The organism is Merdimonas faecis, assembly GCF_001754075.1.
Taxonomy (GTDB): Bacteria; Bacillota; Clostridia; order Lachnospirales; family Lachnospiraceae; genus Merdimonas; species Merdimonas faecis.
The window spans coordinates 1-57,671 of record NZ_MIEH01000007.1 but is presented as its reverse complement, the minus strand read 5'-3'; the positions used below and the strand labels follow the sequence as shown (position 1 = coordinate 57,671).

The window sequence follows — 57,671 nt, the reverse complement described above, 5'->3', positions numbered from 1 at the left end:
TACTAATTGTAGGTGGATTTGACATGGGAGCAGGTGCGTTGGTGCAGCTTACATGTAATATTGCTGCGGGTTTGATTATTTCGGGAGTAAACCCGGCATTAACCTGGGGTGCCGGGCTGGGAATTGGATTAGTGATGGGGCTGATTAATGCAATCCTGGTCGTATTTGTTAAGATTCCAACCTTTGTTACGACATTGGGAACGATGTATCTAATGACCGGAATGACAGCATTGTATAACGGTGGCAGTGCATTAACGTTTGAATTGATTGTTAACTTTAATATGATGGGACAAGGAGAAATACTTGGATTTCCAATCATATTTTTAATCGTATTACTATTTTGTATAGCGCTTAATTTTTTCTTTAAGCATACGCGAACTGGCCTTCGGATGTATGCCTGCGGCGAAAATAAAAATGCAGCAGATATACATGGAATTGACAAAAGAAAGCTCATGATCCTGGGTTACGTGATTTCTGGAGCTTTACTGGGATTTACGGGAGTTTTACAGTGTTCTTATAACTATGGAGCATCAGCAGTAGACTATGGCATGGATTTCCTGATCAGAGCATTAGCATCGGCATATTTGGGAAGTACATTTTCTAAAACGGCAGAGCTCAGCATGTTTGGAACTATGATTTCTGGAGTATTCATTGCGGCATTATCCAATGCAATGGTAATTAACGGTTTTTCTAATCAGATTGTATCTGGAGTGCTCGGCAGTGTATTGATTCTGTCCATCTTACTGACCGTTATCAAGAAACGTGAAATCGGTCAAGTAACGATTTTTTAAAGGAGGGTAAACTATGGAAAAGAGACTAGAAGAAAAACGTATGTTATGCCCGGACAGAATTCTTGATTTTGTCAGAAACTATGGGGCCGTAGTGGGGATCCTTTTATTGCTGATCATTTTTCAATGTATTGATCATCGTGTGCTTCGGCTGGCAAATATATGGGGAGTGCTGCGAAATAATACTTTTTTGATTATGATGGCAATGGGGATGACACTTGTAATGTCTGTACGGGGTATAGACCTTTCGGTGGCACAGGTTGCAGATGCGGCAGGAGTTTTAACCGCATTTTTAATCTTAAATGGAACAAGTGCTGTGGCTGCTGTAGGAGCAGGACTTGGGCTTGGACTGATTGTGGGAGTAGTCAATGCGGTTTTAATGGCATATTTGGGCGTTCCCGCATTAATTGGAACACTTGGAATGATGTACGTGGTGAGAAGTTTTGAATTGGTTCTGACAAATGGCGCTCAGCCGCAGATGCTATTTACTCTGAATCACTCTATTACAGGTTTCTTCCTGAATATTGGTCAGGGTGATGTGGCTGGGATTCCGAATGTATTAATTATCTGTGTTATTGCAATTATAATTATTTATCTAATTAAAGAAAGATCCCTCATCGGACGTCATATGGATGCCCTTTGTGGAAATGTACGAGCCTCCTTTTTAAGCGGAATTAATGTCCGGAAAACCTTTGCTATTACGTTTGTGCTCAGTTCATTTCTTGCAGCGATGGCGGGTCTTATGATTACTGCGAGAGCAGGGGGAGCGACGCCAAGAGCTGTGGAGTCATATTTGAATGACTGTTTTGTGGCTGTATATGTGGGGACTCTGCTCTCGAAAGATCGGAAATTCAATGTGATAGGAACAGTTGTTGGATGTTTGTTTGTAGGATTTATGAGCAACTTCTTTACTTTGCAGGGAATAGGAAATGGCACAAAGCAACTGTTTAACGGATTCTTTATCATTGCGGCAGTTGCACTTGGAACCCTGAGAGCAAAGAAAAAATAGAATTCAATGTGAAAAGAGATAAGGAGGATAAGTATGCTGAAAATTGATGCACATTCTCATGCGGGAGAGGGAGCAGCAAAATGGAGCGGACAGCAGGTTGTAGATCGTATGGATACGATTGGAGTTGACAAGACAGTGATATTTCCATTTACAGAAGGATTTTTTCACAATGAAGATATTCCTAAATACGTGGCGGAAAATCCGGATCGTCTAATTCCTTTCTGCTCAGTAAATCCGTGGAACTTTCATACGGCAGCAGACGAACTGGAAAAGTGTTACAAAGAGGGATTCAAAGGACTAAAATTGCACCCTACTCTCTGTGGATTTCGGTTAAGTGACCATAAGTTGGTAGACCCATTGTTTGAAATTACACAGACATATGGGGGAGTTGTTATAGTACATGGATCAGCCGATCTTTATAATTGTCCGCTTGAATTTGACAGGATGGCAAGGAGGTTCCCTAAAGTGCCGCTTTTGATGGCTCATTGTGGTTTTTTTTGGGAATGGGAATTGGCGATTGAACTAGCCATGGAAAACGATAATTTGTATCTGGAGACATCCAGAGTGCCGGGATTTGAAACGAGCAAGATCATTGAAAAACTGGGAGCTGAGAAAGTAATCTGGGGAACCGATGGACCGTTTTGTGACTATGAGTGGGAATATAAGAAAATTGAACGCTACGCAAAAACGGAGCATGATTTTGATATGATTATGGGCGGAAACATTGCAAATCTGCTGAAATTATAGGTTGAAATTTGAAATCCCCGGCCGATCGCCGGGGATTTTTGCGACCGGAGACTTTCCTTTGCAGAGAAAATCCTGTAAAATAAAACTGGAAAAAAATAACAAAAAATACATATAAATATGAGGGTAAGAGGGCAGCTTTTCATGAATCGTGTGGATATCAAAGAACTCAATCGTCAAAGGGTATACCAACTGGTGTATCAGGAAAATCAAATTTCAAAGCCGACAATTTCTGCAAAGTTGAAAATCAGTCTTCCGACAGTGTCGCAATGCGTAAACGAACTGATTGAGAGGGGGCTGGTGTCTGAGAAAGGATATTTTGAATCAACAGGCGGGAGAAAAGCGGCAATTATCACTTTAAACAGAGATATTAAAGTGAGTGTGGGAGTGGAGATTTTAAAGGAGCTGATACATCTTACAGTTGTCGATCTGTATGGGGCTGTTATCCGGGAAAAATTTATCCAATTCCCGTTTAAAGACAGTGAGGAATATTGCTCCCATGTAGGAAGATATATTATTGAGTTTGTAGATGAATCTCAGATTGATTATAATATGATCCTGGGCGTAGGGATTGCAATCCAGGGACTGGTAGACAAAAAGACGGGAAAAGTCACATTTGGAAGAATTTTAAATGCAAATGGTTTTGATGCAGAGCGAATTGGTAAATATATTCCTTTTCCGTGTGAACTGCGTCATGATACAGAACGGGCAGCTGCTTATACTCTTTGGCATAATCCGAAGATTAATGATGCATTATACGTGGTGTTAAACAGGAATCTCGGAGGAGCGGTAATTATTAATGGAGAAGTGCACCATGGACAGATACTTCCAAGTGGTTTGATCGCGCATATGACACTGATCCCGAATGGAAGGACATGTTATTGTGGCAAAAAGGGCTGCGTAGAGGCCTACTGTTCAGTAGATTCCATAACAAGAACTTTTAATCAAGATCTGAAAAGTTTTTTCTTTGATCTGCGGCGAGGACAGCCGGAGCATGTCCGGTTTTGGGAAAAATATTTGGCTTATTTAGCCGGGGCGATTTATAATTATCAAATTCTTATGAGTACAGAAGTGGTGATTGGAGGATTGGCAGCAGAGTATTTGACGGAAGAGGATATACATAAAATTATGGATATGGAGCTGCAGGGCTCTAATATAGCAGAAACACTGCCCAAAATATGGATATCAGAATATAATAATACATCTGCAGGTGCTGCGCTGATCTATATCAAAGAGTTCCTGGCAGAATTTGGAATTACCGGAAGGTATGAGAGTGTAGAAGAATAGTCTGAACGAACCGTTGGCCAGTGCATACCTGGATATGTCATTGAAAGGGCATGGACGCAAGCGAGATATTAATTGACACATATGGAGATATTGACTATAATATACTTAACAAGGGAGCCGTTGGCCAGTGCACACCTGGCCGCCGGTAAAATATTTAACTATGGAATAGCGCCTTACTTTACCAGAGCAGGGGCGCTATTTTTGTGCTTTATTATTGTGACCATCCCAGCTACAGCATCTGCTGTGCCAGGCAGAACTCAAGAAAGTCCCAGGGCACATCAGAAGTCTCTAGTGTACCGGGATAAATGCAGTAGAAGTCCTCAGATTCATTATATTCTTTGACATGGATAAGAGCCAGGTCATTGTTTTCCAGAGATTCTTCGACGGCACAGCGGTACAGAAAAGAGATCGACTGACTGTTCTTTAAATACTGGATGCAGGAGTACATGCTTCCGGTTTCAAAAGAAATATTGAAGGTATCCAGATCATATCCCAGACGAGTAAAAGCGTTTTTCAGAATTTCATAGGCATGAGAATCCTTTTCCCTGTAAACGATATTTTCTGACTGCAGCCGGGATAGAGAAACTTCCTGTCCGGCCAGCGGATGGGCCGGATTGCAGACACAGCAGACCGGTTCGCGGCGGAAGGGGCGGTGCTTCATTTCAGGGCAAAGATCGAAATAGTCGGTGATGCAGAAATCAATTCCCCCCTGCAGAAGCTGTTGCTCCAGCTGTTCCGAGGAAACAATGAAAGAGGAGATCCTGCGGTCAGGGTGCCTCCGTGTATAGGAAGAAATCAGCTTCGGAAGGATAAATTCACCGATTGTAGGATCTGCACCGATACGGATCACAGGAATATCCGGCAGGCGGAATGTTCACAGAATCATCAGAATTATTTCATAGATCTATCACAGGAAGATCACAACATTTCTGTAGAATCATCACATCAGTTTTTTATGCCTGAAGGGAAAACATGATGGAGGTGACGGATGTTGGGAAGCCGGATAGAAGAACAGGAAAGAATGATAGAGCTGGTGCGGCAGGGAGCCTGTAAAAGAGCATTGCAGGAGATGGATGAAAAAGCAGTGCAGAAAATGCGGCCGGAGCAGGTAAGCAGACTACTCTCTGCTCTGATCCCGTTTCGTTCCAGACCGGCCCGGGAGATTGAAGAGCTGGTATTCCAGAACGGAAGATGGAGCTGGACCGAAAAAGATGAAGAAGGATTTTGGCTGCATGAACAGATAATACGGGGCGGGCGTGTGGACATGGCGGCGAAGGCAGCCGAGAGAATACGGAAAAGAGAGGCGGGAGATTCCGGCCTCTCTTTTGTATGGGCGGAATTAGTGGTTTACCTGCTGGACAAGTGCCAGCGCCTGCCGGCGAGAAATATGCTAGAATAAGGGATCCTTCGATGTATGGACGAAGAAGAATCCTGCAGGGTTCTGGAAAGTATTCTGGCTTATCAGGATTTAGAACTCTTAGGGATTGCACTGAAATATACCAGGAATATCCCGACAGAGCTTTTGCAGGTACCGGAAGACGAGCGGGAAAACAGGTTTATGCGGGAACTCCTGAATCTGTATGTTAAATATATTGATATACAGGATGATACCAAAAGACTGTGGAGGATTTCTCTTTGCTGCGGCGCCGAAGTCATGGCAGAGCGGCTCCTGAAGAAGACAGAGGATTATCAGTATCTCCCGCAGATTGCGGAAGGCCGGGAGGAGGTGTTTGATCTCCTGCTTGGCGTGCCGGCGCGGAAGGTTCTGGACGAGGTAAAAAAGGAAGTGCTGTACAGTGCGCTGGTCAGTGAACACTGGAAAGAACGTCTGGAGACGCTGGAGCAGAAGGGATGGACAAAAAGCAGCCGGCAAAGAAAAGGAAAGATCCAGTTTGCGGACGAATCCATAAGGAGGCTGGAAAAGAAAAAATATGCATCTGATAGAAGGGGGAAACTGGAGCAGGTGGCGGATAAGGAAAGAATCAGATTTGTAAAGGCATATGGGCAGGAGTAGAGCGTGGGGGCGTGACGCCTTGCATCAGATGTCCGGATATAGTAGAATGAATCCATCTTTGAGATATATTAGGAAAGGATTGAAGGTCATGACGATCAATCAGCTGAGTTATCTTATCACTATTGCCGAGACAGGATCTTTGAATAAAGCGGCCGAGCTTCTGTATATTTCCCAGCCCTCTTTATCCGGTGCGGTACAGGAACTGGAAAAGGAGCTGGGAATCATTATATTCCGGCGCACCGGCAGAGGGGTCACGCTGACCACAGACGGGGCAGAGTTTTTGCTCTATGCAAAGCAGCTGTATGGCCAGTACGAGGAAATTTTAGAAAAGTACGGGAAAAACGGAAGGCGGAAAAAGAAGTTCGGCGTTTCGACCCAGCATTATTCCTTTGCCGTAAAGGCCTTTGTGGAGATGGCAAAGGCTTTTGATATGTCAAAATATGAGTTTGCGATCCGGGAGACGAAGACAGAAGAAGTGATCCGGGATGTCAGTAATCTGAAAAGTGAGGTCGGCGTGCTTTACCTTTGTGATTTTAACCGTAAGTGGATAGAGAAGCTGCTTCGGTCATCGGGGCTCATATTTCATCACCTGATTGACTGCCGGGCTTATGTCTATTTATGGAAACGCCACCCGCTGGCCGGTGAAGCGGCGATCAGTTTTGACCAGCTTCGGGATTACCCCTGTCTGTCCTTTGAACAGGGAGAGAACAGTTCCTTTTATTTTGCGGAGGAAATCCTGGCGGACAATGAATACTCCCGGATAATCCGTGCAAATGACAGAGCCACGATGCTGAACCTGATGATCGGCCTGAACGGATACACGTTGTGTTCCGGTATTATCTGCGAGGAATTAAACGGAAATGATTTCCTGGCAGTCCCGTTCCGGGATGACGAGGAAAACCGGAACAGTATCATGCAGATCGGATATATTGTAAAGAAAAATACGATACTTACCGAAATGGGAGAGCTGTATGTAGAGGAGCTGAAACGGTGTCTTAAGATGTGAATTTTCTGTGTAGATATTGTGAAAAGTCTGCCGGCGCCGTCTTCTTGTGCTATAGTTATCAAGCAAATGGAAAAAAGTCAGGGAAGAAGGTGGAACATGAGAATCATCAGACGGCTGCCAGGTGTTCTGTCCACAGCGGTAATGGTTTCCTGCCTGGTCGTGACCTCTGTAACGGCGGCGCCTTCACAGGATAGCCTGGAAGAGCAGAAATCCGCGGCGGAAAGTGAAGCGGAAGATCTGCAGGCACAGCTGACCGAGCTTTTGGACAAAGTCGGAAAGATGGAGGAAAAGCTGATCGAGACAGGAGAGAAGATCACGCAGACACAGTCGGATCTGGAAGAAGCACAGGCAAAAGCAGAACAGCAGTATGCAGACATGAAAGTCCGGATCAAGTATATGTATGAAAATGGGGAATCGGATCTTTGGGAAGTCTTTTTAGAGGCGAAGGATTTCTCGGATTTTCTGAATAAGGCAGAATATGTAAGCAATGTGCACTCTTATGACAGGCAGCAGCTGGAGGAATTAAAGAAGACGCAGAATGAGATCCAGGAATTAAAGGACACGCTGGAAACAGAACAGGCAAGCCTGGAAAGCCAGCAGGCAGACTATGAGGAGCAGGAAACCCAGTTAAATGCGCAGCTGGAGGAGACAAAGGCCCAGATTGCAGACTATGATGAACAGATCCAGGCAGCTGCAGAAGCGGCGGCACAGGAGGCGATAGCCAGAGAGGCTGATAATACAGACACTGCTTCGGAAGAAAGTTCCGGAGGTACTACGGATGGCGGCAGCAGTTCCGGAGGCTCCGGCAGTACATCAAACAGCGGATCTACAGGAAGTTCCAGCGGAAATACGTCTGTGGCACAGACCATTGTAAATGCGGCATACAGCCAGCTGGGCGTACCCTATGTTTATGGAGGGACAACGGCGGGTGTAGGCTTTGACTGTTCAGGGCTGGTACAATACTGCCATGCAGTAGCGGGAATCTCTTTGCCAAGGACATCCCAGGCGCAGGGAGGCTGCGGCATAGCGGTCAGTGACCCGCAGCCTGGCGATCTGGTATGCTACGGAAGCCATATTGGAATTTATATTGGAAACGGGCAGATGATTCACGCGCCTCATACTGGAGATGTGGTGAAGATCGCAAGTGTATACGGATCTCCATGGTATCGGCGATGCTGGTAAAATTGAATATAAGTATATGGGAAACGGCGGCACGGAAGAAACCCGTGCCGCCGTTTTGCAGTAATATCAGTTTCGCCAGAAGAACATTTATGCTAGAATGGTAAAAAACGTAAGAGGGGGATAATGATGAGAATCGGGATCTGTGATGATGAGCCGGTTTTTCTGGAAATCATGCAAAAAGAGCTGGAGGCGTATTACCGCAGCCTGGATCTGGAGGTGCGGGCGTTTTCTGACGGAAAGGAGCTTGAGGAGGCGGTAAAAAAAGAGCCGTTTTCTTACACCTGCATTTTTCTGGATGTAGAAATGCCGGGGATGAACGGATTTGAGACGGCAAAAGCATTGCGGGACGCAGGATGTCAGGCGCCGGTGATCCTTCTGACCAGTCATCGTGAATATGCGCCGGAAGGATATGAGGTTGGAGCCTTTCGTTTTCTCACGAAACCTCTGGAAAAAGATAAGCTGCATCGTGCGCTGGAGGCAGTGGAAAATGAGAAAAGGGACAGGGGGCGTCTGCTGGTTAGCCAGAGCGGAAGAGAATTCTATCTTCCGCTAAATGAAATTTTATATTTTAAAAGTGAAAATGTATATCTGGATATACAGACGGAAAAAGGTCGTTTTCTGGTTCGGAAAAAATTAAAGGAACAGCTTGCAGAGTTACCAGAAACAGCTTTTTTTCAAGTGCACAGAAGTTACATTGTAAATCTGGAAAAGATACAGTCTTTTGACGGGAAAGAGGTCGCTTTGGCAGACGGAAGCAAGATCCCTGTGGGGAGAGGGAAAAGAGCGGCGTTTCAGGGGGCGGTGATCCGATATCTGAAAGAGGGAGATCAATGATGGGAGCAAAATGGGGGATGGTCATCTATAACTGTATATCTGCAGCGGAGATCCTGCTGGCGCTTGTGTGTATCAGCAGAGTAGTTTACCTGGAGCCGGGAATGTCGGGAAGAAGGAACAAGATCCTGTTTGCAGTAGCGTTTCTTGTGCCAACGCTGTTTGTGCAGATATGTCCGGGAATGAGCAAGGATATCTTTTCGGCTTTCCCTGTTTGCTTTTTTGCTGTTTACATGGTGATCGTAAGAAGGGAAAAAAGAATCCGGGGAATATTCCTGACGGTTCCTGTGCTTGGGTTCCTGATGGGGATCGTATCCGTATTTTATGCGGTCCCATATACGCTGACGGGGAAATATCCGTCAGAAGGCGGCTGGCTGTATGCAGTGGACGCGCTGTTCTGGATCGCTGTTTTGATCATTTACTGGAAACGAGACGAGACCGTGCACCTGCTCCGGCTGGATGAGCCTTATCGGAGGCTGGGGAAGTGGGAGAGAAACTTTCTGCATGCGGCGGGGGTGTTTTTGTTTGTGATAGGAGCGATGCTGATGGCGGTCACACAGACGGGCATATCCGGCACTGCGGCCAGAGTGATTACTGGATTTGGAAGCCTCGCGTCGGTGTTTTTGGAAATGTCTGTGGTCATTTTGGTATGGCAGGGGAATCAGAAAGACTATTACCAGTATATGACTACGATAGGAGAGCATTATCTGCAGGCTGAGCTCCGGCATTTCCGGGCATACCAGGAAAGGGAGACCAGGGTGCGTAAAATGCGCCATGACATGAAGAATCATCTGCTCTGCCTGAAGGAACTGGCGGAAAACGGAAAAACGGAGCGGATTAAAGAGTATCTGGGGGAGCTTTCGGGGGCCTTGCGTGAAACAGAGCAGACAATATACAGCGGAAATGAGATTGCGGATGCAATTATTAATGAAAAGGAAGTGCTTGCAAGGGCGGGCGGCGTCAGGATCAGCCTGGAAGGAAGACTTCCCGAGGAGATTACGATAAAAGCGACAGATCTGTGTACGATTTTTGCCAATGCGCTGGATAATGCATTAGAAGCAGTGAAAGATCTGGAGGAAAAATGGATTGATATCCGGATCAGGCAGCAGGGGCGGATGCTGTTTATCACATTCCGGAATCCCACGGAGGAGAAAGAAGTTGTGTCTCCTGGCAGTACCAGAAAAGAAGATCCGGAAAATCACGGATTTGGGATCCTGAATATGACCTATGCGGCAAAAAAGTATCAGGGAAGTGTGCAGTGCGGGATTGAAACTGCAAAAGGCACAAGAGTGTACAGTACAGAGATTTTACTGCTTTTGCCGGAGAAGGAGCGGGAAGCCTGAGCTCTCCGTGTGCCGTTTACAACATACAGAGCACCGTTTGCAACGAAAAACGGGTGCTCTGTTCTTTTTTGCCTTATAGTAGAAAGCGAAAAGAAAAGGATTTGAAAAGTTAAGGCAAAAGGAGAGACGGAATGAAGAAAGAAATAAAAAAGCTGGTGAATCAGATATCAAGAGATGTTCTGGTTTATTATGTGCTGTTGGCAGGGGTAACATTTACATTTGCAATCGTAAGGAGTGTGATGATGTTATCCAGGGCAGGAGGCGGTGAGACCGGGACAGTGGTTGCGGAATTGGGCAAGAGTGTAAGAGCGCATGCGGGAATCCTGAGTATTGCGGGAACTGCGGCAGGGCTTTTGTTCCTGTTTTTTCGGTATCGCAAAAGAGGAAGTCTTAAAAGGATGTGGCAGGAGAGAAAAGAGATGAAGCTGCCTGCATTTCTGCGTATTTTCTGTGTGTTTATGTCCTGTCAGGTAATCTTTATGGCGGCAGCAGCACTGGCGGAAGCAGCATTAAATCCCCTGGGATACACGTTGGCGGAAGCAGCACAGAACGCTACGGCCATCAGCGGGACGCTGCCGTTATTTCTTTATACCGCACTGGTAGGGCCTGTGGCAGAAGAAGTGGTCTTCCGGGGATTTATCATGGACAGGCTGCTCCCCTATGGCAAAGGATTTGCGATTGTTTTGTCGGCAGTACTGTTTGGCGTGATGCACGGAAATTTCCTGCAGGGGCTGTTTGCGTTCGGGGCAGGGCTGGTATTTGGCTATGTTGCGGTGGAATATTCTCTGAAATGGTCTGCCCTGATCCATGTAATCAATAACATGGTATTCAGCGATCTTCTGGGGAGAGTAACAAAGCAGCTGCCGGAGACAGCCAGGTCGGCTGTAGAGTACGGGATTGCGCTGGCGTTTTTTGCAGCGGCATGTGTAATCCTGTTCCGGAAAAGAAATGAAATCCGCGGCTGGTGGCAGGAAAACCGGCCGGAAAAGAGATACTGGGCCTATGCGTTTACCGCTGTATGGATGATTTTATTTATCATCATGGAGATTTGCGTGGCCATGGACGGCGTAGGCCGCATCTAATATTCATTTATGAAGACGGGCAGGCAATCTCCATCATCTGTTCGATAACGTGGTGCAAAAGCTGTGCCTGAGGAGTTTTGGCGGCTTTATAATATACTTCTTTCCCTTCCCGGCGGCTGGTAATAAGGCCGCTGGTTTTTAATTGTCTGAGATGGTGAGAGACGGCGGGACTGCTCATGTCTACCATGGAGGAAATATTGATCACACATTCTTCGCAGTGGCATAAAAGCCAGAAGATACGTACACGGCTCCCATCGCCCATCTGTTTGAAAATATCTGCTACTGTCTGAAAATCATCAATACTGGGCAGCTGTGCCAGATTCTGTTCGATATTCTGTCCGTGGTCGTGGGGCAGTCTGTAGTCTGTCATGGTAGAATCTCCTTCCGCTGATGTAATGCCAGACTGCAGGCTTTGCCTCTGGCATCTTATAAGTTATTCTATTATAGGTTCCGGGACGGCGCAATAAAAAAGTAAAAAAGATTAGGCTAAGGGATTGACATATCCTGATACTGTGCATATAATAAAACCAACGATTAAACAAATGATTAATTGTTTGAGATGAGAATGAAGGGAAAGGAAGCGGGAAAATGAAGAAGACGTATAAAATCGACGTTGACTGTGCAAACTGTGCAAACAAAATGGAAGAAGCGGCAAATAATACCGCAGGGGTGAAACATGCAACTGTTAATTTCATGATGCTGAAGATGATCGTGGAGTTTGAGGAAGGCTATGAGCCAAAAACGGTCATGAAGGATGTGCTGAAAAACTGCAGGAAGGTAGAAGACGACTGCGAGATTTTCTTATAATCCGCTTAAAGCAAGGAGTAGTGCTATGAATAAGAAGCAGAAAAAGATGCTGATCCGGATCCTGATCTCGGCGGCCCTGCTGATTGCGCTGAGTTTTGCGCCGGTCACGGGGATTGCAAGATTTGTCCTGTATCTGGTGCCGTATCTGATCATCGGGTATGACATTTTGCTGAAGGCTTTCAAAGGGATAAAAAACCGCCAGATGTTTGATGAGAATTTTTTGATGGCGGTTGCCACGGTCGGAGCCATTGCTATCGCACTTTATGAACAGAGCGGAGACTATACAGAAGCGATTGCCGTTATGCTGTTTTATCAGATCGGGGAGCTGTTTCAGAGTTACGCGGTGGGTAAGAGCCGACGAAATATCAGTGAACTGATGGATATACGGCCGGACTATGCCAATGTGGAGCAGGACGGAAAGCTTGAGAAGGTGGATCCGGACGAGGTGGAAATTGGAAGCGTGATCGTGGTGCAGCCGGGAGAGAAGGTTCCGATCGACGGCGTGATCCTGGAGGGATCCTCCACATTGAACACCAGTGCGCTGACAGGAGAAAGCATCCCGAGAGAGGCTGCTGCAGGGGATGAGATTATCAGCGGATGTATTAATATGACAGGGCTTTTGAAGGTAAAGACTACGAAAGAGTTTGGGGAATCGACGGTTTCCAGAATCCTGGATCTGGTAGAAAATGCCAGTTCAAGAAAGTCCAGATCTGAAGAATTTATATCCAGATTTGCAAGGATCTATACACCGGCGGTTTGTTATGCGGCACTGGCCCTTGCATTTCTTCCTCCTCTGGTCAGAATGATTGGGATGGGGCTTGCGGCGGACTGGGATATCTGGATCTACCGGGCGCTTACCTTCCTGGTTATCAGCTGTCCATGTGCGCTTGTTATCAGTATTCCGCTCAGCTTTTTCGCGGGGATCGGAGGAGCCAGCAACGCAGGAGTCCTGGTAAAAGGGTCTAACTATCTGGAAACATTGTCTCAGACAAAAATTGTTGTATTTGACAAGACGGGAACATTGACCCGGGGAGTGTTTGAAGTCAATGGAATTCACCATAATGAGATGGAAGACGAGAAGCTGATCGAGTATGCGGCGCTGGCGGAAAGTGCTTCCTCACATCCGATCAGCAGAAGTATTCAGAAAGCCTATGGAAAAGAGATTGACCGCTCCCGCGTAACAGATATCAGGGAGATCAGCGGAAACGGTGTGCTGGCAAAGGTGGACGGCCATGAGGTGGCCGCGGGAAATGATAAATTGATGGAGCGTCTGGGGATTGAATATATCGGATGCCATCTGGTAGGCACTATTATACACGTTGCGGTTGACGGGACGTATGCCGGCCATATTGTGATCTCAGATGTTTTAAAACCTCATTCAAAGGAGGCGGTCCGGGAATTAAAGACAGCGGGCGTACAAAAGACAGTTATGCTGACGGGAGATATCCGCAGAGTCGCAGAACAGGTAGCAGGAGAGCTTGGGCTGGACGCAGTGTACAGCGAGCTTCTTCCGGCAGATAAGGTAGAGAAGGTAGAGGCTTTGCTTGCATCGAAACCAGAGAAAGAAAAGCTGGCGTTTGTGGGCGATGGCATCAATGACGCACCGGTGTTAGGGAGAGCCGATATCGGGATTGCTATGGGGGCCATGGGATCAGATGCAGCTATCGAGGCTGCGGACGTGGTATTGATGGATGATGATCCCATGAAGATTTCCAAAGCGATTAAAATATCCAGGAAATGTCTGCGGATCGTATATCAGAATATTGTGTTTGCCATCGGTGTGAAGCTGATCTGCCTGCTGCTTGGCGCACTGGGGATCGCCAACATGTGGCTGGCTATCTTTGCCGATGTGGGTGTTATGATCATTGCGGTGCTCAATGCGATCCGGGCGCTGTTTGTAAAAAATTTATAAGATAATGAAAAATCTCAATTGGAGAAATGGCCGGTTATAGCTTCAGCCTATAGCCGGCTATTTCTTTTACGTATTAGCGGGAACGAGACCGTCGTGGTAGGATATCGGAAAAGGAGGACGATATCATGACAACGAGCAGAAGTGACATTAAAAATTCGGCAAACTGGGGATTTGAGACGAAGCAGGTACATATCGGGCAGGAAAATCCGGATCTGGCAACCGGAGCCAGGGCTGTCCCGATCTATGCATCCACGTCGTTTGTATTTGAAGACTGCCGGCATGCGGCAGACCGATTTGCCCTGAGGGACGAGGGAAATATATATGGAAGATTGACCAATCCTACCGGGGAGGTGCTTGAAAGGAGAATGGCAGCGCTGGAGGGCGGAGCGGCAGCGCTGGCAGTAAGTTCAGGAGCGGCGGCCGTTTCTTATGCGATCCAGGCGCTTGCGAAAGCCGGAGAGCACATCGTGGCATCCAGGAATATTTATGGAGGAACCTATCATCTGCTGGCCCACACGCTTCCGCTGACAGCGGGTATCACAGCCACCTTTGTGGATCCGGAGGAGGAAGGGGCGTTTGAGGGCGCCATACAGGAAAATACAAAGGCGGTTTTTACCGAGACTCTGGGAAATCCGCATTCCAATGTGGCGGATCTGGAGACACTTTCAAAGATCGCACACAGTCATCAGATCCCTCTGGTGGTGGATTCCACATTTGCGACGCCTTACCTGGTGCGGCCCATCGAGTACGGAGCGGATATTGTGGTACACTCGGCGACGAAATTTATCGGCGGGCATGGGACGGCCCTTGGAGGAGTGCTGGTCGATGGCGGACGGTTTGACTGGAAAGCGTCTGGGAAATATCCCTGGATTTCCGAAGCAAATCCCAGCTATCATGGGATCACTTTTACAGAGGCGGCGCCGGAAGCGCCATTTGCGGCTTATGTCCGGGCGGTACTCCTTAGGGATACGGGAGCCACACTCTCGCCCTTCCATGCCTTTTTGTTACTCCAGGGGCTGGAAACACTGTCTCTCCGGGTAGAGCGGCATGTGGAAAATGCACAGAAGATCGTAGAGTACCTGTCCGGGCATCCAAAAGTAGAAGCTGTGCATCATCCGTCCCTTAAAGGCGAACCAACGCATACACTCTACAAAAAGTATTTTCCCAAGGGCGGAGGCTCCATCTTTACCTTTGAGATCAAGGGAGGAGAAAGAGAGGCGAGGGCCTTTATCGACAATCTGCCGATCTTCTCCCTGCTGGCCAATGTGGCAGACGTAAAATCCCTGGTGATCCATCCGGCTACCACTACCCACAGCCAGTGTACGGAGGAAGAGCTGGCGGAGCAGGGAATCAGACCCAACACGATCCGGCTGTCTATCGGCATTGAGAAGGCGGAGGATCTGATTGCGGCACTGGAAGAGGGATTCCGGCAATAAAAAGTAAAAGTATGCATTTAAGTTATACTTTAGTGTTTGATTGGCATTGTAGTTTTTCAGATTCGCACATTAGAATATAGATAGGGAGGACGAAAGGATTCCCGGGAAAACAGACGGAAGATTCAGGAGGTATGTGCGATGGAAATGGTAACTTTAAATGATGGAAATAAAATACCAGCAGTGGGATTTGGCGTATTCCTTATCCCAAATGATGGAGCAACATATGAAGCGGTAACCCGGGCGTTAAAGGCAGGATACCGTCATATTGATACAGCGGCCGCATACTTTAACGAAGCTGAGGTGGGAAAAGCGGTAAAGGACAGCGGGATTCCCAGAGAAGAGATTTTTATCACAAGCAAACTCTGGCTCCAGGATTATGGATATGAAGCAGCAAAGAAAGGTCTTGAAACATCTCTGGAAAAACTGGGGCTTGACTATGTAGACCTGTATCTGCTGCACCAGCCCTACGGGGATGTGGCCGGAGCATGGAAAGCCCTGGAGGAAGCAAAGGCGGAAGGAAAGATAAGATCCATTGGCGTCAGCAACATGACACCGAAGATCTGGAAGGAATTTGTGCCGCAATTTGCGACGATGCCTGCTGTAAACCAGGTGGAGTGCAATCCCTTCTTCCAGCAGAAAGAGCTGCGTGCGCTTCTTGCTGAGAATGATGTAAAGATTGAGGCCTATCAGCCGTTGGGACATGGGGATGAGACACTTCTTAGCCATCCGGATATTGTAAAACTGGCGGACAAATACGGAAAGAATCCGGGGCAGATTATTCTCAGGTTTGAGGTACAGGACGGATTGATCGTTCTGCCGAAATCCACGAATCCACAAAGGATTGCAGGAAATATTGATATCTTTGATTTCGAGCTGTCAGACGGCGAAATGGACAGTCTGCGGACGCTGGATACAGGAAAGGGGCACCACGATCCGGAGGCGCCGGGAGTGGCAGAGATGCTGCTGAATAATTATAAAATCCATGACTAATTGTAATTGGGGACGGGGGATTTCTTAAAATCCCCCGTCCCCAATTAGTATGTCTAACCCTTACAGGAAAGAATGGTCTGGTAATTGGCCTGGTCGGTATCGCCCTCGGTGCTGATGCAAAGCACCCGTGAATGTGCATCTAATCCAAGGGAGTGCCGGATATCAGAAAGAGCTTTATCTTCCATAAGAGCAGCGAGGATACCTGCGCCGACGGCTCCGGATTCGCCGGATACGATTGGAGGATCGCCCGGTTCCGGGCGCCCAAGCAGACGCATCCCTCTGGCAGAGTAATCATCGCTGCAGGAGAAAAAGGCGGCGGCTCCTCTGCGGATGATTTCCCAGCTTATGGTACAGGGCTCACCGCAGCAAAGGCCGGCCATCATACTGTCCATATCACCTGTTACCGGAGTGATGGTCCCGGATCGGGCGCTTCGGTACAGACAGTCTGCCTTGTCTGGCTCAACGATGCAGGTGACGGGACAGTCTTTTCCAAGTCTTGCGGCAAAGCTTCCAAGCATAGCCCCGGCGAAGCTTCCGACGCCCGCCTGAAGGAAAAGATGGGTGGGCATTTGCAGATTATTTTCTTTGAGCTGACCGAAGATTTCCTGGGCGATGGTAGTATATCCCTGCATGATCCATGCAGGGATTTCTTCGTATCCGGGCCATGCTGTGTCCTGGACCAGGATCCAGCCATTTTGTTTTGCCATTTGGTCAGCCAGACGGACGGCGCCATCGTAATTCTGGTCTGTGATCTCGGCGTAGGCGCCCTGAGCGCGGATGTTTTCCAGACGCTCCAGCGAGCTGCCCTTTGGCATGTAGACCACCGACTTGTGGCCTAAAAGCCTGGCAGCCCAGGCAACGCCCCGGCCGTGGTTTCCGTCGGTGGCGGTAACGAAGGTCAGTGTGCCAAGCTTCTCCTTCACCTCAGGAGACATGAGAGCATCGAAGGTGACCTCATCTTCCGGCCAGCCAAGCTTTTTTGCCAGAGTGCGGGCAATGGCAAAGCTCCCGCCCAGCGATTTGAAGGCGTTCAGGCCAAAGCGGTGAGATTCATCCTTTACCAGAAGGGATGAAATGCCCAGACGCCTTGCCAGATGGTCAAGAAAGACCAGTGGAGTGGGCTGGTATCCGGGGATGGTGCTGTGGAAACGCCTGGCTCTGGCAAGGACTTCCGGACCGGTCAGAGACAGGACATCCGTGGGGATGGAGGTTTTTTGATTTATATAAGACTGGATTGCCATAAAGGGACTCCTTTCTACTTTTTTTTCGTTTTTTTGTATCTCCGGCAATCATGCCCGGGGCTTACGGACTGCATTGTCCTGGAAACGGAAGTAGTCTGGCCGGTGGCGGGACTGAGTGTATTCGAACATGATGCCATCGCTGTTGTAAGTGTGGCTGGTAATGACAGCCATGCAGTTATAGTCGTTGACGTCCAGTTCCAGATATTTTTCATCAATCTGGGTGATCTTCATAACAGTTACCACTCGTTTACTGTTGACGATAGTCATATGGAGCGTGTTTTCCAGGTAATCATATATGGAATCTTCGGCAATCTCGGGTGTAAGACCGGGCACCGCGCTCTTCAGAAAGTAGTTGTGGTTGATGATCAGCGGTTTTCCGTCTAAATAGTGGAGTCTCTGGACATAATACAGTTCAGAACCTACAGGAAAACCGCTTTGTCTGGCGATTTTTTCGTCAGCGGTCAGTTCGATAAACTGGAGGACACGCGTCCGTGCCTTTTGATGGTTTCTGAGGGAGGCCTCCTTAAAAGATTCAATGCCGCCTATCGTGTAATAGGTGGGGGAAACGGGAAGATAAATATTGCGTACGCCTTTGCCCTGCATGGTCTGCACATATCCGTCACTGACCAGTTGACTGATGGCCCGGCGGATCGTATTGCGGGAGCAGTGGTAGGTCTGGATCAGTGAATTTTCAGAAGGAAGAAAGTCCTGATAGGCATACTCTTCATCCTCGATTTTCTGCTTTAAATCCCTGTAAATATCATGATATTTTGCTTTTGGCATTTCCTCACATCCTGTAGAAGTATATCTTGTTTAAACAGCTGCTTTCATTATATCTCGATATGCAGGAAAGTCAAGGAAAAAGAGATTGACATGTTTAAACAAGTGTGCTATAGTTGGCTTGTTCAAACAAGTGAAGGAATGTGTGAGGAGGTACGAGATGGCGAAGTATACAGAGGATGTCAGGCAGCTTCTTGAACTGATCGGGGGGAAGGAGAACATCCAGGCAGTATCCCACTGTATGACAAGAATGAGATTTGTTCTTGTAGATGAGAAGAAGGCGGATGCCAGGGCGATTGAAAAGATCAGATCCGTAAAAGGGACATTTACCCAGGCAGGACAGTACCAGGTCATTATTGGAAACGATGTGGCGGTCTTCTATAATGAATTTACAGCTTATGCGGGGATTGAAGGTGTAAGCAAGGATGCGGTGAAGGCTGCTGCCAGAACCAATCAGAATCCGCTGCAGAAGATCATGAGTGCGTTGGGGGAAATTTTTGCGCCGCTTATCCCGGCCTTGATCTGCGGCGGTCTTGTTCTGGGATTCCGAAACATAATCGGTGAAATTAATTTTTTTGCAGACGGGACCAAAAGCCTGGCGGATATCTCTCAGTTCTGGGCCGGGACTTATAGCTTCCTGTGGCTTATCGGAGAAGCGGTATTTCATCTGCTGCCGGTAGGAATCGTATGGTCGATCACGAAGAAGATGGGAACAACACAGATCCTTGGTATTATTCTGGGACTTACGCTGGTGTCTTCCCAGCTTCTGAACGGATTCAGCGTGGCTGATACGGCGGCATCAGATATTCCGGTGTGGGATTTTGGTTTTGCAAAAGTAGAGATGATCGGATACCAGGGACAGGTTATTGCGGCGATGATGGCCGGGTTTGTTCTGGTATATCTGGAAAAATTCTTCAAAAAGCACTGCCCGGAAGTGATCAGTATGATCGTGGTTCCGTTCTGCTCGCTGGTGCCGGCGGTTATTATTGCCCATACTGTTGTGGGACCGATCGGATGGAAGATCGGGGATGCCATTGCAAACATAGTCTATAATGGATTAATGTCTCCGTTTGGCGTGGCATTTGCAGGTGTATTCGGGCTTTTGTACGCCCCGGTCGTTATGACAGGACTTCATCATATGACCAACGCTATCGATTCACAGCTTACGAATCTGTATGACGGGACAATCCTCTGGCCGATGATCGCACTTTCTAATATCGCGCAAGGGTCAGCGGTTCTTGCAATGTCTGTCTTACAGAAGAGAAACGAGCGTGCCCAGCAGGTGAATATTCCGGCGTGCATATCCTGTTATCTGGGAGTTACGGAACCGGCGCTCTTTGGTGTCAATTTAAAATATGGATTTCCGCTGGTATGCGGTATGATCGGCTCTGCCATTGCGGCTATGATTTCTGTCGGGGCCGGTGTGCAGGCGTTCAGTATCGGTGTGGGAGGACTCCCGGGAATCCTTTCTATTAAGCCGGCGTTCTATCTGTATTTTCTGATTGCAATGGCGGTTGCGATCGTAGTGCCGTTTGTTCTGACCATGGCTGTGGGAAGCAGAAAGCTTTCTAAAGAAGCGCTTTGCGGTGAAGAGAGCGAAGAACTGCCGCAGACAGAAAGCATCGGGGCAGAGTCCGGGGAGAAAGCTTCAGTGGAGCTGAAGGCTGGTCTGACGGGAAGGGTAATCCCGATCAGTGAAGTGCCGGATGAAGTGTTCTCTCAGTGTGTGATGGGAAATGGTATCGCTATTGAACCGGAAAGTGATACGGTAGTGTCTCCGGCAGATGCAGAGGTGGGCGTAGTTATGGCGGATACCGGGCATGCCTGCGGATTGGTGCTGGACAATGGTGCAGAGCTTTTGATCCATGTAGGAATTGACACTGTGGATATGGGCGGAGACGGATTCGAACTTCTTGTAAAGGAAGGAGAAGCAGTGAAGCAGGGACAGCCGCTGATTCGTTTTGATCCGGAGAAGATCCGGGCAGCCGGTCATCCGACAGTAACCGTATTTATTGTGACAGATGAAGGAAATTATGAAACTGTAGAATATCTTTCAGGTATGGATGGAAAAGCCGGAGAGACTACAGTGATCAGATTTGCATAGGAGGCGCTGACATGGTGGATTTTAAGAAAAGTGTGATCTATCAGATTTATCCCAAATCCTTTTATGACAGTGATGGCGACGGACTGGGTGATCTGAAAGGGGTGACGGAGAAGCTGGATTATATCCGGCGGCTGGGGGCGGATTATATCTGGCTGACGCCGTTCTTCGTATCACCCCAAAAGGATAATGGATATGATGTGGAAGATTATTATCACATTGATCCAAGATACGGTACAATGGAGGACCTGGAAGAGCTGTCCCGGGAAGCGGGGAAGCGGGGAATCAGTCTGATGCTGGACATGGTATTTAATCATACGTCAGACCGTCATGAGTGGTTCCGGAAGGCTCTGGCAGGCGACCCTGAATACAAAGATTTCTATATTTTCAAAAAAGGGAAAAAGCCCGGAGTTCCGCCTACCAACTGGGAGAGCAAATTTGGCGGGAGCGCGTGGGAATATGTAGAACAGTTTGATGAGTATTATCTCCATCTTTTTGATGTGTCACAGCCGGATCTGAACTGGGACAATCCTAAAGTGCGGCGGAGGATCCAGGATGTAGTAAAGTTCTGGATGGGAAAAGGCATCAAGGGGTTCCGGTTTGATGTGGTAAACCTGATCAGCAAGGGAGAATTCCGGGATGATCTTGAAGGAGACGGGCGAAGATTTTATACAGACGGACCGAATATCCACAAGTATCTGCAGGAGCTGAATGAAGCTACTTTCGGGACAGATGCCGAGATTATCACGGTGGGGGAAATGTCCAGTACTTCTATGGAGAACTGTTATCGTTATGCGTCGGAGAATGGAAAAGAGCTGTCCATGGTGTTCAGCTTTCACCACCTGAAGGTGGATTTCATGGGAAATGAAAAATGGGTAATGGTACCATTTGATTTTTGTAAGCTGAAGCATATTTTATTTGAATGGCAGACACATATGGCAGAACATCATGCATGGAATGCAGTGTTCTGGTGTAATCATGACCAGCCAAGAGTAGTGTCCAGATTCGGCAATACAAAGGAATACTGGAAGGAGTCGGCAAAGATGCTCGCCACAGTGATCCATTGTATGAGAGGCACGCCCTATATTTACCAGGGCGAGGAGCTTGGGATGACCAATCCCGGTTTTCATGACATTTCGCAATACCGGGATGTGGAGAGTATCAATCATTTCCGGATCCTGCAGGAAAAGGGGCTGACAAGAGAAAATGCATATCAGATCCTTGCGATCCATTCCCGGGACAACAGCCGCACACCGATGCAGTGGTCAGATCAGAAAAACGGGGGATTCAGCCAGGCAGAGCCATGGATTGAAGTGAATGACAACTGTGCCTATATTAATGCGGAAACGGAAGAAAAGGACGAGGATTCCATTTTTCATTATTATCAGAAATTGATTACTTTAAGAAAAAAATATGATATCGTAGGATATGGAGATTTTGAAGCGCTGGATGAAATGCATCCGTCGGTTCTGGCATATCGGAGAAATTATCGGGACCAGAAATTACTGGTGATCAACAACTTTTACGGGAAAGAAGTGACCTGGGAGGCGGATGAGTCGCTGAAAGACTATACATGTATCCTGAGTAATTATGAGCATCATATGATGGATGGAAAGCGGATCCGCCTGAAGCCTTATGAGGCGCTGGTCCTTTATAGAGAAGCTTAAAAAATCATATAAAAATTAAGGAGAGATGAACTATGAAAACAATGACCTACACAATTCAGGACGAACTGGGAATCCACGCAAGACCGGCGGGAGTGCTGGTAAAAGAAGTGAAGAAATTTCAGTCAAAAATAATGCTGGAAGGCAATGGAAAGAAGGCAGAGGCAGGAAAGCTTCTGGCCATAATGGGAATGGGGATCAAGCACGGAACAGAGGTGACCATTACTGCAGAAGGACCGGACGAGAATGAGGCGATTGCTGCAATGGAAGAGTTCTTCAAAAATAATCTGTAATCTGTCAGATACGGAAGAAGGGAGAACCTGGAATGGAAAAATACACGGGGAAATCCATTTTAAAAGAAATCGCTATTGGGAAGATTCTGTTTTATTCCAAGGATGAGCAGGTAGTCCAGAGAAAAAGCATCACAGATACAGCAGCTGAGCTTGCACGGTTTGAAAAGGCAAAGGAAGCAGCCGTGGCGCAGTTGAATCAGCTGTATGAGAAAGCACTGAAAGAGGTGGGCGAGGTCAATGCCGCAATCTTTGAAGTACATTCTATGATGCTGGAAGATGAAGACTTTCATGATTCAATCCGGAATATGATCGAGGGACAAAAGGTCAATGCAGAGTATGCGGTGGCTGTTGCGGGAGATAATTTCTCCAGGATGTTTGCAGAGATGGATGATGAGTATTTCAGAGCCCGTTCTGCAGATATCAAGGATATTGCGGAGCGGGTGGTCAGTATCCTGCAGGGAAGGCAGGGGGCCGGAGAGCTGGGAGATGAGCCGGTGATCCTGGCGGCCCGGGATCTGGCGCCGAGCGAGACGGTACAGATGGATAAGTCCAAGCTGTTAGGATTTGTAACAGAACTTGGCTCTGCCAATTCCCACACGGCAATCCTGGCCCGAACCATGAATATCCCGGCGCTGATCGGTATTCATACTTCGGAAACGATGAATGGGAAAATGGCTGTTATTGACGGAATTAAGGGAGAACTGATCCTGGATCCGGACGAAGAGACTCTTTTTGCCTATCAGGAAAAGAAAGACGAGCAGGAACGCCAGAAGGCTCTTCTGCAGGAACTGAAGGGTAAAGAAGATGTGACCAGAGACGGCAAGAAGATCAGGCTGTTTGCCAATATCGGAAGCGTGGGAGATATTGCGAAGGTGCTGGCCAATGACGCCGGGGGGATTGGCCTTTTCAGGAGTGAGTTCCTCTATCTGGAAAAGCAGGATTATCCAACTGAAGAAGAGCAGTTTCAGGCCTATAAATCTGCACTGGAGATGATGGGCGGAAGAAAGGTGATCATCCGGACTCTGGATATTGGAGCCGACAAACAGGTAGAGTATTTCGGGCTTGATAAGGAAGACAATCCGGCTATGGGATACCGGGCTATCAGAATCTGTCTGGACCGTCCGGAGATCTTTCAGACGCAGCTGAGAGCGCTTCTTCGTGCCAGTGCTTACGGCAATTTGGGAATCATGTATCCGATGATCATTTCCGTAGATGAAGTAAAGAGAATCAAGGACATTGTAAAGGAGATCAAGGCAGAGTTTGACGAAAAAGATATCCCCTATGGAAACTTTGAACAGGGCGTAATGATTGAGACGCCGGCAGCCGTCATGATCAGCGGGGAACTGGGAAAAGAGGTGGATTTTTTCAGCATTGGGACCAATGACCTGACCCAGTATACCCTGGCTATCGATCGTCAGAATGCAAAGCTGGATCCGATCTACGACGCCCACCATCCGGCGGTGTTGAAAATGATTCAGATGACTATAGAAAATGGACACAAAAGCGGATGCTGGGTGGGTATCTGCGGGGAGCTGGGTGCAGATACCACGCTGACCGAAACATTCGTGAAGATGGGGGTAGACGAGTTGTCGGTAACTCCGGCAAGCGTGCTGCCGATCCGGAAAATCATCCGGGAGACAGTGGCAGATGCAGCAAATGTAGCAAATGGGGACGTACACTTTTGACAAAAGTGTACGTCCCCATTTGCAAAAGTGGGTGTCCCCATCTGCGTATCAGGGTGTCCCCATCTGCGTGCCCGGACTATTTTTTCTTTGCATTTGGGAACTGATCCTGCATCCTTTGGTCGTCGAAGTGGGTGTCTATAACATGCTCCCAGCCGCTGGCTGCGGGCGGACCGCCGTTCCTTTCGCTGTAGCGTATCAATGCGGCGGCGGAGACCAGCATATTTATGGACATAAACAGGACCAGAATCCATGTCAGGATATAACCGGTGACTTTTGGGATTTTTTCAATCCACCGGGAGAAGGGCGGATACAGTCCTTTGATCCAGATCAGCGCGGCAATTCCCCAAAAAAAGCAGTAAAGGAGATTGACGCGTCCTCCAAGGTTAAAGGGAATGTCACTATAATCCCAGAAAACCTGTCCGAAAACAATCTCTGCAAGTACGCTGCAGATATATTCATAGGCACCGCCCAGAAAGGTACCGACGAGGAAAATATGTCTGTCCGGCTTATCCTTGTCTTTGTAGAGCAGAATAGTTGCAAGGACGATGGCGAAGCCCCAGACGATGCTGAAGGGCCCCCAGACCAGGCTGCTGCGGTTCATCCATTCGCCGGCGGTAAAGCGGCAGAAAATGGTTTCGGTAATGTCTCCCAGCAGTGATCCGATCAAAAACAGCCAGAATAGTTTATAGAACCCGCAGCCTTCGGCAAATTTTCCTTCACTTAAGATTTCGTCTGCCTTTTCCTGGATGGAAGGGTAGACATTGGCGATACGGCGCTCCGCATACCCTATAATAGGCCGGCTTGTCCGGCGGGACCAGTCTGCAAAGGGGATGTCCAGCTGAGAAGCCTCCAGTGAAAAATTCCGCAGATGAAAAACCGCCGCAAAGGAAACCGCCATATCCAGAAGAAGATAAACAGCGAATACCCATACGATGATTATAGAAACAGGTTCGGGAATCTGGTAATACACGTCCAGAAACAGCGGCGTGGCAAAACGGATGCTGACAATACCCAGCACCGCCCATAAAAGGGAATACTGCGGACAAATATAGCCGTCGAAATTCCACTTTTTATCAGAGTAGTCCCACCATTTGTGCCGGTTCATCCGCTCCAGAGTCTTACCGGTAAACCATTCAACAAAGGTGGCCTGTATTCCACAGCCAAGAAACAGAAAAAAGGGGTTGCCTATTAATTCGGATAAAGTGATTTCCATCAGCACTGCCGCCACTCCATAGACCAGGCAGAAAGGTCCGGTAGAAAAGCCCCGGTTAGTAAATTTTCTGTTTTTTATGGTTCCGACTGCCGCCTCAATGATCCATCCGATGAAAGAGTAGATAAGAAGGAGCCAAAGTAGTTCTGTAAAAGTATGTTCCATGATGTGTGCTTTTTTGATTTTCCTTTCTTTTGTAAAACAGCAGATTCAAAAGGTATGATAGCATAATTTTTTTCGGATTGTCTATAGAGGGACAGATTAAAAAAATATGAAGAAAGCTGTTCCGGATTCTTGCACCGGATTTGTATTTTGCGTATGATATAGATAGATTTTACAAAAGGAGGAATCGGCATATGAGCAACTTTATTTTTGAAAACACATGGGAAGAGAATCAGGAAGCGTTGAAAACAAAAAAACTGGCGATCATCCCTGTGGGAAGCACGGAACAGCATGGTCCGGCTCTTCCTGTCGGAACGGACTGGATCGTGGCGGAATATCTGGCTAAGAAAGTTGGAGAGAAGACAGACAAAGGCCTGGTGGCGCCGGTGATCCCATACGGACATGCCCTTTATCATGCGGATTTCCCGGGGACTATGGCGGTTTCACAGACAGCACTTGCGGCATATGTAAAGGAAGTCTGTGACCAACTGGTTTCCTATGGATTTACACATTTTCTGTTTCTGAACGGCCATGGCGGAAACAATAATGCGCTGTATGATGTAGGACAGTATCTGCGGCTTAAAAATATTCCGGTGGCAAATATCCAGTGGTTTGAAGTGGCCGGGGACTTGAATCCGGAGTGGGGCCTCATTGGTCACGGAGACATCACGGAAACAGCTGTCATGATGCACATTGCGCCGGAGACGGTAAAGGTAGAGCGTGCTCATATCCCGGATAATCAGAAAATTGGCAATATCCGGTTCCTGGACCTGCATCGGGGAGAATTTGACGGAGCGGCTGTATATCTGAATCTTCGTACCCGTGATGTATCCAAGACCGGAGACCTGATCGAGCATGGACATGCCACGGGCGTGGATTACAGCAAGAGCGCCAGAGACGCTACGGCTGAGCTGGGAAAAGAGGTCTGTGACGCGGTGGTGGATTACGTACTGAAGTTTATTGATGAGTTTGTAAAGTTTGAATTTGAATATCGTAAGTAAAAACCTGATTTTTTATCCAAATTGGATATTGCGAAAACACTGCAAACCCGCTATACTCTTAAGCAGAAAGTTCCAAGGGTGGAAATTCCTTGGGACTTTTTTGCGTATTTTTACAGAAAAACCTGCAAATCATACAGATAAAGGAGAGGAAAACATGAGACAATTTCAAGAAATCAACCCGTCACCACGTACACTGATGACTCCGGGGCCGGTAGAGGCTGACCCCAGAGTCTTACGCGCCATGAGCGCACATATCCTGGGACAGTTTGACCCGGAGTTTACCGCACTGATGAATGAGACTATGGAAATGGAGCGCTATGTGTTCCAGACAAAGAACCACCAGACATATCTGGTAGATACCACATCCAGAGGCGGTCTGGAGACAGTGCTGACCGGTGCGATCTGCCCGGGCGACAAGGTACTGATCCCGGCCTTCGGCAGATTCGGCTATCTGCTGGCAGAGATTCTGGAGCGCTGCGGAGCAGATATTACCCTGCTGGAAAAAGAATGGGGTACAGTATTTGATCCTCAGGAGATTGAAGATGCCCTGAAAAAAGATTCCTACAAGGCAGTGGCCTGCATTCATGGCGAGACTTCAACTTCTATGATGCAGCCGCTGGATGAGCTGGGAGAGATCTGTGAGAAATATGGTGCGCTGCTGATCGTAGATGCTGTTGCCACGCTGGGCGGAGCGGAAGTGAAAGTAGACGACTGGAAACTGTCCGCATGTATATCCGGAACCCAGAAATGTATTTCTGCACCGTCCGGATCTGCACTGATTACCTACAACGAGCAGATCGGGGAGATCGTCAGGAAGAGAAAGCGGGTGGAGAAAGGAATCCGTACTACGGATGATGTGGATGGAAAGCTTGCGGGAATCCCAAGCAACTATCTGGATCTTGCACAGCTTGAGGACTACTGGAGCCCGAGAAGGCTGAACCACCATACTGAGGCCACCAGTATGCAGTATGCAGTACATGAGGCCCTTCGCTGCATCGTAAATGAGACACTGGAAGCCCGTTTTGCAAGACATAAGTTAAACGACGAGGCGCTGGTAGCCGGACTGAAAGCCATGGGACTTTCCATTTTCGGTGACCTGGAACACAAGATGCCGGTAGTAACTGCCATCAATATTCCGGAGGGAGCGGACGGAAAAGCAATCCGCGGAATGCTGTTAAACGAGTTTGGTATTGAGATCGCCACTTCCTTTGGACCACTGGATGGAAAAATTTTAAGAATCGGGAACATGGGATATTCAAGCCAGAAACGGAATATTCTTCTGCTCCTTGGCGCACTGGAGGCTGTAATGCTGAGAAATGGCGTCAAAGTTTCCACAGGAGAGGCTGTGGCAGCAGCTCTGGATGTTTACGAAAAAGCTGGAAAATAGCAAAAAATAAACTTTTTTACACAGAAGTATTCCCTGTTTGAAAAAAGTAGTTGATTTTTTTTAACATATCCGGTATGATAAGAAAGATCAACTGTGAAAAAAATAACAAAAGAAATGGGGAATGACATGGAAACAAAAAGATTTAAAAAAGCAGTCAGTGCAGAAGCCTTTGTATTTCTGATCTTCCTTGCCATTATCTTTGGCGGTATCGGAATGAAAATGGGCGGTGCAAACATGATGCAGACAATGATGGCTACCGCGTACGAACTTTTGATTGATACAGTTTTTAATATTATGGCAATCGCTGTCATTGCGGGAGCGCTTTCCGGAGCACTTTCCGAATTTGGAGTAATCGCACTCTTAAATAAGGCGATCACTCCGCTGATGAAGCCATTATATAATCTTCCGGGAGCGGCATCTGTGGGTATTATGACCACATATCTTTCCGACAACCCGGCAATCTTGGGGCTTGCCGAGGATCGGAATTTCCGCAGATATTTCAAGAAATTCCAGCTCCCGGCACTGACCAACCTGGGAACAGCTTTTGGTATGGGGCTGATCGTTACCACATTTATGCTTGGAATCAATGCACCAGGTGAGAATCTGGGAATGGCGGTCCTGATCGGAAATATCGCCGCGATTATTGGAAGTATTGTCAGCGTACGGATCATGACCACATTTACCAAAAAAGAATACGGTACGGAAAGCTATTGTATTGAAGAAGAAAACGGTGAATCTGCGGATGATATCCTGAATAAGCGAGAGATCCGAAATGGCGGAGTAGGTGGACGTCTCCTGGAAGCACTTCTGGATGGAGGAAAGAATGGTGTAGAAGTTGGTATGGCCATCATTCCGGGTGTACTGGTTATCTGTACCATTGTAATGATGCTGACCAACGGACCTTCCGCAGACGGAACCTATACCGGAGCTGCCTATGAAGGTGTAGCTCTGCTTCCGTGGATCGGAGAAAAGCTGGAGTTTATCCTGAAACCACTGTTTGGCTTTACATCTGCATCGGCTGTGGCGGTTCCGATCACGGCTCTTGGAGCTGCGGGAGCTGCTATCGGACTGGTGCCTGAGATGGTAAGTGCCGGAACAGCACACGCAAATGATATTGCAGTATTTACGGCTATGTGTATGTGCTGGAGCGGATATTTAAGTACTCATGTGGGTATGATGTCTGCGCTGAAGGTGCCGCACCTGACCGGCAAGGCGATCATCAGCCATACCATAGGTGGTCTTTGCGCTGGTGTTGCTGCCAACCTGATCTTCCAACTGGTTTCAATGGTATTGTAGTTTTTATAAAATAAAGGAAAAGCTTGTGCCTCTTTTTCGAGGATGATAAGATAACGTTATCAGAATCGAAAAGAGGCATTTTTATGTTGGCAGAGAAAAATATACGGGTGGTGGTGCGGGGAGCAGGAGATCTGGCTTCCGGGGTGATCGCAAAACTGTATCGCAGCGGATTTGAAGTGGCTGCCCTGGAGTGTGAGAAGCCGTCCTCTATCCGGCGTACGGTTTCTTTTTCGGAGGCGGTATACCAAAAAGAAGTGACAGTGGAAGGAATCACGGCAAAACTTGCGGATGAAGAAAATGCAGAAGACATACTGGCAGAGGGAAATGTTCCGGTACTGGTGGATCCGGAAGGAGAATGGATCGAAAGCTGGAAGCCTCAGATCGTAGTAGACGCCATTCTGGCAAAGAAAAATCTGGGTACCAGGATGGACATGGCGGAAATTACAATCGGGCTGGGGCCGGGTTTCGAGGCTGGTGTGGATGTCCATGCGGTCATCGAGACAAAACGTGGGCACAGCCTGGGGCGGATCTATTATCAGGGGACAGCGATACCCAACACCGGAATTCCGGGTAAAATTGCCGGTTATGCAAAAGAACGGGTCATCTATGCACCTGTGGAGGGAACACTTAGAAGCTGTGCGGCCATAGGAGACGCAGTGAAGAAGGGACAGATGATTGCAACGATCGGCGGCTATCCGGTGAATGCGTCGATTGACGGCATATTAAGAGGAATACTTCCGGACGGATTCCGGGTAAGAGAAGGATTTAAAATGGCGGATATTGATCCCCGGCCGCTGGGAGGACAGGAGTGCAGCAGCATATCAGATAAAGCACGGTGCATTGCGGGCGGTGTCCTGGAAGCCATCCTGTATCTGCGACAGGGTAGGGATAGAAAAAACGGGGCGGAAAAGCCGGAATTTTCACTGATAAGTATGCTAAAGATTCGTCCGGAAAAGCACCGGCTGATTGCTGTGGTGGGTGCCGGCGGAAAGACTACGCTGATTTATGAGCTTGCCAGGGAGCTGAAAAAGGCGGGATACCGCGCTGTTGTTACCACGACTACTCATATGTACAAAGAAGGACGGTATGGATTTGTGCCTGTGGGCAATGGTGTTTCCGGAGAAAAGCTTACAGGCGTTTCGCCGGAGGTGCCGCGCGGGATGCTGGAAACGTACGATGTGATACTGGTGGAAGCCGACGGAAGCCACGGGTTTCCGCTGAAATGCCCGGCCTCTTTTGAACCGGTAATCCCAGTGGAAACAGACCTGGTCATCGGAGTGGCAGGAGCATCTGCTGTCGGAAAAAGCTTTCGGGAAAAATGCCACCGCTTTGAGACGGCCTGCCAAAGCCTGGGACGTCTGCCGGAAGATCTTATTACAGAACAAGATGTAATAAGGTGTCTGACGGAGAAATTCGGGCAGAAAAAGAATGTGGACTGTGAATACCGCTATGTGGTGAATCAGGCAGAGGTCCTTTCAAAGAAACAGATGGAACGATTGTTGTATTTTCAAAAATCACAGACAGATATTGGAGTGGTCATATCATTTTCGATGGAAAGATGGTATAATTCTTAAGAATAATTGATAATCTTAGCTGATTACATTTGAAATATGAGGGAGACAAAATGCTGAAAATTAAAAATTATGTAAAAGCAGAGAGCCTTCAGCAGGCTTATGAGCTGAATCAGAAAAAATCTAACCGTCTCCTGGGAGGGATGCTCTGGATGAAGATGAGCAGCGCCCAGATCCAGACGGCGATAGATCTGTCAGGACTTATGCTTGATCAGATCGAAGAGACGGATGAAGAATTCCGGATCGGGTGTATGGTGACATTGAGGCAGATTGAGCTGCACCAGGGACTGAATGACTGGTTCCAGGGAATGTTAAGAGACAGTGTAAAGGATATTGTCGGTGTACAGTTCCGGAATCTTGCGACGGTGGGCGGAAGTATTTTCGGAAGGTTTGGTTTTTCGGATGTGCTGACGGCCTTTTTAGCCCTGGATACGAAGGTGGAGCTGTACCGGGGCGGAATCATTCCCCTGGAGGAGTTTGTAAAAATGCCAAGAGACAGGGATATCCTGGTACGCCTGATCGTAAAGAAAACGAGCGGGACCTTCGCTTATCTGTCCCACAGAAATGCCAGGACGGATTTCCCCGTGCTGGCAGTAGGGATGAGCCTTTGCGGGAAACAGGCGCGGATTTCTGTAGGGGCAAGACCGCAGAAAGCAATGGCGATCGAACTTTCAGAGGCGGAGACGGAAAAGATCAGGGAAGGAGTCTGTTCTGAAGAAGAGCTGGCCGGGATTGCACAAGCTGCGGCAGAAAAAATCCCGACGGGAAGCAATATGCGTACAGGAAGCGAATACAGGAGCCATCTTTGCGGGGTGCTGATCCGGAGAGGGCTTATGAAATTACAGGAAGGGGGCGGCAGACATGAAGATTAATCTGACATTGAATGGGAAACGGATCGAGGAAGAGATCCGGGCTGATCTGCTGCTGATTGATTTTGTGCGGGAGCATGGATGCTTTAGTGTAAAGCGTGGCTGCGAAACCTCAGGCTGCGGCCTGTGCACCGTGTTCCTGGATGAAAAGCCGGTGCTTTCTTGTTCTGTACTGGCGGCCAGGGCAGATGGACATGCAGTGACTACTTTGGAAGGACTGCAGAAGGAAGCAGAAGAATTTGGGGCATTTATTGCGGATCAGGGAGCAGAGCAGTGTGGCTTCTGCAACCCGGGCATGATCATGAATGCAATCGCTTTGTTCCGGGAAAATCCGGATCCTACAGATGAAGAGATGAAAGAGTATCTGGCGGGAAATCTCTGCCGCTGTTCCGGATATGAAGGACAGCTGCGGGGGATGAAAGCGTTTCTGGAATATAAGAAGCAGGGAGGTACGGTATGAAGACAGTAGGTCAGCCGATCAGAAAAAAAGACGCTTATGCGCTGGTGACAGGAAAGCCGGTGTTCACCGATGATATCGCACCGAAGGACTGCCTGGTCGTAAAAGTGTTGAGAAGTCCCCATGCAAATGCCATGGTTAAAAATATCCGGACCGATCTGGCGGAAAAGGTGGAAGGGATCGAAGCTATTTATACATGGGAAGACGTGCCGAAGGAGCGTTTTACCATGGCTGGACAGACCTATCCCGAGGCCAGTCCCTATGACCGGCTGATCCTGGACCCGCATGTGCGGTATGTGGGAGATCCGGTGGCTATCGTTGCCGGGAAGAATGAGGCCTGCGTAGATCAGGCCCTGAAGCGTATCAAGGTAGAGTATGAGATCCTGCCGGCGATTCTGGATCTTCACGAGGCAAAAGACAGTGATATCCTGGTGCATCCGGAGGAAAGCTGGAAAGCCCTGTGTCCGGTAGGGGCAGACAACCGCCGGAACCTGTGTGCCAGCGGCGAGAGCCATGATGGGGACGTGGACGCCGTACTGAAGGACTGCGATGTGGTCGTAGAAGGAACCTACCGGGTGAAAGCGAATCAGCAGGCAATGATGGAAACCTTCCGGACAGTGTGCTACATGGATTCCTATGGACGGCTGAACGTAATGAGTTCGACGCAGATTGTATTCCATGTCCGCAGGATCCTGTCGAATGCCCTTGGAATCTCAAAGTCAAAGATCCGGGTATTCAAGCCCAGGATCGGCGGGGGATTCGGGGCGAAACAGACTTCGGTTTCCGAAGTGTATCCGGCATTTGTGACCTGGAAGACCGGAAAGCCGTCCAAAATGATCTTTACCAGGGAGGAGTCTCAGATTGCATCTTCTCCGCGGCATGAGATGGAGGTTTCTGTCAGGGTAGGTGCTGACCGGGATGGAAAGATCCGGGCCATTGACCTTTATACATTATCCAATACGGGCGCCTATGGAGAACATGGACCGACAACTGTGGGGCTGTCCGGGCATAAGTCCATTCCGCTTTATGGGTCTGTGGAGGCACACCGCTTTGCATATGACGTGGTATATACCAATGTGATGTCCTCAGGAGCTTACCGGGGATATGGAGCGACCCAGGGGATTTATGCGGTGGAGACCGCGGTCAATGAACTGGCACAGAAGCTTCAGATGGATCCGGTACAGCTGCGCCTGAAAAATATGGTGCGGGAAGGAGAAGTCATGCCTGCTTATTATGGCGAGCAGACAAACAGCTGTGCGCTGGACCGCTGTATGGAACGTGCAAGAGAAATGATCGGCTGGGATGAAAAAATCCCCTGCCGGGATATGGGAAATGGAAAGGTCAGAAGTGTGGGCGTAGCTATGGCTATGCAGGGATCCGGAATTTCTCATGTAGATGTGGGCTCTGCCACCATTAAGCTTGAGGAGGATGGACTTTATGCTCTGTCCATCGGTGCGGCGGACATGGGAACCGGCTGTGATACTACGCTGGCCCAGGTGGCGGCAGAGTGTCTGGACTGCTCTGTGGATCAGATCATTGTATCCGGGGCGGATACAGATACCTCGCCTTATGACTCCGGCTCCTATGCCTCCAGTACCGCCTATATTACGGGAAGAGCTGTGGAAAAGGCCTGCCGGAAGCTTCAGGAGAAGATTTGCGAGAAGGCGGCAGAGATGCTGTCCTGCGGCCGGGAAGATATTGAATTTGACGGGCATGTGGCCACAGACCGCAGTACCGGAAAACAGGTGACGTTAAAAGAGATCGGCACGGCAGGACAGTGCGGAAATGCAAATGCGCTGCAGGTGACAGAAAGCAACAGCTCTCCGGTTTCCCCGCCGCCATTTATGGTAGGCATGGTGGAGATCGAGGTCGACAAAGAGACTGGCCATGTAGAGATCCTGGATTACGTGGCGGTCGTAGATTGTGGAACGCCTCTGAACCCGAATCTGTGCCGCTGTCAGGTGGAGGGCGGACTTGCGCAGGGAATTGGTATGGCTTTATATGAAAACATCCAGTATTCAGCGAAGGGGCAGCTTTTGAACAATTCCTTCATGCAGTATAAGATCCCGACCCGTCTGGATGTGGGAAAACTGCGGGTAGAGTTTGAAAGCAGCTATGAAGAAACCGGACCGTTCGGTGCGAAATCCATCGGAGAAGTGGTGATCAACACGCCGGCTCCCGCACTGGCTCATGCGGTTGCCAATGCGACGGGCATCTGGGTTCATGAGCTGCCGATTACCAGTGAGAAAATCGCAATGGGACTGCAGAAAAAATGAAAATAGGATTGATTTATCTGGCGGCTGGAAACAGCCGCCGTTTTGGAAGCAATAAGCTATTGTATCAGTGGAACGGGAAACCGATGTATCTGCATCTATTGGAAAGGCTGATGGAAATTGCAGATGCGGATGAGCGTTACGAACTGCGGATAGTAACACAGTATGAGGAGATCAAAAATCAGATTGGTATATTCCGGCAGGAGGGGAGAAGGGCTGCATGTGTCTGGTCCCCGGAGAGCGAAAAAGGAGTCTCATATTCTATCCGGTCAGGGCTTTTCGGATCCGGGATACAGGAAGGGCGTGCTTCAGAGGCCAAAATGCAGGCCTGCGCCTTTTTTGTGGCGGACCAGCCGTGGCTTGCTAAAGAAAGCGTCCTGGGCTTCCTGGAACGGATGCAGAAAGAGGAAGCAAGGCTTGGCTGTGTAAAAAATGGCAGTCTCCTGGGAAATCCCGTCTGGTTTTCGCAGGAGTACTTTGGGGAGCTGCTTGAACTGCAAGGCGATGAGGGAGGAAAGAAAGTGCTCCGAAGGCATCAGGAAGAGGCAGTTTATTATGAGATTGAAAATGGGAAAGAACTGGAAGATATAGATCGGCTGCGGTATAATAGTCCTATTAAAAGATGAAAAAGAACAGGAGGAAAGAACATGAAAGAATATCTTACCGGAATCCAGCATGTAGGCATCCCTACAAAAGATATGGATGCAACCGTCCGCTTCTATCATAAGCTGGGCTTTGAGACGGCCTTTGAGACCATTAACGAGGAAAATGGTGCAAAAGTTGTATTTTTAAAGCTGGGCAACCTGGTGGTAGAGACCTATGAAGAGCAGGCGGTGAAGATGGAGTATGGCTCCATAGACCATCTGGCGATTGATGTGACGGACGTGGAAAAAGTGTATGAGAAGATCTGTGCAATGGGGATGAATAATCTTTCTGATGAGATTCATTTCCTTCCGTTCTGGGAAAACGGTGTGCGGTATTTTAAGATCGACGGGCCGAATAAAGAATGTATTGAGTTCAGTCAGATGCTATAAACTGAAAGTATCATTTGCCAAGAGGCCATAAGTGTGGTATGATGGGGTGTGCAGAAAATGAAGACAAGTATTCAGTTGGAGGTTTTATATGAAGTTTCTGTCAAAGCATTGGCTGCAGGCGGGCGCATCGGCGCTGTGCGTATCAGCGATGATATGCTCGGGGATGCCGGTACAGGCCGCTGAACTCGACAGTATGGAAGAGCAGTCATCACAACTGGAAGATGAGCTAGGCAGCATCAACCAGGAGCTTTTGGATCTGGGAACGCAGATCGCAGATCTGGAAGATCAGATTGAAGCAACCAACGGGCAGATCGAGGCAACACAGGCGCAGATCGATATCGCAAAAAATAGTGAGCAGCAGCAGTTTGAAGAAATGAAGCTGCGGATTAAGTATGTGTACGAAAACGACAGCGCATCAATGCTGAGCATGATTTTTTCTGTAGACAATATGGCGGATTTTCTGAACCGTGTGGAATTTGTCCAGAATATCAGTGATTATGACCGTGAGCAGTTAGAAGAGCTTAGCAATCTTCGTCAGACGATAGAGGATGAAGAAGCAAAGCTTCAGGAAGAAAAAGAATCTCAGGAAAAGATGGAAGAAGAGCTGGCATCCCAGAAGGAAGAGCTGAATGCCAGGGCGGCAGCCACTTCTACAGATCTTGCCGCACTAACGGATCAGATTGAAAGTCTTCGTGCAGAGGAGGCCGCAAAGCAGGCAGAGGCTGCAAAGAAAGCAGCAGCGCAGGAGACAAGCAGTAATAACTCTGGATCGGGAAGCAATTCGGGAAGCAGTTCCGGATCGGGAAGTTCATCGGGCTCATCCGGCGGAGGAGGATACGACTACCCTTCCGGCGACGGTGTGCTGACACCGGAAAAGGGAGTTGTCTATTTCAACGGTCACAGAGAGACTTATTATTCTCAGAAAGTCCTGCCGGGACACGGACTGAATATTCCGGGACGGCATGTGGCAAGTGACGGGACGATTCGTGATAAAGACGGTTACATCTGCGTAGCCAGCAGCGATCACCCGAAGGGGACTGTTGTACAGACCTCGCTGGGGGCCGGAAAGGTTTATGATACAGGATGTCCGTCGGGAACGATAGACATTTATACAGATTGGTAAAATTGAATGACGGAAATGATAAAGGGCGTTCCGATTTTGCGGGACGCCCTTTTTGGGGTAATCAAAGGTAATCAAATTTTACCGGCGTAAAGGTAACAAAAAAAGAACGGAAACCCTTAAAATCAAGGATTTCCGCTTTTCATAAACCATGCGGAGAAAGGGACTTGAACCCTCACAGGATTGCTCCCACTAGAACCTGAATCTAGCGCGTCTGCCATTCCGCCATCTCCGCTCGACAAAAAGTATCATACCATAAAATATTCGTTTTGGCAAATACTTTTTGCAATTTTTTTAAAAAAATTTTTTACCCCCATAAATCAAGGGTGAATTTCGATTCCGTTGACCTCCAGATGGTCGTCAATGGCTATGACCAGACAGCGGCGGCCGTCGATCTCGCGGGTCTCTACCAGGTCAGAGCGATCCGGGTTGACTTTAACGATCACATCCGGTGTTTCAATCTGGAAGGTCCGTGTGCTGGCTATATTGGATGCCAGGACAGAGGTCTGTTCCCCCATCACATCAGAGAACTCCCGGTCAAAGGTTTCCATCTGCTCTTTGGATGCCCCGCTTTTTTCCAGCAGCCGTTTGATATCCGGGCGGGAAAGTTCGAGTGGTTCCGGAGCCTCCTTGGCCTCCTCCAGCATTTCGTTCAGATTGTCGTGGATGTTGCGGACAGTCTCATAGTCGCAGGAGCTCCCCAGGGTGTCGCTGACAATTGCCTGGAAGGAGGTTTTCTGGTCGCCTGCGGTCAGAGGGATCTGACTTCCCAATACGTGCTCAATGAATGCGGGCTGGAGCTCTTCGGGCTTTTTGGTGTAATACAATATTTGATGGACGTCTGACGCCCGGTCCGTAAAAGCAGGGAAGAGAAATCCCTTTACGGGCATTTCCACGATCCAGTCCCGGATCCGGTCTTCGATATTGTTGGTCTGTGCGTTGTAGCTTAAGCTGGCCTTGCTTAAGTTGACCGGACAGATGCTGCACATCAGATGCTCATAGACCGTATCGGATGCATCAAACATTTCCAGACCGTCGGAGGACTTTCCCGGCACGTCGTAGACGGCGTGGATCAGGATGATGTAATAATTTTCCGGATAGTCGTAGCTTTCGATGACCTTGTCATAAAATTCCTCTAACAGAAGATCGTCTTCCAGCCGGCTGTCCCGAAGCTTCAGGAGGAATTCCTGAGTTCCGCCGGAAAGCTCCTGATCCAGGGGGAATTCCATGGTGACCATGTTTTTTCCCAGGGTGCCGGAGAGTGTATGGCGGAAAATATCAAAATATTTGAACGCCTCTTCTTCCGGCAGAGAGAGGAAAGCTTTTTTCAATTCGGCCTTCTTTTCTTTTTCGTGATCCACGTAACACCCGCAGATCCGGGTGATGGCGCAGTTTTCCGGAGTAAACTGACGCCGGATCTCCAGTATTTCCTTTTTATTCATAGTCTGCACTTCCTTAGTGTATTGTGTTGCTCCGCTCCTTGCGGATGTGAATCTAGGGTAACATATTTAAAACCGGATTACAAATCTTTTTGCATGGGAGCAGTGGCGGGCGCCCCGGGAAAGCAGCCGCCATCCTTCAGAGAAACAGGGCCGGCCAGGATTTCCCGGGAGACCGAAAGAGACAGGTCAGTTCTGATGCCGATGGTCCATTTGATGAGGGTGGCTGCAAGCTGACTGATCTCGATGCAGGTAATGTATCCGGGGCGGACACAGCTGCCGGTATTATAATAGCAGGAGGAAGCTTCCAGTACCGGCCGGTGGGTGTGACCGGCAACCAGGATGCATTGGTTTGCCCTTGCCCAGCCTGAAAGAGATTTTTCAATTCGTTCCTTTTTTTTATTTTTCCGGGAGGGATCGGAAGGATCCAGAAAACCAACCCGTTCCAGAGGGCTCCAAAGGTAGCGTACCAGGAACCGGGCCTGCCGCCACAGTACACTGTTCAGGAAATCAGCCTGGTGTCCGTGGGTGAGATAGAGGTCTGGTCCGGGCTCCTGATTTTTAAGAACCAGCCCGGAGTGAAACTGGATGCCAGGAAACAGAGGCTCTTTCCGACAGGTAATGCAGGGGTGAAAAGAATTACATTGCGTGGAAAACCCGCGGGAGCGTTTGGACATATCGTGGTTACCGTACAGGAGGTACAGACGCTGATCTTCATAAAATCGGGCAAGCATCTGGAAGGTGCTGGCATGTGCCTCTTTGATGGAGGAAAACGAACGATTTTCCCAAAGCTCATCGCCGTCTCCAAGCTCGATATAAGTGAAATCATTTTCATAGTAATAGCGAAGAGCGGCAGCATACAGGTGCTGGTTTTTTAAAAAGTTATCGCCGGTAAGGCCGTTTCCCCGGTGGCAGTCACTAAACAAAGTATAGCGGGAGGATGCAGAAAGAGGAAGTACTGCGGCATCCTGAAAGGCCTGGTCAAGCTGTCTTTTTTCAAACATTCCGGATCACCGGTCCTTCCTGGAAAAATCATTTGCTTTTCTGCGGCGCCCGGTTTTTTTCTTCTGGATACAGATCATATGGCGAAAAGCGAAGGGCAGGTATTCGGCAAGATACAAAAGCTGGTCCAGCGAGAAACAAAAGGGAGCGGTTACCTTACAGTAGATCCACAAAAACAGGCGGTTCCGGCATTGAGAGAAGGCGCTTAGAAGCGGGAACAAGCGCCTTGGCTGGGGAGTGTGAGGTGTATAGAAGGAAAGGGAGATCCTTCTTCCGCAGACACAGATATCCTCTGTGCACCAGCCGGCCTCCAGAAGTCCCTGGTAAAAGGCTTCCAGCATGTCTCCTGAATGAAATGTGACCGCAAGGCGGAGACTTAGAAGTTCAGGAGAGGTGAATTCGCCCATGCAGAATCCGGCCAGCCACCAGTGACGGCGCAGGAGCCGGTAGCGGCGGCTGGCGCCTTTTACCAGTTCCAGCTCAAATACGGGCAATTCTTCGTCGGGCACTGTGTGAAAAAGAGTATACGGACGCTGGGCGGGAGAAAGGAGTGTGTCCGCCCTGTAGATGCCAATCTCGGCGCCGGTATTGATGCCATACTGACCTTTCCAGAATTCCAGCAGCCAGGTCTTGCCCTGATAGTCAAAGTAAACCGGTTCACAGTCAAAGACCATGCCAAGCAGCGGCGAAGCGCGGTCATAGAGTGAGCGGTAGCCGTATTCCCGCTGCCAGGCATCCAGTCTTGTCACAAAAATATCCTGGGAGATCTGGTATTCAAAACCAAAAGGAGCGAGCAGACAGTTGAGTCGATAGACCTTTTCGGGGACAGAAAGGCCTAAGATGCGGCAGATGATCCGCTTCCTGCGGAAACGAAAAATGAGAGCCGCGGCCAAAAGTATTATGATAGCTATAGAAAAAAGAACATACATAAAAATTCCTCTCGTTCTCATAGAAATCGGTTACTCCAGCATATGCACAAATGTACCGGCGGGTGCAATTATACATTGTAAAGAAACGAGTGTTCCAGTATAATATAGGATAGAAACATGTCAAAAATAATATCAAAGAGAGGAAAAACAAATGGGAAGTATATTTGACATTTTAGGTCCTGTTATGGTAGGGCCATCCAGCTCTCATACAGCTGGAGCTGTCCGTATCGGACAGATTGCCAGACAGCTGTTCGGCAGACAGCCGGAAAAAGCTACAGTATACCTGCATGGGTCATTTGCAGCCACAGGAAAAGGGCACGGGACAGATAAGGCGCTGATCGCAGGGCTTCTGGGGATGAAGCCTGATGATATGCGGATCCCGCACAGCTTTGAGATCGCAAAGGAGCAGGGTATGGACTTTGTGATCGAAAATAAGGATATCAAGGGAGCACATCCCAATACTGCCCAGATCATTATGGAGGCGGAAGGCAAGAAAGCAATGAAGATCCAGGCGTACTCCATCGGAGGCGGCCGTATCCGGGTCAGCAAGCTGGACGGTATCGATGTGAACTTCAGCGGAGAGAGCAATACCCTGATCGTGCGGAATGTAGACCAGCCTGGTCGGATCGGAGAGGTGTCTGCAGCTCTCAGCAAAGAAAATGTAAACATTGCGACAATGACTGTGTTCCGTGATAAGAGAGGCGGCTTTGCGGTAATGGTGGTTGAGACAGACCAGATCGTATCAGAGGAAGCAATTAAGACACTGGAGAGTAAAGAGGGAATCTTAAAGGTCATCTTCCTGAAAGCAAATGGAGCTTAGATTTCGAAGAATTGGAGGTAGCAAAAGCGTATGTCATATCAATCAGTAGAAGAAGCGTATGCAAGATGTAATAAGGACGGGATCGAATTCTGGAAAGCAATCCAGCTGGAAGATATGGATGAAAACGGAATTACAGAAGAAGATTCCTGGAAACGGATGAACGGAATGTGGCAGGCGATGCTTACAGGCATTGATGCCTATGAACCAGATGAGGTCTCAGGAAGCGGCCTGGTAGGAAAAGAAGGGGGTCTGATGGAGACATACCAGAAAAAGGGAGACACCCTTTGCGGAGATTATATGGCGAAGGTTATGACCAATGCTTTGAAGATGGGCTGCAACAATGCCTGTATGAAGCGGATCGTGGCAGCGCCGACGGCGGGTGCCTGCGGCGTTCTGCCGGCAGTTCTGGTTACATATTACAGGGAATACGGCATCCCGGAAGAGAAAATGATCGAAGCTATGTATGTGGCAGCCGGAATCGGACAGATTATTGCAAACCGGGCTTATCTTGCGGGCGCATCCGGAGGATGCCAGGCAGAGATCGGTTCGGGATCCGGCATGGCAGCTGCGGCCATTTGCTATATCAAAGGCGGAACCATGGAGCAGCTGGGACATGCCTGTGCTATGGCGTTAAAGAATCTGATGGGTCTGGTATGTGATCCGGTAGGCGGTCTGGTAGAAGTTCCCTGCGTGAAGAGAAATGTGGGCGGCGCTGTCAATGCGCTGGCGGCGGCAGATATGGCGCTGGCAGGGATTGTAAGCCAGATTCCGGTAGATCAGGTCATCGACGCCATGAAAGAAGTAGGTGATAAGATGGATGTCAGCTTAAAGGAGACCGGATTTGGCGGCGTGGCAGCCACACCGACGGCGGATGAAGTCGTAAAGAGACTGGGACTGGAATTAAAATAGAAGGAAGTGGTCAGCAATATGGAAACAGGATCCAGACTTACCGTACGGGCTTATCATGTGACGGATGTAGCATACGGGACAGAAAACAGGGTGACGGTGGACGGACATCTGACAGTCTGCAAAGAAACGGCAGACGAGATCTTAAAGGCGGAGCCGCTGATCAAGAGCATTGATATCCGGATCATTGCTCCGGATGAGCATCAGCAGCACACGAATACCATTATGGATGTCATTCCATTATCCACAAAGGTGCTTGGAAAAGTCGGGGAGGGGATTACCCATACGCTGACCGGCGTGTATGTCCTGCTGACCGGGATTGATGAGAGCGGGCGGCAGGTGTGCAACTTCGGAGCCAGTGATGGAATCCTGGCAGAGAAGGTGGCCTGGGGAAGGGCCGGGACACCACTTGAGAGTGATATGCTGATTTCCTTTGACGTAGTTTTGAAAGAAGGCACATGGGCAGACCGGCCGGGGCCGGAAGCGGCGCACCGGGCCTGCGATACCTTCTGTCAGATCTTTCGGGAGCAGATGAAAAAATTCAATGGATACAAATGCACAGAGAAGCATGTGTTCCAGGAAACCTATGAGCCGGACCGCAAAGATGTTTATATTGTCAAGGAGGTGTCCGGACAGGGAGCCGTGTATGACACCTGGATGTTTGGCGATGAGCCCTGCGGATTTGAAGGCGGACATTCTGTTATCGATATGGGGTGCATGCCGGCCATTGTCACACCGAATGAATTTCGGGACGGCGTGATGCGGGCGATGGACTAGCAGATGGATTTCGTAAAAACGAGGGTAAGCATAAGGAGGCAGTGACATGGGAATTGGAACAAGTATGAAGGAAACGTCTCTGCACTATTACAGAGATCCGCTGGTAGAGGTCTTGTCTGAGGATCAGGATGTGAATTTAAGAGGTATCATCATTGTTGGATCGCCGGATAAGAATGAGGACAAATATCTGTCTGCGGAGCGGGTAGGCGTGACACTGGAGTGTGCCCGGGCGGACGGAGCCGTATTTTCCTGCAACGGACTGGGAAATAACCACGTGGACTATGCTCACGCCATCGAGGCGGCGGAAAAAAGAGGTGTGCCGGTGGTGGCGCTCAGCATGGTGCCGGCAAAGGACTTTGTAGTGCAGAACGACTCCCTGGATGGAGTTCTGTGCTACTATAAAGCCTATGATAAGACCGGGGCTATGGGTGATGAGACCACGGTGTTGGCAGAAAATACAGTGAATGAACTGGATGCCAGAAAAGCGCTGGCGATGTTGAAGCTGAAGATGAGAAAACGAAGCTGAAAAGAGATAATCAAACAGAACGGGAATGGCAGAAGTGCTATTCCCGTTCTGTGGTTTCCCGCCGGAAAATCGTGGGTGCGATCACTTTATGGACGGGTTCCAGCAAAGGAGCCGGTCTTCTTTTTTTGCGTTCATTCATCTGCTCCACCAGCAGGCGGACCGCCTCGTAGGCCAGCTTATCAATCTGCTGCCCCACTGTGCTTATGGGAACCACGGCCTCTCTGGAAACCGGCGAATTATCAAAACCGACCAGCAGATAATCTGCCGGCAGACAGCCGTGTTTACGGAACAAAAGATTTAAAAAGGTATTGGCCAGAGTATCGTTGGATACGAAGACACCCTTCTTTTGTCCGGCATAGGTTTCGTCCAGTTTATCGAGGATTTCTCTAAGAAGGGGCTGGACGCTTTCATAGCTGTGGCCGAATTCCCGGAAAAAAAGTTCGTTTCTCAGGTCTTGTTCCCGGCAGCAGTCCTTAAATCCCTGGATCCGTCCGTAGCTGGGGATTTTGGGATCCGTAGGAGAATTGATGTGGATCAGGATATCACAGTCATGCTTTGCCAGCAGGCTTGCAGCCTGGTAGCCGCCCATATAGTTGTCGGTGTTGATGCTGCTGACAAACTGATCTTCACGCTCGATAGTCACGATAGGGATCGGCAGCTGGGCCAGTTCCCGGGAAGGGATGGTGTGGCTCAAGATGATCATGCCCTCGATCTGATAGGCCAAAAGCTCCTGGATGTATCTGCGCTCAATCTCTTCATTGGCATTTCCGGTAAAGACCAGAAATTTATAACCAAAAGTCTCATAAGTGGAAAGGATCTGGTTTAGCACCTCTGCATAATAGTGGTGATAGAGGTCCGGGATCAGAAGACCGATGAACTCAGTCTTTCCGCTGGCCAGAATACGTGCCACTTTATTTTCCTGGTAATTCAGTTTTTCCAGAGCATCTGAGATAATCTTCTGATTTTCCAGTGTCAGAGAATCCGGATGATTAAAATACCTTGAAATGGTGGTCTTTGAAAAGTGTGTATATTTTGCAATATCGTCAAAGGTTACTTTCTTTTTCTGCGCCATAAAAATACGTCTCCTTTTTTTCAGCCTGAATATAGATTAATTATAGCAAAAACGAACAGTAGAGACAAGAAAGTAGCGGTTAAGTAACCGGTTTTGTAAATAATCAATAAAGGGCAGAGTATAAATTCGGATAGTATTAACAAAAACAATAAAAATAAGTGGATTTTGTTGACGAAATGCTTAGCTGGTGCTAAGATGAGACCATAAAGTAACCGGTTACTTTACCGGTTACTTAAGAACGAAAATATGAAGGAGGAGAGACTATGAAGAAGAAAATCGTATCGAGGGCTGCCGCCTGCGGGCTTGCCGTGGCGCTGGTGCTGACAATGGCTGCCGGATGCGGGGTACGTTTTGGGTTTGCCAGCGACCCGGACGATCCGAATGAAGAAGAAAAGACGGTGCCGATCGATACATCCGTGGATTCCTTTGAGTATGATACCTCGCTTGACGGCACCAGCATTACACTTCTGAACTCCAAAGCGGAGATCCAGACGGCGCTGGAGGAGATGAGCAAGGTGTTCGAGGAAAAGTCGGGGGTACATGTGGAGGTTATGCCGGTAACGGACGGAGATTCTCCCTATACAAAGGTAGTCAGTCTTTATAACTCCGGAACACCGCCTACACTTTCTATTCTGGATACGACAGACGTAATTGCACTGGCAGAAGAAAAGGCGGCAGATCTTTCCAATGAGCCCTGGACCGCCGAAGCGGAAGGGTATCTGACTACCGTGAATGGAAAGGTTTACAGCTTCCCGCTCTGTATCGAAGGCCGCGGGATCATTTACAACAAGAAGGTGATCGAGGATGCGTTAGGAGAGAGCTTTGATCCGTCTTCGATCCATACCCAGGAGGAGTTCGTAGAGCTTCTGGACAGGCTTAAGGACGCAGGCATCGAGAAGCCGATCTCTCTGGCAAAAGATGACTGGTCTGTAGGAGCCCACCATTTACAGTACATTTATGAGACCTATGACGGGACTTCCGAAGGAGCTGCAAAGGCGATTGAAGAGATTAAGGACGGAACACTGGATCTGAAAACCTATGACCGCATGTCTCAGTTCCTTGATATGTTTGATATCCTGAAAGAATATAATGTGGCAAAGGGCGATCCGCTGGGAGCCGATTATGATGAGATGGCCATCGATCTGGTAGATGGAAAGACAGCATTTTGGTTCAACGGCAACTGGGCATGGCCAAATCTTGAAGAGGCCGGAGCCGAGACCGGGGATGAGTACGGATTCCTTCCCTATTTTATGAATGATGATCCTGACGATTTTGCAAACCAGAAGATCCAGGCGTCTCCCTCCAAGCAGGTAATGCTGGACGGCCAGGTGGCAACAGAAAAGGAGCAGGCGGCAGCAAAGGAATTCCTGAACTGGATCGTTTACAGCGAGATCGGACAGCAGATGCTGGTGAAGACCTGCAGCATCATCCCGCCGTTCCAGAATAATCCCTATGAACCGGAGGATCCGCTGAGTAAAAACATTTATGAACAGGTACACGCAGGAACCACATTTAATGCATCAGCTATCGTCCCGAATGACCACTGGTCGGTTCTGGGTGCAGCGATGCAGAAATATATGGCGGACCGCTGCGACCGGGAGGAACTGATAGAAGAGATAGAAGATTACTGGGATGAGCAGGAGTAAAAGGGAGGAAAAATCATGAGATCGAAAAATGGAGGAAAAGAGTTCTGTTTTTTTGCTCTGCCGGGGCTGTTCTGCTTCCTGGCAGTAGTGATCGTCCCGTTTATTTACGGTGTATATCTGACACTGACAGATTGGGACGGCGTAGCAGCTGTCAAGAATTTCGTAGGACTTGAGAATTTTGCCGGGGTCATGAAAGACAGTGCGTTCTGGGACTCGCTTTTGTTGACATTTAAATATGTGATTCTTGTTGTCATTATCGTAAATGTGATCGCATTTGCCATCGCATTTCTGCTGACCAGGGGGATCAAGGGCCAGAATTTCTTCCGGGCCGGATTCTTCACCCCGAACCTGATTGGCGGTATCGTTCTTGGATATATCTGGCAGTTTGTATTTTCACGTGTATTCGTCAGCATCGGAGAGGCAACCGGATGGAAACTGTTCGAAGTATCCTGGCTGTCAGATCCGACCAAAGCATTCGTGGCGCTGGTTGTAGTCAGTGTATGGCAGCTGTCCGGTTATATGATCCTGATCTATGTGGCCGGCTTCATGGGACTGAGTGAGGATATTATAGAAGCGGCCAGCATTGATGGAGCGACCGGTTGGGTAAAACTGAAAAATATCATTCTCCCGCTGATGATGTCTTCCATCACGATCTGTCTGTTCCTGACGCTGTCCAGAGCGTTCATGGTTTACGATGTCAACCTGTCGTTGACCGGCGGCGCACCGTACGGAACCACAGAGATGGCGGCTATGCATGTATATGAAAAGGCCTTCACATCCAGACAGTTCGGCGTAGGACAGGCGGAAGCCCTGATCCTGTTTGTCATTGTAGCGGTCATAAGTGGAGTACAGGTATATCTGACTAAGAGACAGGAGGTAGAGGCATAATGAATAAGACGACAATCGGCGGAAATAAAAGAAAATTAGCCAATGCACTGGCCATGATCGGCCTGATCATCATCTTTATCGCATATATGTTTCCCTTCCTGATGGTGGTGATCAACTCTCTGAAAGAGAAACGAGATATTATCAAGAGCCCGTTTTCCTGGCTGTTTACCATCAAGGGCCTGTCCTTTGATAACTTTGTCAATGCATTTACGCAGATGGATTTCCTGAATGCGTTCAAGAACTCCCTGATCGTAACGGTATCTGCGACGGTGTTGGTAACCATCCTGGCAGCTATGCTGGCATACTATATCGTGCGTCACAAGAATATGGTTTCCAAGCTGACCTTTGCACTGATGGTGGCGTCCATGATCATTCCGTTCCAGGCGATCATGATCCCGCTGGTCAGCATTTACGGAGGAACATTAAATATCCTGAATCACCGGCTGACGTTGATCTTTATGCACACTGGATTTTCCATGGCAATGTCCGTGTTCATGTTCCACGGATTTATCCGGGGAAACGTGCCGATCGCACTGGAGGAAGCGGCTTACATCGACGGTTGCACTCACTCACAGACGTTCTTTAAGATCGTACTGCCGCTGTTAAAGCCAATCATTTCCACCATGGTGATCCTGAACTCCATGGCGTTCTGGAATGACTTCCTTCTGCCGTCGCTGGTGCTGACGGACAAAGAACTTCTGACACTGCCGCTGTCTACTTATAGTTTTTATGGTACATACTCGGCAGACTATGGTACAATCATGGCAGGACTTCTGCTTTGTGTCATTCCGATCATGATCCTGTATGTGGCACTTCAGAAACAGATCATCGGAGGCGTTGTGGCAGGAGCTGTGAAATAGTGATTCCAGGTTTCAAAGGTCTGACCCCACATGAACTTGCTCATAAGTGGGCAAAAGACCTTGGAAACCGCCCTTATATGAGCATAAAAGTGGGATGAATATCCCACGATATGCGAATATAGGGCCGGATTGTGAAAGTGCGAGCACGGAACAATCCGGTGGAATAACAAGAGCCACAAAAATTGTGAAAATAAGTAAACTAGAAACGAGGCTTCAGACATGATCAGAGACAACTTACATTTAAAAGCCCCGGGAAATTGGATCAACGACCCGAATGGTTTTATCTATTATAAAGGGGAATATCATTTGTTTTACCAGTATTTTCCCTATGGAACCCGGTGGGGGACCATGCACTGGGGACATGCGGTCAGCAAAGACCTGGTGCATTGGGAACATCTGGGAATTGCGGTATTCCCTACCAAGGCTTATGACAGAAATGGTATTTTTTCCGGGAGCGCCCTGGAGATTGACGGAAAACTGCATCTTTACTATACGGCAGTGCGGTATCTGGAATCTAACGAGGAGGATATCCACTGTTCCTGGAATGACTGCTATGAGGCTTCCCAGGCCATGATCACCTCGGAGGACGGCAGGCATTTTGACAACTGGAAGGATAAGAGGCAGATCATTCCTGTGATCACCGATGAAGAGAAAGGGGATATCAAGGATACCCGGGATCCTAAGGTGTGGGAAGAAGACGGCCGTTATTATATGGTGCTTGGCAGTACCTACCAGAAGGAGATCGGGCGGGCGGTGTTCTTTAGAAGTGCGGACGGCACCAGCTGGGAATATGCGGGCGAATGTCGTACGCCGGCCTTTGGCGAGACCCTGGAGTGCCCGGATGTGTTTCGGATCGGCGATACCTACGTGTTCGTTGGTTCGCCTATGAATGTGACAGAGGCAGGGATCGAACACCGGCACCATGCAAAGTGCGGGCTGGCTGACTTGAAGCTTCCGGAGTGCAGCATGCGGCTTTTAGGAGAGTTCCGCTTTATCGACTACGGGCTGGATTTTTATGCACCGCAGACCACGCTGGACGAGGACGGACGGCGGGTGATGATCGGCTGGATCCGGATGCCGGAGGTGGTCCGGGACGAGAAGGACAAAAGAGGCAGCTGGATCGGCATGATGAGCATGCCGCGGGCGGTGGATGTGGAAGATGGCCACATTTATTTCCGGGTGCATCCACACGTGGACGCCTGCTATTCCAGAAGGTGCCTGTCCCTGGATGAGATCGATATGGACCGGCCGTTTCGCATCAAGGCGCCGATCCGTGACGGCGAGACTTTAAATGTCTGCGGCTATCAGATCACGATGGAAGACGGATGCGTTTGTACAGACCGGAGCTGTGTATTTCCGGAGCTTGGGAATTACCGGACAAAGGCGCAGACTCCGAAGACCGGAAAAGAAACGTGCCAGCTGGATATCTTCGTGTCGCCTCATCTGATCGAGGTGTTCGTCAACGACGGCCAGTATGTGATCACCCATGTGGTGTATGGGCTTAGGAAAAAGCTGGCGGGGAAGATCGAAGAACTGCTGGTGGAAGAATAATCTGATAAGAAGAATATGCTGTATGTGCGAATGGGGCTGTCGGGAAATAGATAGTCCCACACAGGGGCAGGTGTGACTCGTGCGAGTCACACCTGTCCCTGAATTTATCCCCTAAAAAGAGAAAAAGATGGCTAACGACAACCCAATGTCATTAAGATAACATTGGAACAAACCCATAGTTCCGAAGAACTGATATAAAAATGTATCATTCTTCGGAACTTCTCTTTTTTACAGAAAGTTAGACATGGGAAAAACTCCTTCGTTATAAAGGAGTAAAAATAGATTGATTTTTATTAGAATCATGCTAATCTATAATTGAACGAAACCACACATGCACTAACAGTATCTCTTGGTCGGGAGCGGTTGGATCTTATGGGTAATAAGAACTTTACTATGGTGGCTTCGACATCAATTGGTGGTCCGTTTTCTGTTTGCTTGAAAAACGCAATACAGATTCGGACTGCCCTTGAAAAATTAATCTGGTGCTGATGTTTTCGCTCCTTTTCGGGAATTTTTGTTCCCAGAGTGATCAACATACTAAAATTATACATAATAATTCTTGAATAAATTTCCTGACAAATAGAATTCTCTTGCTTTGAATGGAAAGCTTCCATACCTAAAATATATTTTGCTTCTCTAAACCCTACTTCTATATTCCAGCGCAATTGGTAAAGCTTTTTTAATTCCTCGGCTGAAAATTCATCTTCTGAAAGACTCGTAGCAATCAGTTCATAACTACCGTTTTCCAATTGAAACCGTACAAATCGGATGGTCAGTTCATAATCATTCGATTTACTATCTTTTATATAATCAAATCGAGCGGTTTTGCTGAAATATTTGTATTTAATACGATTCACTATGCATGGACCAGTTGAATGTCTCGTTATTACTACATCTCGCATCAGATCAAACGGACCATCTGATGGGAAATCAAATCCAGATGCCATAGTTCTGATTGCTCCCAGATCTCTGATTCTAATTACATAATCAAAAAGTCTTTCCTCTATATGGGCAAACAGATTATAATTCTCGTATCCCCGGTCAGCCATGATAATGACCGGATATTTTTCAGAAATTCTGTCAACCATAATGCATGCTGCATCTGTTTCGTTCCTTTCTTTTCCATGTTGAATGACGCTGTCCATAAAAATTTTACCACATACGTCATACAGACTGTTTAGATACAAGGTGGAATGATGATTCTCTCCGATTACGTTTTCTTCATTTGGGTTATACGGCAAAGAAAGTTCGCTGCCATCTATTGCAGCAATTCGATAACCTTTAAACAAAACCGGATCAGATTCTGTTCGGTTATAAAATAATTTAAAGAGATTCTCCATAGCTTGAAAGGACAGCTTCTTTCGTTGTTGAACAAAAGAAGATACTGAAGGAAAGCCGTCTTGAAATTGAAAATATTCAAGTATTTCCGTTCCTAACGACTGGCTTCCGAAAGAAAGAATAAAATGAATTAGTTTGTCTAATGGCCATTTTCGTGTTCTGGAAAAAGCTTTTGGAACTAAAGAAAATTCGTTATGGTGAAATACAATTTCTGAAATACACTCATTTAAACATTTTTTCAGATCATCTGCAGTTAGCTTCATTTGCGTTGCCTCCTTTAATCAAGGGGCTTCGCCGCAAATTTTACTGTATTTGTCAAGTGTTTTTTGATTTTTAATATAAAAAAGCAGAATATGCATTTCTACATATTCCACTCTTTTCACTCTGAGATGATTATCCTTATCTTAATGACATTGAACGACAACCATCCTTCTCTCCGTTCCATGTTATAATGGAACTATGCTAAAACAAGATTATTATAACGACTTTTTTGATTTTGGGCAACAAAAAATTAACTTCAGTTTCTTCGAATTGAGTTTACCCGATGATGATCCAGTCTATACCCTGAAAAACGTGATGGAGGAATTAGATTTTTCAGGCCTGCTGGCCTGTTATTCAGATAAGGGAAGAACCGGGTTTAACCCAATCATGCTGTATGCTGTTGTTACCTACGCAAACATGCGCGGGGTCAGGGCTGTTGACCGTATTGTAGACTTATGCCAGAGAGATCTTGCCTTTATCTGGCTGACCAAAGGACAGAAGCCTCAGCGGGATGTTTTTTACGATTTTAAAGGGAAAAAGCTGACGGGAGAAGTTCTGGATGAACTGAATTACCAGTTTATGCGCCGCCTGGAAAAGGAAGGCCTTATCACGCTGAAAGAGCTCTACATCGATGGGACAAAGATCGAAGCAAACGCAAACAGATATACGTTCGTCTGGCGGGGCAGCCTCAACTATCATCTTGCCAGCCTGCTGGACACCATAGATGCCCTTTATGCAAAGTATAATACGTTTCTGCTCAAGAACGGGTACGGTCCCAAATACGACATTGGGGATGCCCGGATGTTTGTGATCGAAGGAATGGCTAAAGTCCGGAAGGTCATTGAAGAAAACAGGAAACGAAAGCTGACAAAGCATAAGAAACTCCCCAATAACACGATCATTGAGATTGACCATTGTTCCCCGCTTGAGATCCTGAAGCTGCAGAAGAACCTGATACAGATTGCGGAAGGAGAAGGGATCGGATTCGTTTACGGGAAAGGAAAGCATAAACCCGAAATCCAGAGGCTCTACGAGGAACTGGAAGAATGCGGGATCCGCCTGATGGAATATAAGGAATGTTTTGAGATCATGGGAAACGACCGCAACAGCTATTCCAAAACAGACCTGGAAGCAACATTCATGCGGATGAAAGAAGATCATATGATGAACGGGCAGCTAAAACCGGCATACAATGTCCAGATCGCAGTAGAGAACTACTTCATTATCCACGGATATGTGAGCAATGACCGGACAGACTATAATACGCTGATCCCTGTTTTGGAAAAGCACCGGAATGCGTTTGGGGATACGCTGGAGGCGGTGACTGCTGACAGCGGCTACTGCAGTGAGAAGAACCTGCTGTATCTGAAAGAGAATGAGATCAAAAGCTTCATCAAACTCCAAGACCATGAGAAACGGAAGACACGAGCATACAAAGAGGACATCGGGAAGTATTCAAACATGACATACGCTGTCTTTGAAGATGAGCATTATTACATCTGCCATGACGGAAGGGAACTACATCATATCCGGACGGAAAGCAAAGAACAGGATGGCTATACACAGACGGTGGAGGTCTATGGGTGTGCGGACTGCAGTGGTTGTGAGCATAAATCCAGATGTCTTTACAGATACAATGCGGAAAAGGATTCCGATCGGAATAAAGTCATGAAGATCAACGAACGGTGGGAAACGCTGCGGGAGGAATCCAATGCGAATATCCAGAGCGAAGAAGGGATCCTGAAACGCCAGACACGATCGATCCAGACAGAAGGGCACTTTGGAGATATCAAAGAGAACGAAAACTTCCGTCGTTTCAATTACCGTTCAGCGGAAAAAGTGTATAAAGAATTCATGTTGTATGCAATAGGCCGGAACATCCTAAAATACCACCGATTCTTGCATCATGAAATCGAGAAATACGAGGGAGAAAAAGGAAGAGACAATCCGACAGAGAATTCAGATCCTAAAAAAGTCTGAATTCTCTGGGATTGTCTCTTTCCTGCGTGTTAGGGGTTAAAATTCGGTATTACCCGATAGCCCCTTTTTATTTTTGCATGAGAGTGTAAAAAATGTTATAAAAATGGTGTACAAATGCTATAAAAGAAGAATAAATTACATACGAGATTGCCTGATACTGAGACTGTAGAAGTAATGAAATCGTAAGTACCTGGTAACGTGAACATAACATTGTTTATATATAGATTTCATATATAGCTATATTTAATAAATATTTCACAATTATAAAAAAACAACATATAATTTAGACATAATATAAAATTATTCGAGTAATTTAGACTATTTCCATGGATAAAAGGTATGTTTAGACAATTTAGTTGCGAAAAGGAGGTATTAGAATGAGTGATAGCAAACTGATCAAGTGTGGGAAACTGTTTGATGGTATCCAGGAGGCTTTGCAGCCAGATATGGAGATTTTGGTAGAAGGAAATCGGATTGCTGCTGTAGGAAAAGATCTTACCTGCCCAGAAGGAGCGGAAGTGATTGACCTGACGGACTGTACAGTTACTCCAGGCATGATCGATGCCCATGTGCATAGTCAATATATCGACTGGCCTACCCGAAACCACGATATTGTTTACCGGGGAGCCGCATGGAAGAGCATGTGCCATCTATATAATGCAAGAGAATGTTTATATCGTGGTTTTACAACAATTCGTTCCATTGGGAATTCAACTTATGAAGCCAGAGGAAGTCTTGCGGCCCGCGAGATGATTGACCTTGGACTTTTTCCGGGAGCCAGGATGGTAGTAACGCCTCATTATATGGCAGATGTGGGAAGCCATGGGGATCATTCTCAATATCTTCGGACGAATCCGGATCTTGCGGAAGCCTTTGCTAAGATGACACCTACCATTGGGACGGGAGTGGATTTTTTCCGCCATGCGGTCCGGAATGAGATTAAGATGGGAGCAGACTTTATTAAGATCATGATCAATGGCGGCTTTAGTACCCCAAATGATACCCCCGATGATCAGCAGTTAAGTGATGAGGAGATCAAGGTTATCATTGATACAGCTCACGCTCTGGGCAGGACGGTGACTGCGCATATTTATAATTCTGAACAAATGAAAAAAGTAGCCTTAATGGGTATCGACGGGATGGAACATGGATCTTTAATTACAGAAGATACGGCAAGAGTAATGGAAGAACGAGATATTTATCTGGTACCAACCTTCTGCCCATATGATGACATCATCAACTTAAATGAAGAATCTCTGAAAAAGAAAACACCGCAGTTTCAGAAGAAATTACGCCAGTATTCGGAAAGGCTGAAAGCCGGCCGCGAGACGATCATCAACAGTAAGATCCGTCTAGGGTATGGTACAGATTTTGTGGCGGTGCATAATGCCTATGAGAACGGCTATGAATATGAATCCTGGCTGAATTCAGGCATTAATCCATTCCGAGCGCTGAAAGCAGCTACCAGCGTTAATGCCGGAATCCTGGGATTGGAAGATCTGATCGGAAGCATAGAACCAGGAAAAGCAGCGGATATCTCTGCATGGAAGCGGGATCTTTTGACAGATCCAAAAGCATTATTGGACTGCGCTTTTGTCATGAAGGAAGGAACTGTTTATCCCACCATTAAAGTAGAGTAAAAAATCAGGACAGGGAATTTTCAGTTTAGGTATAAAGAAAGGAAATTACATATGGAGAATGAAGGGAAAAAATATAGCGAACAAGTGACCGTCCGTTGGTATGGTTATATTGTATTGATTCTTACAATCCTATTTTTCTCAGGAGTCTTTTCCTCTGCTGAGGGACCGATTAAGGCACTGGATTTTACCAATATTTCTGGCTCATTTGGCTCTCTTGGAGAGATTACGGAAGATGCAGGAACCCTTGCGTCTGATTTCAGAGGAACAGGCGGAAGCGGCGCGAGAGATGCCTGGCTTTTTGCCCTGACTCTCGTACCTGCAGTCATGCTTGCCCTTGGAGTGGTGAAGGTAGTGGAATATCTGGATGGCCTTCGGGCTGCTCAAAAGTTGCTGACGCCTCTTTTGATGCCGCTGATGGGGATTCCAGGAATTTGCGGACTGACTTTGATTGCCAGTCTTCAGTCTACAGATGCAGGAGCTTCTATGACAGCTGAACTGGCACAGGAAGGAATGATTGATGAAAAGCAGAAGACCATTTTCGCCTGTTTCCAGTTCTCTGCAGGCGCCACGTTGACAAACTATCTGTCCTCCTGTGCGGCCTTGTTCCCGTTTTTATCAGTACCGATCATCATACCTTTGGTCGTTGTGTTTGTGTTTAAGATATTTGGTGCGAATATGACAAGGATCTATCTGAACAAAGTGTGTAAGGGGGAGATCTGATGGAAGAAAAAGTTAAAGAAAAAAAGACGATTGTAGATGCCTTTGTGGAAGGGGCAAGAAATGGTTATAAGATATCTATCAATTCAATGGTGCCAAACGTATTGTTTGCATTTGTTCTGATCCAGATTCTGAACCTGACAGGGCTTTCTGATATTCTGGGGAAAGTCTGTCAGCCGATTATGGGGATCTTTGGACTTCCCGGGATCGCTGCCACCGTTCTTATTGCGGGATTCCTGTCAGTCGGCGGCGGCGTTGGAGCTGCGGCCAGCCTGTATGCATCAGGGGCGCTGGGAAATGACCATATTACCATCCTGATTCCGGGAATTCTGTTGATGGGCGCTTCTCTTCAATACATGGGGCGCTGTCTTGGAACAGCGACGGTTAAGAACAAGTATTATGGTTTTTTAATCGGGATTAATGTTCTCAATTCTTTGTTGTCAATGATTGTAATGAAAATCATCGTATCTTTGTTCTAAAATCAGTATCTTTATGGGAAAAGGGGCGGGAACCAGAGGAGTTCCGCCCCTTTTAAGAATCATTGATGAAACAAGAATCCAATGCTATACTGAAAATATCAGGAGTAAAAGAAGAGGGAGTGTAAATATGAAAACAGAACAGATATTGCTGGCTCTGGAAATCGGCAGATGTGGCTCTATTTCAAAGGCCGCTTCAAACTTGTTTATGGCTCAGCCAAACGCCAGCAGTTCTCTGGGACTGCTGGAACAGGAGGTTGGTTATCAGATATTTGAACGAACCTATAATGGAATGCGAGTGACCAAGCAGGGAGAAGCATTTCTAAGATACGCCCTTGCGATCGAACGGAATATAAAGAAAATATATATGCTTAGTGAGGAAGATACCAGAATTCGGCTTTCCGTGGCGACCTATGCGTATCCCTTTTCGGAAAGAGCGTTTACAAAATTCTGTACAAACTATATCGATACGGCTCATTCTTTAAATTGTAAACTTCGCAGAATCGGTACTGTCAAGGAGGGGATTGATCTTCTAGATCAAGACTTGGCGGATGTGTCTGTGATTACATGTAGACAAGAGTTATACGGCCAGTTTGAGAAGGAATTCCAGAAGGAGGGGTTATGTTCGGAGGTGCTGGGCTATACTACTTTACATGTGGTACTTCCAGAAAAGCATCCCCTTGCCAGTAAAGAGACAGTAGATTTGGAAGATTATGTGGACTATCCTTGTATTTCGAATGAAGGATTGTCAAATAATTATGCCCCGCCAGAGGTGGAAAAATTATTAAAAGAAGTAAAACTACATATCGTAATGGAGCCAGGGGAAGCCAGGTTTAAACTATTGGAAAATTCAAACAGCTTTGTGATATGTACCCCTTATCAGAAGAAAGAATTGGAACGTCATCATCTGATAGGAAAAAATATTCCTAACGCAAACAGGAGTATGGTTTTGCTGATGAAGGAAGAAAATCAGCATGATCAGCAGATTCAAAGATATGTCAGCCTTTTGAAAGAGGAGGTTGCTGTGTGGATGCAGGAGATTGAATAGTCAACTACAGGATCACAAGTGCGCTACAGCAGATGTGCATTCATCAGGGCAAGATTCGTCGAAGGGATCGTCGTGCTGGCTTTTCGGGCACCGGAGATCCTGGCAAGGTAGAGGAAGAAGAAAAGTAAAGGAATTAACATTCACCTCTTGGATCGTTTTTGGGGTGTCCTGTAGCGTCAGAGCCCGTAAAGCCTTATTTTGCAAGGTTTTTGCGGGTTCTTACTTTTTGTCTGAGAGCGTCAAAAATCGTCATTTTTTGAAAAAATGGTGTGGTAAATTCGTGAGAGGGATAGTTGAAACAATAGTCATTAGATGATATAATACGACTATAAAAAGACGGGAGGTACGATCATGTTTTCATTACAAGAATCTATTCGTCCATCAGCAGATTTGAGAAATCATTACAGTGAAATATCGAGGCAGTGCAGGGAAAATAAAGAGGCTGTCATTATCACGGTGAATGGCAGAGGAGATACTGTTTCTCTTTCTTATGATGAATACAAGAGGATGAAATCAAGAATAGAGTTATTGGAAATTCTGGCAGAAGCTGAAGATGATGAGAAGAACGGAAGGGTAGAACCTGTTGAAAATACTTTCCGTGATCTGAGACAGATGTTGAAGGAGAAATAACATGAAATATGCAGTTGTTCGTACTGATACAGCAGATGAGCAGATCCGTAAAATTATCCTTTATATCAACGAGAATTTCGGTTCAGAAGCTGCATTGCAGAAATTAGATGAATTAGAGGAAAGTATTTTACATTTGGGTAATCATCCGGGTATTGAAATCATCCCCAGATATGGAATTTTAAGACGGCAAGGATATAAAGTGTTAGTTTTAGAAAAAAACCTTGTGTTCTACAAAGTGAATGAAGAAAGAAAAAGAGTGGTTATCTATGCAGTTGTGGATCAGAGACAGGATTATTTGAATATTATTCGGGGATTGTAGAGTATTGACGTGGGATGACTATTTATATAACCCTCGACTTGTCCGAACTCTTTGGGAACAGGTTCAAAAGAGGTGGCTGAATTATGGAAAATAACATTACTGTTTTTGATTCTTTTTGTGCATTCATTCAATCATGGAGTACTTACCGGCAGCAAGCTGCCGTGTGGATAAGTACTCTGAAAAACTGAAAAAACTAGTAGTTTTTTCGGCTTTTCAGAGTGTTTATCCTATGGTGAGAATGACGAACGACCTTTTTGTGTGGTTCGCTTTT

The 57,671-nt window shown here is 47.5% G+C and carries 54 protein-coding genes and 1 tRNA gene (1 of these 55 running past the window's edge); 44 read left to right on the top strand and 11 right to left on the bottom strand.

Annotated features, from left to right (window positions below):
• The 4 genes from BKD12_RS03070 to BKD12_RS03055 all read left to right on the top strand — a co-directional run.
• Positions 1–791, top strand: partial view of an ABC transporter permease gene (locus tag BKD12_RS03070; RefSeq protein WP_070087867.1) — the 3' portion only. 184 nt of this gene lie to the left of the window's left edge; the window shows 791 of its 975 coding nt (coding positions 185–975); its start codon lies beyond the left edge, outside the window; the stop codon is at positions 789–791.
• A 13-nt stretch (positions 792–804) separates the two neighbouring features.
• Positions 805–1,797 (top strand): ABC transporter permease, encoded by a 993-nt coding sequence (locus tag BKD12_RS03065; RefSeq protein WP_070087866.1) that lies wholly within the window; start codon positions 805–807, stop codon positions 1,795–1,797.
• Between the two features lie 33 nt (positions 1,798–1,830).
• Positions 1,831–2,544 carry an amidohydrolase family protein gene (locus tag BKD12_RS16365; protein WP_242872690.1) on the top strand — a complete coding sequence of 238 codons (714 nt, stop codon included), beginning with the start codon at positions 1,831–1,833 and terminating at the stop codon, positions 2,542–2,544.
• Positions 2,545–2,685: 141 nt separating this feature from the next.
• Positions 2,686–3,828: an ROK family transcriptional regulator gene (locus BKD12_RS03055; RefSeq protein WP_070087865.1), complete on the top strand. Its 1,143-nt coding sequence runs from the start codon at positions 2,686–2,688 to the stop codon at positions 3,826–3,828.
• 229 nt (positions 3,829–4,057) lie between these two features.
• Here the strand turns inward: BKD12_RS03055 and BKD12_RS03050 are convergent, their stop codons facing one another.
• Complete coding sequence (locus BKD12_RS03050; RefSeq protein ID WP_070087864.1) at positions 4,058–4,678, bottom strand: substrate-binding domain-containing protein; 621 nt, start codon at positions 4,676–4,678, stop codon at positions 4,058–4,060.
• Positions 4,679–4,819: 141 nt separating this feature from the next.
• Between BKD12_RS03050 and BKD12_RS03045 the strand changes: the two genes are divergently transcribed.
• From BKD12_RS03045 to BKD12_RS03015, 7 genes are all read left to right on the top strand, one after another.
• Positions 4,820–5,227 carry a hypothetical protein gene (locus BKD12_RS03045; RefSeq protein WP_176730914.1) on the top strand — a complete coding sequence of 136 codons (408 nt, stop codon included), beginning with the start codon at positions 4,820–4,822 and terminating at the stop codon, positions 5,225–5,227.
• 15 nt (positions 5,228–5,242) lie between these two features.
• Positions 5,243–5,842: a hypothetical protein gene (locus tag BKD12_RS03040; protein ID WP_070087862.1), complete on the top strand. Its 600-nt coding sequence runs from the start codon at positions 5,243–5,245 to the stop codon at positions 5,840–5,842.
• An 88-nt stretch (positions 5,843–5,930) separates the two neighbouring features.
• Positions 5,931–6,848, top strand: a complete 918-nt coding sequence (locus BKD12_RS03035; RefSeq protein WP_070087861.1) for a LysR family transcriptional regulator — start codon at positions 5,931–5,933, stop codon at positions 6,846–6,848.
• Between the two features lie 96 nt (positions 6,849–6,944).
• Positions 6,945–8,030, top strand: coding sequence for a C40 family peptidase (locus tag BKD12_RS03030; RefSeq protein WP_070087860.1), 1,086 nt, complete (start codon positions 6,945–6,947; stop codon positions 8,028–8,030).
• Positions 8,031–8,156: 126 nt separating this feature from the next.
• Positions 8,157–8,864, top strand: coding sequence for a LytR/AlgR family response regulator transcription factor (locus tag BKD12_RS03025; protein ID WP_176730913.1), 708 nt, complete (start codon positions 8,157–8,159; stop codon positions 8,862–8,864).
• On the top strand, positions 8,861–10,204 hold the full coding sequence (locus BKD12_RS03020; RefSeq protein ID WP_070087858.1) for a sensor histidine kinase: 1,344 nt from the start codon (positions 8,861–8,863) through the stop codon (positions 10,202–10,204). Before BKD12_RS03025 ends, BKD12_RS03020 begins: the two co-directional genes overlap by 4 nt.
• Before the next feature lie 131 nt (positions 10,205–10,335).
• A complete protein-coding gene (locus BKD12_RS03015) occupies positions 10,336–11,286 on the top strand; it encodes a CPBP family intramembrane glutamic endopeptidase (protein ID WP_070087857.1) in 951 nt (316 codons plus the stop codon).
• 7 nt (positions 11,287–11,293) lie between these two features.
• On the opposite strand, the gene BKD12_RS03010 is transcribed toward BKD12_RS03015, so the two are convergent.
• Positions 11,294–11,656: an ArsR/SmtB family transcription factor gene (locus tag BKD12_RS03010; RefSeq protein ID WP_070087856.1), complete on the bottom strand. Its 363-nt coding sequence runs from the start codon at positions 11,654–11,656 to the stop codon at positions 11,294–11,296.
• 218 nt (positions 11,657–11,874) lie between these two features.
• Between BKD12_RS03010 and BKD12_RS03005 the strand changes: the two genes are divergently transcribed.
• From BKD12_RS03005 to BKD12_RS02990, 4 genes are all read left to right on the top strand, one after another.
• Positions 11,875–12,093, top strand: a complete 219-nt coding sequence (locus BKD12_RS03005) for a cation transporter (RefSeq protein ID WP_070087855.1) — start codon at positions 11,875–11,877, stop codon at positions 12,091–12,093.
• Positions 12,094–12,118: 25 nt separating this feature from the next.
• Positions 12,119–14,005: a heavy metal translocating P-type ATPase gene (locus BKD12_RS03000; RefSeq protein WP_070087854.1), complete on the top strand. Its 1,887-nt coding sequence runs from the start codon at positions 12,119–12,121 to the stop codon at positions 14,003–14,005.
• Positions 14,006–14,130: 125 nt separating this feature from the next.
• Positions 14,131–15,441, top strand: a complete 1,311-nt coding sequence (locus BKD12_RS02995; RefSeq protein WP_070087853.1) for an O-acetylhomoserine aminocarboxypropyltransferase/cysteine synthase family protein — start codon at positions 14,131–14,133, stop codon at positions 15,439–15,441.
• A gap of 138 nt (positions 15,442–15,579) precedes the next feature.
• On the top strand, positions 15,580–16,431 hold the full coding sequence (locus BKD12_RS02990) for an aldo/keto reductase (RefSeq protein WP_070087852.1): 852 nt from the start codon (positions 15,580–15,582) through the stop codon (positions 16,429–16,431).
• Positions 16,432–16,484: 53 nt separating this feature from the next.
• Here the strand turns inward: BKD12_RS02990 and dpaL are convergent, their stop codons facing one another.
• Complete coding sequence (gene dpaL, locus BKD12_RS02985; RefSeq protein WP_070087851.1) at positions 16,485–17,672, bottom strand: diaminopropionate ammonia-lyase; 1,188 nt, start codon at positions 17,670–17,672, stop codon at positions 16,485–16,487.
• Positions 17,673–17,720: 48 nt separating this feature from the next.
• Positions 17,721–18,455, bottom strand: a complete 735-nt coding sequence (treR, locus tag BKD12_RS02980) for a trehalose operon repressor (RefSeq protein ID WP_070087850.1) — start codon at positions 18,453–18,455, stop codon at positions 17,721–17,723.
• Between the two features lie 157 nt (positions 18,456–18,612).
• On the opposite strand from treR, the gene treP reads away from it, so the two are divergent.
• Genes treP through ptsP form a run of 4 tightly spaced genes read left to right on the top strand, consistent with a single transcriptional unit; the run spans position 18,613 to position 24,195 of the window.
• Positions 18,613–20,556 carry a PTS system trehalose-specific EIIBC component gene (gene treP, locus BKD12_RS02975; protein WP_070087849.1) on the top strand — a complete coding sequence of 648 codons (1,944 nt, stop codon included), beginning with the start codon at positions 18,613–18,615 and terminating at the stop codon, positions 20,554–20,556.
• 11 nt (positions 20,557–20,567) lie between these two features.
• Positions 20,568–22,220 carry an alpha,alpha-phosphotrehalase gene (gene treC / locus BKD12_RS02970; RefSeq protein ID WP_070087848.1) on the top strand — a complete coding sequence of 551 codons (1,653 nt, stop codon included), beginning with the start codon at positions 20,568–20,570 and terminating at the stop codon, positions 22,218–22,220.
• A gap of 32 nt (positions 22,221–22,252) precedes the next feature.
• Positions 22,253–22,510, top strand: coding sequence for an HPr family phosphocarrier protein (locus tag BKD12_RS02965; protein ID WP_070087847.1), 258 nt, complete (start codon positions 22,253–22,255; stop codon positions 22,508–22,510).
• A 32-nt stretch (positions 22,511–22,542) separates the two neighbouring features.
• Positions 22,543–24,195 carry a phosphoenolpyruvate--protein phosphotransferase gene (ptsP, locus tag BKD12_RS02960; RefSeq protein ID WP_070087846.1) on the top strand — a complete coding sequence of 551 codons (1,653 nt, stop codon included), beginning with the start codon at positions 22,543–22,545 and terminating at the stop codon, positions 24,193–24,195.
• Positions 24,196–24,271: 76 nt separating this feature from the next.
• Here the strand turns inward: ptsP and BKD12_RS02955 are convergent, their stop codons facing one another.
• The gene (locus tag BKD12_RS02955) at positions 24,272–25,570 is read right to left on the bottom strand and encodes a putative ABC transporter permease (RefSeq protein WP_070087845.1); all 1,299 of its coding nucleotides are present in this window, start codon (positions 25,568–25,570) and stop codon (positions 24,272–24,274) included.
• A gap of 191 nt (positions 25,571–25,761) precedes the next feature.
• On the opposite strand from BKD12_RS02955, the gene BKD12_RS02950 reads away from it, so the two are divergent.
• From BKD12_RS02950 to BKD12_RS02905, 10 genes are all read left to right on the top strand, one after another.
• Entirely contained in the window at positions 25,762–26,568 is an 807-nt protein-coding gene (locus BKD12_RS02950) for a creatininase family protein (RefSeq protein WP_070087844.1), read from the top strand.
• Between the two features lie 154 nt (positions 26,569–26,722).
• The gene (locus BKD12_RS02945) at positions 26,723–27,955 is read left to right on the top strand and encodes a pyridoxal-phosphate-dependent aminotransferase family protein (RefSeq protein WP_070087843.1); all 1,233 of its coding nucleotides are present in this window, start codon (positions 26,723–26,725) and stop codon (positions 27,953–27,955) included.
• A 126-nt stretch (positions 27,956–28,081) separates the two neighbouring features.
• Positions 28,082–29,251: a CD0519/CD1768 family membrane protein gene (locus BKD12_RS02940; RefSeq protein ID WP_070088020.1), complete on the top strand. Its 1,170-nt coding sequence runs from the start codon at positions 28,082–28,084 to the stop codon at positions 29,249–29,251.
• 83 nt (positions 29,252–29,334) lie between these two features.
• Positions 29,335–30,825 carry a selenium-dependent molybdenum cofactor biosynthesis protein YqeB gene (yqeB, locus tag BKD12_RS17475; protein WP_070087842.1) on the top strand — a complete coding sequence of 497 codons (1,491 nt, stop codon included), beginning with the start codon at positions 29,335–29,337 and terminating at the stop codon, positions 30,823–30,825.
• Positions 30,826–30,875: 50 nt separating this feature from the next.
• On the top strand, positions 30,876–31,694 hold the full coding sequence (locus BKD12_RS02930) for an FAD binding domain-containing protein (protein WP_070087841.1): 819 nt from the start codon (positions 30,876–30,878) through the stop codon (positions 31,692–31,694).
• Positions 31,684–32,151, top strand: coding sequence for a (2Fe-2S)-binding protein (locus BKD12_RS02925; RefSeq protein WP_070087840.1), 468 nt, complete (start codon positions 31,684–31,686; stop codon positions 32,149–32,151). The genes BKD12_RS02930 and BKD12_RS02925 overlap by 11 nt, the downstream gene beginning before the upstream one ends.
• Positions 32,148–34,424, top strand: a complete 2,277-nt coding sequence (locus BKD12_RS02920; RefSeq protein WP_070087839.1) for a xanthine dehydrogenase family protein molybdopterin-binding subunit — start codon at positions 32,148–32,150, stop codon at positions 34,422–34,424. Before BKD12_RS02925 ends, BKD12_RS02920 begins: the two co-directional genes overlap by 4 nt.
• Positions 34,421–35,047: a nucleotidyltransferase family protein gene (locus tag BKD12_RS02915; RefSeq protein ID WP_070087838.1), complete on the top strand. Its 627-nt coding sequence runs from the start codon at positions 34,421–34,423 to the stop codon at positions 35,045–35,047. The genes BKD12_RS02920 and BKD12_RS02915 overlap by 4 nt, the downstream gene beginning before the upstream one ends.
• A gap of 21 nt (positions 35,048–35,068) precedes the next feature.
• Positions 35,069–35,455: a VOC family protein gene (locus BKD12_RS02910; protein ID WP_070087837.1), complete on the top strand. Its 387-nt coding sequence runs from the start codon at positions 35,069–35,071 to the stop codon at positions 35,453–35,455.
• 88 nt (positions 35,456–35,543) lie between these two features.
• Positions 35,544–36,578, top strand: a complete 1,035-nt coding sequence (locus BKD12_RS02905; protein ID WP_070087836.1) for a coiled-coil domain-containing protein — start codon at positions 35,544–35,546, stop codon at positions 36,576–36,578.
• A 149-nt stretch (positions 36,579–36,727) separates the two neighbouring features.
• Here BKD12_RS02905 and BKD12_RS02900 read toward each other — a convergent pair.
• The 4 genes from BKD12_RS02900 to BKD12_RS02885 all read right to left on the bottom strand — a co-directional run bounded on the left by BKD12_RS02900 (position 36,728) and on the right by BKD12_RS02885 (position 39,945).
• Positions 36,728–36,810, bottom strand: a tRNA-Leu gene (locus BKD12_RS02900).
• Positions 36,811–36,895: 85 nt separating this feature from the next.
• Positions 36,896–38,017 (bottom strand): DUF4317 domain-containing protein, encoded by a 1,122-nt coding sequence (locus BKD12_RS02895; RefSeq protein WP_070087835.1) that lies wholly within the window; start codon positions 38,015–38,017, stop codon positions 36,896–36,898.
• Positions 38,018–38,094: 77 nt separating this feature from the next.
• Positions 38,095–39,018, bottom strand: a complete 924-nt coding sequence (locus BKD12_RS02890) for a metallophosphoesterase (RefSeq protein WP_070087834.1) — start codon at positions 39,016–39,018, stop codon at positions 38,095–38,097.
• A gap of 6 nt (positions 39,019–39,024) precedes the next feature.
• Complete coding sequence (locus BKD12_RS02885; protein ID WP_070087833.1) at positions 39,025–39,945, bottom strand: DUF4474 domain-containing protein; 921 nt, start codon at positions 39,943–39,945, stop codon at positions 39,025–39,027.
• A gap of 151 nt (positions 39,946–40,096) precedes the next feature.
• On the opposite strand from BKD12_RS02885, the gene sdaAB reads away from it, so the two are divergent.
• The 4 genes from sdaAB to BKD12_RS02865 are packed head-to-tail and all read left to right on the top strand — an operon-like array spanning position 40,097 to position 42,974.
• Positions 40,097–40,765: an L-serine ammonia-lyase, iron-sulfur-dependent subunit beta gene (gene sdaAB / locus BKD12_RS02880; protein WP_070087832.1), complete on the top strand. Its 669-nt coding sequence runs from the start codon at positions 40,097–40,099 to the stop codon at positions 40,763–40,765.
• A 30-nt stretch (positions 40,766–40,795) separates the two neighbouring features.
• Entirely contained in the window at positions 40,796–41,674 is an 879-nt protein-coding gene (gene sdaAA, locus BKD12_RS02875; RefSeq protein WP_070087831.1) for an L-serine ammonia-lyase, iron-sulfur-dependent, subunit alpha, read from the top strand.
• Between the two features lie 18 nt (positions 41,675–41,692).
• The gene (gene prdD, locus BKD12_RS02870; protein ID WP_070087830.1) at positions 41,693–42,448 is read left to right on the top strand and encodes a proline reductase cluster protein PrdD; all 756 of its coding nucleotides are present in this window, start codon (positions 41,693–41,695) and stop codon (positions 42,446–42,448) included.
• Between the two features lie 46 nt (positions 42,449–42,494).
• Positions 42,495–42,974, top strand: coding sequence for a glycine/sarcosine/betaine reductase component B subunit (locus tag BKD12_RS02865; RefSeq protein WP_070087829.1), 480 nt, complete (start codon positions 42,495–42,497; stop codon positions 42,972–42,974).
• A gap of 37 nt (positions 42,975–43,011) precedes the next feature.
• Here BKD12_RS02865 and BKD12_RS02860 read toward each other — a convergent pair whose 3' ends face one another.
• A complete protein-coding gene (locus BKD12_RS02860) occupies positions 43,012–44,046 on the bottom strand; it encodes a LacI family DNA-binding transcriptional regulator (RefSeq protein WP_070087828.1) in 1,035 nt (344 codons plus the stop codon).
• A gap of 263 nt (positions 44,047–44,309) precedes the next feature.
• On the opposite strand from BKD12_RS02860, the gene BKD12_RS02855 reads away from it, so the two are divergent.
• From BKD12_RS02855 to BKD12_RS02840, 4 genes are all read left to right on the top strand, one after another.
• The gene (locus BKD12_RS02855; RefSeq protein ID WP_070087827.1) at positions 44,310–45,692 is read left to right on the top strand and encodes a sugar ABC transporter substrate-binding protein; all 1,383 of its coding nucleotides are present in this window, start codon (positions 44,310–44,312) and stop codon (positions 45,690–45,692) included.
• A gap of 15 nt (positions 45,693–45,707) precedes the next feature.
• Positions 45,708–46,580 carry a carbohydrate ABC transporter permease gene (locus tag BKD12_RS02850; RefSeq protein WP_070087826.1) on the top strand — a complete coding sequence of 291 codons (873 nt, stop codon included), beginning with the start codon at positions 45,708–45,710 and terminating at the stop codon, positions 46,578–46,580.
• Entirely contained in the window at positions 46,580–47,440 is an 861-nt protein-coding gene (locus tag BKD12_RS02845; protein ID WP_070087825.1) for a carbohydrate ABC transporter permease, read from the top strand. Before BKD12_RS02850 ends, BKD12_RS02845 begins: the two co-directional genes overlap by 1 nt.
• Positions 47,441–47,659: 219 nt before the next feature.
• Positions 47,660–48,991, top strand: coding sequence for a glycoside hydrolase family 32 protein (locus BKD12_RS02840; protein WP_070087824.1), 1,332 nt, complete (start codon positions 47,660–47,662; stop codon positions 48,989–48,991).
• A gap of 299 nt (positions 48,992–49,290) precedes the next feature.
• Here the strand turns inward: BKD12_RS02840 and BKD12_RS02835 are convergent, their stop codons facing one another.
• Positions 49,291–50,592: an IS4 family transposase gene (locus BKD12_RS02835; protein ID WP_070087823.1), complete on the bottom strand. Its 1,302-nt coding sequence runs from the start codon at positions 50,590–50,592 to the stop codon at positions 49,291–49,293.
• 196 nt (positions 50,593–50,788) lie between these two features.
• On the opposite strand from BKD12_RS02835, the gene BKD12_RS02830 reads away from it, so the two are divergent.
• The 7 genes from BKD12_RS02830 (at position 50,789) to BKD12_RS02800 (ending at position 57,400) form a co-directional block, all read left to right on the top strand.
• Positions 50,789–52,570, top strand: coding sequence for an IS1182 family transposase (locus BKD12_RS02830; protein ID WP_070087822.1), 1,782 nt, complete (start codon positions 50,789–50,791; stop codon positions 52,568–52,570).
• Positions 52,571–52,947: 377 nt separating this feature from the next.
• Positions 52,948–54,210 carry an amidohydrolase family protein gene (locus BKD12_RS02825; RefSeq protein WP_070087821.1) on the top strand — a complete coding sequence of 421 codons (1,263 nt, stop codon included), beginning with the start codon at positions 52,948–52,950 and terminating at the stop codon, positions 54,208–54,210.
• A 51-nt stretch (positions 54,211–54,261) separates the two neighbouring features.
• Positions 54,262–54,930, top strand: coding sequence for a hypothetical protein (locus BKD12_RS02820; RefSeq protein WP_070087820.1), 669 nt, complete (start codon positions 54,262–54,264; stop codon positions 54,928–54,930).
• Positions 54,930–55,406 (top strand): YjiG family protein, encoded by a 477-nt coding sequence (locus BKD12_RS02815; protein WP_070087819.1) that lies wholly within the window; start codon positions 54,930–54,932, stop codon positions 55,404–55,406. Before BKD12_RS02820 ends, BKD12_RS02815 begins: the two co-directional genes overlap by 1 nt.
• A 127-nt stretch (positions 55,407–55,533) precedes the next feature.
• A complete protein-coding gene (locus tag BKD12_RS02810) occupies positions 55,534–56,451 on the top strand; it encodes a LysR family transcriptional regulator (protein WP_070087818.1) in 918 nt (305 codons plus the stop codon).
• A 351-nt stretch (positions 56,452–56,802) separates the two neighbouring features.
• Complete coding sequence (locus BKD12_RS02805; RefSeq protein ID WP_070087817.1) at positions 56,803–57,081, top strand: type II toxin-antitoxin system Phd/YefM family antitoxin; 279 nt, start codon at positions 56,803–56,805, stop codon at positions 57,079–57,081.
• Position 57,082: 1 nt separating this feature from the next.
• The gene (locus BKD12_RS02800) at positions 57,083–57,400 is read left to right on the top strand and encodes a type II toxin-antitoxin system RelE/ParE family toxin (protein ID WP_070087816.1); all 318 of its coding nucleotides are present in this window, start codon (positions 57,083–57,085) and stop codon (positions 57,398–57,400) included.
• Positions 57,401–57,671 lie beyond the last annotated feature (271 nt).

What these genes read in the sequence shown, in the direction of transcription:
- BKD12_RS03065 (WP_070087866.1), top strand. Translation starts at nt 805, where the DNA reads ATGGAAAAGAGACTAGAAGAAAAACGTATGTTATGCCCGGACAGAATT.
- BKD12_RS16365 (WP_242872690.1), top strand. Translation starts at nt 1,831, where the DNA reads ATGCTGAAAATTGATGCACATTCTCATGCGGGAGAGGGAGCAGCAAAA.
- BKD12_RS03055 (WP_070087865.1), top strand. Translation starts at nt 2,686, where the DNA reads ATGAATCGTGTGGATATCAAAGAACTCAATCGTCAAAGGGTATACCAA.
- BKD12_RS03040 (WP_070087862.1), top strand. Translation starts at nt 5,243, where the DNA reads ATGGACGAAGAAGAATCCTGCAGGGTTCTGGAAAGTATTCTGGCTTAT.
- BKD12_RS03035 (WP_070087861.1), top strand. Translation starts at nt 5,931, where the DNA reads ATGACGATCAATCAGCTGAGTTATCTTATCACTATTGCCGAGACAGGA.
- BKD12_RS03030 (WP_070087860.1), top strand. Translation starts at nt 6,945, where the DNA reads ATGAGAATCATCAGACGGCTGCCAGGTGTTCTGTCCACAGCGGTAATG.
- BKD12_RS03025 (WP_176730913.1), top strand. Translation starts at nt 8,157, where the DNA reads ATGAGAATCGGGATCTGTGATGATGAGCCGGTTTTTCTGGAAATCATG.
- BKD12_RS03020 (WP_070087858.1), top strand. Translation starts at nt 8,861, where the DNA reads ATGATGGGAGCAAAATGGGGGATGGTCATCTATAACTGTATATCTGCA.
- BKD12_RS03015 (WP_070087857.1), top strand. Translation starts at nt 10,336, where the DNA reads ATGAAGAAAGAAATAAAAAAGCTGGTGAATCAGATATCAAGAGATGTT.
- BKD12_RS03010 (WP_070087856.1), bottom strand. Translation starts at nt 11,656, where the DNA reads ATGACAGACTACAGACTGCCCCACGACCACGGACAGAATATCGAACAG.
- BKD12_RS03005 (WP_070087855.1), top strand. Translation starts at nt 11,875, where the DNA reads ATGAAGAAGACGTATAAAATCGACGTTGACTGTGCAAACTGTGCAAAC.
- BKD12_RS03000 (WP_070087854.1), top strand. Translation starts at nt 12,119, where the DNA reads ATGAATAAGAAGCAGAAAAAGATGCTGATCCGGATCCTGATCTCGGCG.
- BKD12_RS02995 (WP_070087853.1), top strand. Translation starts at nt 14,131, where the DNA reads ATGACAACGAGCAGAAGTGACATTAAAAATTCGGCAAACTGGGGATTT.
- BKD12_RS02990 (WP_070087852.1), top strand. Translation starts at nt 15,580, where the DNA reads ATGGAAATGGTAACTTTAAATGATGGAAATAAAATACCAGCAGTGGGA.
- dpaL (WP_070087851.1), bottom strand. Translation starts at nt 17,672, where the DNA reads ATGGCAATCCAGTCTTATATAAATCAAAAAACCTCCATCCCCACGGAT.
- treR (WP_070087850.1), bottom strand. Translation starts at nt 18,455, where the DNA reads ATGCCAAAAGCAAAATATCATGATATTTACAGGGATTTAAAGCAGAAA.
- treP (WP_070087849.1), top strand. Translation starts at nt 18,613, where the DNA reads ATGGCGAAGTATACAGAGGATGTCAGGCAGCTTCTTGAACTGATCGGG.
- treC (WP_070087848.1), top strand. Translation starts at nt 20,568, where the DNA reads ATGGTGGATTTTAAGAAAAGTGTGATCTATCAGATTTATCCCAAATCC.
- BKD12_RS02965 (WP_070087847.1), top strand. Translation starts at nt 22,253, where the DNA reads ATGAAAACAATGACCTACACAATTCAGGACGAACTGGGAATCCACGCA.
- ptsP (WP_070087846.1), top strand. Translation starts at nt 22,543, where the DNA reads ATGGAAAAATACACGGGGAAATCCATTTTAAAAGAAATCGCTATTGGG.
- BKD12_RS02955 (WP_070087845.1), bottom strand. Translation starts at nt 25,570, where the DNA reads ATGGAACATACTTTTACAGAACTACTTTGGCTCCTTCTTATCTACTCT.
- BKD12_RS02950 (WP_070087844.1), top strand. Translation starts at nt 25,762, where the DNA reads ATGAGCAACTTTATTTTTGAAAACACATGGGAAGAGAATCAGGAAGCG.
- BKD12_RS02945 (WP_070087843.1), top strand. Translation starts at nt 26,723, where the DNA reads ATGAGACAATTTCAAGAAATCAACCCGTCACCACGTACACTGATGACT.
- BKD12_RS02940 (WP_070088020.1), top strand. Translation starts at nt 28,082, where the DNA reads ATGGAAACAAAAAGATTTAAAAAAGCAGTCAGTGCAGAAGCCTTTGTA.
- yqeB (WP_070087842.1), top strand. Translation starts at nt 29,335, where the DNA reads ATGTTGGCAGAGAAAAATATACGGGTGGTGGTGCGGGGAGCAGGAGAT.
- BKD12_RS02930 (WP_070087841.1), top strand. Translation starts at nt 30,876, where the DNA reads ATGCTGAAAATTAAAAATTATGTAAAAGCAGAGAGCCTTCAGCAGGCT.
- BKD12_RS02925 (WP_070087840.1), top strand. Translation starts at nt 31,684, where the DNA reads ATGAAGATTAATCTGACATTGAATGGGAAACGGATCGAGGAAGAGATC.
- BKD12_RS02920 (WP_070087839.1), top strand. Translation starts at nt 32,148, where the DNA reads ATGAAGACAGTAGGTCAGCCGATCAGAAAAAAAGACGCTTATGCGCTG.
- BKD12_RS02915 (WP_070087838.1), top strand. Translation starts at nt 34,421, where the DNA reads ATGAAAATAGGATTGATTTATCTGGCGGCTGGAAACAGCCGCCGTTTT.
- BKD12_RS02910 (WP_070087837.1), top strand. Translation starts at nt 35,069, where the DNA reads ATGAAAGAATATCTTACCGGAATCCAGCATGTAGGCATCCCTACAAAA.
- BKD12_RS02905 (WP_070087836.1), top strand. Translation starts at nt 35,544, where the DNA reads ATGAAGTTTCTGTCAAAGCATTGGCTGCAGGCGGGCGCATCGGCGCTG.
- BKD12_RS02895 (WP_070087835.1), bottom strand. Translation starts at nt 38,017, where the DNA reads ATGAATAAAAAGGAAATACTGGAGATCCGGCGTCAGTTTACTCCGGAA.
- BKD12_RS02890 (WP_070087834.1), bottom strand. Translation starts at nt 39,018, where the DNA reads ATGTTTGAAAAAAGACAGCTTGACCAGGCCTTTCAGGATGCCGCAGTA.
- BKD12_RS02885 (WP_070087833.1), bottom strand. Translation starts at nt 39,945, where the DNA reads ATGTATGTTCTTTTTTCTATAGCTATCATAATACTTTTGGCCGCGGCT.
- sdaAB (WP_070087832.1), top strand. Translation starts at nt 40,097, where the DNA reads ATGGGAAGTATATTTGACATTTTAGGTCCTGTTATGGTAGGGCCATCC.
- sdaAA (WP_070087831.1), top strand. Translation starts at nt 40,796, where the DNA reads ATGTCATATCAATCAGTAGAAGAAGCGTATGCAAGATGTAATAAGGAC.
- prdD (WP_070087830.1), top strand. Translation starts at nt 41,693, where the DNA reads ATGGAAACAGGATCCAGACTTACCGTACGGGCTTATCATGTGACGGAT.
- BKD12_RS02865 (WP_070087829.1), top strand. Translation starts at nt 42,495, where the DNA reads ATGGGAATTGGAACAAGTATGAAGGAAACGTCTCTGCACTATTACAGA.
- BKD12_RS02860 (WP_070087828.1), bottom strand. Translation starts at nt 44,046, where the DNA reads ATGGCGCAGAAAAAGAAAGTAACCTTTGACGATATTGCAAAATATACA.
- BKD12_RS02855 (WP_070087827.1), top strand. Translation starts at nt 44,310, where the DNA reads ATGAAGAAGAAAATCGTATCGAGGGCTGCCGCCTGCGGGCTTGCCGTG.
- BKD12_RS02850 (WP_070087826.1), top strand. Translation starts at nt 45,708, where the DNA reads ATGAGATCGAAAAATGGAGGAAAAGAGTTCTGTTTTTTTGCTCTGCCG.
- BKD12_RS02845 (WP_070087825.1), top strand. Translation starts at nt 46,580, where the DNA reads ATGAATAAGACGACAATCGGCGGAAATAAAAGAAAATTAGCCAATGCA.
- BKD12_RS02840 (WP_070087824.1), top strand. Translation starts at nt 47,660, where the DNA reads ATGATCAGAGACAACTTACATTTAAAAGCCCCGGGAAATTGGATCAAC.
- BKD12_RS02835 (WP_070087823.1), bottom strand. Translation starts at nt 50,592, where the DNA reads ATGAAGCTAACTGCAGATGATCTGAAAAAATGTTTAAATGAGTGTATT.
- BKD12_RS02830 (WP_070087822.1), top strand. Translation starts at nt 50,789, where the DNA reads ATGCTAAAACAAGATTATTATAACGACTTTTTTGATTTTGGGCAACAA.
- BKD12_RS02825 (WP_070087821.1), top strand. Translation starts at nt 52,948, where the DNA reads ATGAGTGATAGCAAACTGATCAAGTGTGGGAAACTGTTTGATGGTATC.
- BKD12_RS02820 (WP_070087820.1), top strand. Translation starts at nt 54,262, where the DNA reads ATGGAGAATGAAGGGAAAAAATATAGCGAACAAGTGACCGTCCGTTGG.
- BKD12_RS02815 (WP_070087819.1), top strand. Translation starts at nt 54,930, where the DNA reads ATGGAAGAAAAAGTTAAAGAAAAAAAGACGATTGTAGATGCCTTTGTG.
- BKD12_RS02810 (WP_070087818.1), top strand. Translation starts at nt 55,534, where the DNA reads ATGAAAACAGAACAGATATTGCTGGCTCTGGAAATCGGCAGATGTGGC.
- BKD12_RS02805 (WP_070087817.1), top strand. Translation starts at nt 56,803, where the DNA reads ATGTTTTCATTACAAGAATCTATTCGTCCATCAGCAGATTTGAGAAAT.
- BKD12_RS02800 (WP_070087816.1), top strand. Translation starts at nt 57,083, where the DNA reads ATGAAATATGCAGTTGTTCGTACTGATACAGCAGATGAGCAGATCCGT.